We start from the raw sequence: 41,774 nt of genomic DNA, 5'->3' as shown, positions 1-41,774 counted from the left end.
GCTTGATCCAAACCACGAATCTGACCACGCATTTTTTCGGAGATTGCCAGGCCAGCTGCATCATCACCAGCGCGATTAATGCGAAGACCAGAAGACAGTTTCTCTAACGAGTTGGAAGTAGCCTTTTCATTAACACCCATTTGACGCAGGGTGTTCAGGGATGCCATGTTGTGATTGATAATCATAGTATTTTCTCCTCCTTGATTTTTCATACCAGGCATCCATGCCCGGCTGATTGAAAATTTAGTAGCAGTTCTCCTATCCGGCCGGCTTAGGCTACTAAGCTACTAAGCTTGTTCTAAATATATTATCGGATAGATGAGCTTATAGCTTAAGCTCATAATGTGTCATTTGTCATAAATAAATTCCTATTATTAGATATTCCTCGCTATACCTGTAGTTTTCATCTAGTTATAATAAAAATAAGATTACTCTACTACCTTCGCTTTGCTAGTAAGTTGGTAGCATTTGGCACTCTTAACTCTCACGATCCATGCGGACACCTGTATAACCTGTCCCCAGACTGTCATAGGCACGAGCTACCTGGCTACGGTGCTTACTGTTATTGTATAGGCGCTGCAAGGCATCAACGATTGTTTTGTTCTGGCTACTGATTGTTGCGATCAAGTTTTGCCCTGCAGCGGTTGTTTTAAAATCATCTTCCGGCAAAGCTGTAATAGTGACCTGAATCCGTTCCCGCTGATCCACAAGCTCTAAAAACAACTCCAAGTCTTGTTTCAATAGTATCTTGGCCATTTCCCTGGTTAAAAAGGCATATTCCTGCCAAAGTTGACTGGCTGTCCGACTCCCTTGTTGTATGGTCATTACCGTGCAACCGTTCTCTGCATCTTAGCCGATTTCATGGCCTGAACCCAGGTATCCCGCAACTCTTGGAGCACGTTTCTAGCTTCTTCTAGCCGCGCTTTGTCCTTTTTTAGATTGGCCTGAATTAGGCAATATTCGATATAGTCATAAAGCTTATTATAGCCTTGCGAAATTTCATATTGCATGTCTAAAGTCGCCATAAATTCGCGGATGATAGCCTGTACCCGCAAATTAGAATTATGGGCTTTTTCCATATTGCCATGGTCAATAGCCTGCATGCTTTCAGCAATAAACCGAAGAGCCCCATTGTAGAGCATTAACGTCAGTTCTTCAGGCGATGCGGTCATTATCTGCTGATGTTTATAGGCATTAGCCATATTGGCAGTATTCATGTATAAATCCTCCTCTAAATGCGTGGGAATAGTAACCCAACTAACCTAACTGCGAAGTCAGCCAGCTGCTCTGCTGACTCAACTTGCTCAAGGCTATTTCCATGGCGTTGAATTTGTTGTAATAACTCTCTTCCATATCATCAAGCCGGTCAGCAAGAGTAGTCATCTGCTTATCATAGTCTCTGATTAACTTAGCCAGCGTACTCTCTGTATCACCGCTGATCCCAGCAGAATATCCAGCTTCGGTCCCAATTTTATCCATAGTTGTTTTTAGAGTGTCATATAAACGAACGGCAATCCCTTGTCCGCTGGTGGAATCACTAGTCGTAGTAAACATTTTATTGATAATGTCGGGGTCAGCTTCGATGGCTTCTTTAAGTTTAGTATCATTAACATATAGCTTACCGTTCTCGGAATAGTCACCTGTAGTTATGCCCAATGATGAAAGGCTGGTGTACTTTCCGGTTAGACCAGCAACAGGATTGTAAATAGCACTGCGCATTTTGCTGACTGCGTCTTGGAGAGTGGAGTTACGGCGCAAAGAGCCACTCTTGGCCTTTGCTTCCCAAGCTGTTATTTGGCTTTCGCTCATAGCTTGCTTTTCGTCATCAGTGAGTGGCAAATAATCTTTGTAGCGATCTTCGGTCAGTTCAGCGTTGATTTTGCTTAAAGTATTGTTATAAGCCTCAACAAAAGCTTTAACGTTGGCGATTGTTTTCTCATTATCAGGCTTGACAGCAATCGTTGTTGTCCCTGCTCCCTGAAGATTATAGGTTAATCCAGAAATGCTAAATGTGTTCGTTGCCTGAGTTATCATGGCACCATCTAATGTAAGCTTAGCGTCTTGTCCCTTATTATTAGCCGGATTAACATCTAGCTTAAGATTATCTTCCAGAAAATCCAGTCCGGCAAGGTCACTTCCTGTAAAATCAAGCGTTGTTGATGCGCCAGTGTTGGTAGTAGATAGGAAAAAACGGTCAAGTGTTGTATCATAGTTTGCTTTTACATTAATACCGGCACTGTTAATATCACTGACAACCTGCATTATGCTTTGGCTGGTATCTATAGATATTTCTTTTGACGATGTGCCATTGGTGATTTTTATCTTAAATGTACCGCTTAAGCCTGTAAATTGGTTAGCAAGAGTATCTTTGGACGCACCAGTGGTAATCGTGTCATCAGCTGTGCCTGTGTTGTCTGGGCCTGCGCTCGTTAAGGTTACTCCTTCAGCTAATTGAGTAACAACAAGACTATGGCTAATGTTAGCAGCGTCTGCAATAGCAGTTACCTTAGCGACTGATTCATCAGACGAAGTCGTCAGTTTAGGTGACACTGTGTTGCTCATCTTATAGTTAAAAACAGTATTGCGGAAGTCGTTGATAGTCGTGTACATGGTATTATAATCCGCTTTTTTCCATTCCGTCTGGGTCTTTTTCTGCACCAGAGTATCATAACGAGTTCGTTGGGCTTTCATTAGGTCTTTGACCAATTGGTCGACGTCCATCCCAGATCCACTCAGTCCGTAAGTGCGTATTGCCATTTTAATCCCCTCCATCGTTCACTAGACTTTTTTATCTAGTAAAACTCCCACGTATTCTTGAATTGCGGCAATCGTATCAAGCAGTTCATGCGGCGGAAACTCTTTCAAAACTTTCTGTTCCTTGCTATCAACTACCTGGACAATCATTCGATGCGTTTTTTCGTGCAAAACAAATTTTAAATCAGCATTTATCAGCTGCATAAACTTGTTAAGTTCACCTGTCATTTTGGACAGATCTTCTTTATTAATATCTTCAGCATTAGATTTGATGTTATCTGGATTCTTGACCCCTACTTCAGTAGAAGCTTGCTCAGTAAGACTACTACCTACTGTTTTGATCGAAGGATAGGTTACAGCTGTACCTGTGTTTACTTCCATAATTAACACCCCAATTTGCAACTTCTCTATGTATATTATCGCAAGACTGAGAAAATTCTTTAGGGTTTTTTAAAAATAAAGGACGCCTCAGCGTCCTACTTAAAAGTCTTTATGCCCTTCAGCATATCCATATTATTCAGATTAACCGGGCTGGCTGACTGTTTGTTTTCATTTATAATAGCCTCATAGATCTCACCACGGTAAATTTTTATTTCTTTCGGAGCTTCAATTGCCAAGCGTACATTATCACCTTTAATATCTACAACGGTAAATATAATATTATCATCGACAATAATGCGTTCGCCGATTTTGCGGGTAAGAGCAAGCATGCTATTTACCCCCCTTAGTGTCCGACCGATCTGTTGGCAATCCTTGTGGGAAAACGCGGTGCCGTACAGTATATACCGACTTTTCCAAAACGATCTGAATCGCACAACGGGTTTTCCAGTTGACGACAATTGGAGCTAGAAGATTAGCAGTCATTTCATCAGTTTTCTCCGGAATACGGACAACGTTAAATATGCGAGGCGGATTATCCTCAGTTAGCTTCAGCTCTGACACGATACCCTCGTCCAACTCGAAGGTATAATCTTGAAAAAAGGCAAATGGTTCGACAATCACAAAGGTTAAATCAGGGTCGGCAGCTGATTGAAGAAAAGAAAACGGGCTATCAGGCTGATATGGAAGAAAGACAAAGGCTTGTTCGCTAGGAAACCCTGGAATCCCATGGGGAAACCGGATAAGTTCGCTCTCGGCAATCTCTATCTGACCAAAACGTGTTGACTGAATAAGCATGGTAATCCCCCTAAGAAACTGTGTTCAGCTAAAGTTGAAAGCGCTATGCTGACATATCAACCGCACTGCCTGTTGTCCACATCTTGATGCTCTGATATTGGGCCATACGAATATTAACCGTACCAGGCCGATAATCCATATCAAGTGTTCCTGGCTCAACATTAATTGTAACATGTCCCTCGATAGGAGTAAACTCCACCGGATGCGCGGTATAATGAATAATTGGTTTTTCCAGATGGGCCCACGTAATCTCAGGTGCAGGGGGATAGCTAGATTCGGCAGCAATATTGGCTATTGCGTTCTCTTGGGTCTCAATTGCGGCTAAGCGGTCACCCTCCTGGGCAATGCGCCCGATAGTTTCAAGTGCTGTTTGCTTCCCAAGTTCGGCGCAGTCCCTCAAAAATTCTCCGTGATCTTTTATCCCATAAGAGGCCCGAAACGGTCTGTTATCGATTTCGAGTTCACCCTGTGGCTGCCTTATTTCCACCGTGGCCGGTTCTGTTTGAATGTCAAGTTTAGACGCTGTAGTTTTCATACCGAGGAAGGGCCGTTCGGTAGTTATATCAATTTTTGCATACTGCTGGGAGATGTTGAGTCTTAGCATAGTTATCCCCCTTTAGAAAGTTAACAATGTGCGTAAAGCTTATTTTAAGAAGTCTACCAGCGATGCCGGCATTATCTTCGCCCCCACTGATAGAGCGTTTTTATAAACGGTTTCAGAGGTTTTAAAATCAATGATGGCCTTGGGGATATCAAGGTCTTCGTTTGCAGCGACATCACCGGTAATTACGACGTTGGCTTTTTCCAGCATGTTTTCCGCTAACAGGTAAGAAGACATCCGAGCCCCAAGCTGGGTCTGGGCTTCCAATAATTTGCTGCTATCCACGTCAAGGTTGGTCAAACCAGTATTCAAAACAACATTTAAATCAGGCGTGCCAGTCTCAAGCTGGCTCTTAATTTCAATCATGTGCTGCAGCATCTCGTTATTAGCACCAAATATCGCTGCACCTGTCAAGTTTACACTATCCTGGGTTGGAGTCGTTACACCAGCTTTAATTTGCATGGATATTTTATTATTATCGCCATAATAAGTGACCGTATCATCAGTCCTGACAAAGGGAAGCGTCTTATCCTGCTGACCGGAAAATATATATCGGTCACCTAACTTAGTATTCCCAATAGTTACAGCTTGGTTGATTAAACCATCCATCTCTGCCGCAATAGCTTTATAAGCTTCTGGTGGCTTCGTCCCATCAGCACTAAGTGCTAACTCTTTAAACTTAATTGCAATTGAACTTAGATTACTCATAGCACTATCGGTACTTTCCATCCAGGATATAGCGTCATTAAGATTCTGGGTGTATTGCTCATTCTCCACCAAACTAACATTAGCACGCAGGGCGCGAATGCTCTTAACCGGATTATCAGATGGACGGTGAAGCTGTTTGCCATCAGTCAATTGTTCCTGGATTTTATTTTGCCGTTCCAATGATTTATTTAAACTTGTTAAAAAATTATACGTTATCATATTATTAGTTACACGCATCTGCAGCTACCTCCTTATCTTCCTACAACACCAGTGCCGTTAATAAGCTTATCAAGCATTTCATCCATCGAAGTTAATATCCGCGCCGCAGCATTATAGCCTTTTTGGAAGCGAATCATATTACTCATTTCTTCATCCATATTAACCCCAGAGACAGATTCACGCGAATTAGTGATTTGGCTGACCAGGGCCTTCTGGTTGTCAGTGAGCCGAGTGGCACTTTGCCGTTGGATACCAAGAGCACCAATGAAAGATGCGTAAAAGGTATCCAGGGATGATTTACCCAGCAGTTCTGAGATATCCACCTTAAGACGGTTGGCCAGGTTAACTGCATTGTCACCAGCCGCAATTCCCTGAGGCATTGAAAAGTTGTATGTGTCTCCATTAGCATTACTAGCTTGGGTTCCAATCTGAACAGTTACGCCATTGCCAATACTGAAAGTTTTAGGAGTAGTTGCCGGAGTTACTTCAATACTTGTATTCCAGCTTGTTCCATTATCAGTAGAATACTCTATGCCAGTTATTGCTCCTGCAGTATTTGCCGTTAGTCTAACCTGATAAGAAACAGAAGCCAAACTTCCCGTATATTTTCCACCAAAAGCAATCTTGCCACCAGCTGCATTACTCTGTGTTATTTGAACACTACCAGCCATGGTTTTGGCAGCAATTTTAGCGGTCCCATCTACCGGGTTAAACAAATCATCATTGACTTTTAAACTATCAATCCACTGGTAACTCTTAGGAGTAGTTGTTCCAAATATAGCTGCATAGTTTCCAGTAACACTATAATCGGAAGTGCTGGCGTTGCCGCTAACGCCAAAAAAATTATATCCTGTTGAATTATCACTACCATAACCAGAGCGCTGGACAGCATTGAATTCCTGCAGCAAGAACTGGCTCATATTTGATAATTTATCTAGATACCCCTTTACGCCAGACGTCTGATCATCACGACTAGCTAACAAGCCCTTTAACTCTCCGTCAGTAAAGTTTATGGTCACTCCAGTAGATTCTGTTACAGATACCACTTCATAGTTATAGTCTGGATCTATACTGCTCTTGGTGGAAAGCTTATAGTTACTCTGCCCATCAACAAGCAATACTCCTGACGATTGGACGATATAATTACCTACTTGATCTTCTGTAACCCTGACATTAATGATGCTTGATAATTGGTCAACCAGATAATCGCGCCGGTCTCGAAGATCGTTAGCATGATCAATTTTGCCTACTTCAACAGCAGTAATCTGTTTGTTTAAGGATACCATTTCTGATGTAATCTGATTTATTGTCTCGACGCGAAGACCAACAACGCTATTCATATCGGAAACCATGTTCCGAAGCTGTTTGTTAGCCTGTTGAATCGTGTCGACCAGCTCGACCCCACGTTCTCGCAGCGCAGAACGAGCACCATTATCTGAACCGTTAGTAGATAGGGTATTCAAAGCTTCCCAAAATTTATTGAGGACTGTCTGCATACCGGTTTCAGTAGGCTCCATAAACACGCCTTCGATTTTACCCAAGCTATCCTGCAGAGTCTGACCATAGCCTAAAGTTGATGATTCTTTCCACATCTGCTGATCAACAAAGGTATCTCTAGCCCGAGTAATAGACTCAGTTACAACACCAGTGCCCAATTGCACCTGTCCGATACCAGCATAGAGCGTCTGGGGATTTGAGGTAACTAGATTTACTCTTTGCCGCGAATAACCATCGGTATTAGCATTAGAAATATTGTGACCAACTGTATCAAGAGACATTTGCTGAGCAAAGAGGCCCCGCACAACTGTATTTAAACCGCCGAATGTCGAACTCATTTCATTTCCTCCGTTAACTGTTGCTTACTAACGATTATGCCTTGGTATCTAATATAGAGCGATTGCGTGCAGTTGGTGCAGTGTTGCCCTTAGGAGCGTAGGTCGTTTCTGCAGCACTTTGACTAAGAATATTGATATTAAAATTAATCAGATCTAATGATTGTTGAATTAATTGAGTATTTAACTCATTCATTTTTGTCAGTTCGCTGGTAATTCCACCAAATCTATCAATAACTAATATTAATTTTCCAGCAGTTTCATTGTCGGCACGTTCAATAAGTGTTGACATCGTTGTTTCATCTGGAGCAAGACCTATCGCCGCAGCAAGCTCGTGTGTAAGCGTTGAACGCATAATTTCCAGTTTGCCTGCTTCAATAATAAGAATTTCCTCTTGTTTTGTCAGCATCTCTATTTCTTGTGGCTTGGCCTCAATCAGGATATCGCGCTTTTTTCGGCTAAGCTTCAGCAGCGCCTGATAGACTTCAAGTGTCTGGTTCAGGAGAATAATCAGTTTTTCCCACATAGCTGTCATTTAAAACAGCCCCCCTTTTCTAGTACAGGCGCTCATTCTTGGAATAGGCAATAATTCTGTCGGCAAGCTCTCTGGAATCGACTTTATACTCGCCGTTGGCAATCCGCTCAGATAGTTCTTTCACTTTATCTTCCCGTACCTCTGGAAGCCCCTTAGCCGTCCTGAGAATCTGGCTTAATTCCTGGGCTTGACTGGATAAAATGACTTCATCCGGGCGCTGGGAGGAGCTTCCCCCTTGACCTTTTGAGCTTTTGGATACTTTAGACTGTTCACCATAAATCTTAGTTATGTTTTGGATATTTTTGATATTCATTAGTGAGCACCTCACACCTCGGGAATTCTTACTTTTAATATCGTCAAAAATGGCGGGGTTATTAATCCCCGCCACACGCAATTAGATATGTTTATCATGTTTTTTCACGCCATATTGCCGCTTTACTCTAAATATCAACGTTAGTCATTATCCAATTCTTTGCCATACATGCGCGAACGTGTCTTTCGTTCTGGCTCATGCTCTTTATGTCGATCCTCAATTCTCATCTGATCCAGGATATTTCTGCTGCACTTATCGCATAGCCGTCCCTCAACAATAGGAGTACCGCAGCTATCGCATGGATAGGAAAGACTGCTGCCGACAATGCGCCCGCTGCGCAGAAGACGCAGGATTATTTTGTGTTTGACCCCGGTGGCATGATGGATTTCTTCCAGGGTTGCTTTACTAGCATCTCTTAAGTATTCCATTACTTTCTCCGCATCGTCTTCTTGTCTGCGGTAGCATTCCGGACATAGCCTGGCGGCGTTTTCAACATAAAGCTTGCCACATTCCGGACAGTTATCTAATCCCATAGCGCTGCCCCCTTTACCTTCCATTGCCATTATTATATATTATTTTTTCTCAATAGCCTAGGTCTTTAGACTCATTTCGAAAATATTAGACATTTATTTTATTTTTCAAGCAGGATTATAGCTGTTTTTGGCTAATTAACAATATTGCTAATTAGCGGATTTTACGGGTGAGGTGCGACCACAGTGAAGCAATCTCACTTTTCGTGTCCTGTAAGAAAGTATAACTTTCCGTCTGGATAAGGCAACATCGGCTTCCGCTTTCGCCAAGGCTCGGCGCAAGCCGTGTTTTCTTTATCAACACTACGGATACCAGTCCAGTATTCATCCTATCATGTACTGGTCTCCTACGAAAGGCAGTTTGTCGTGTATATGCTAACGCTCATGCAGGATCTAGAAGTTTATGCTGGCGATACGGAATCGCTCAACGGCATCATTAGCAATTTTATGCAGCTTATTCAACTAAAGAACGCCAAACTTTTTTTACACAGCCACCAGGTAGCCAATTATGCAGTCAGTGTTGCTGCAAAAATGCGTCTGCCCAGAGAAGAGATTGAGCGCATCCGCATGGCAGCATTATTGCACGATGTTGGGCAGATTACGGTGCCTAATTTAGTGCTGTCCAAAGTGCCGTATCTGTCAACCCGTGAGATGAGCGTGTACAAAAATCATTGCAATGCTGGCAGCTGCATGTTGGAGAATATCCCCTCCTGCCAGGAGCTGATTCCGTATATCCGCTATCATCATGAACGGTTCGACGGCACAGGCTATCCCAAGCGGCTCAAAGGTGTAAACATTCCGCTTGGCGCACGCATCATCGCAGTAGCCAACCATTATGACCGTTTTATCAATCCCTGCACCCAGAACTGGGTTAAGACCAAGGACGAGGCAGTTCGCGAGCTCTTGAGCCTATCGGGTATGGCGTTTGACCCCGAGGTTGTCAGGGCATTTATTGATGCGTTAGGATAGTTTACCGTGCACCGCTTGCCAATGCTAATCCCTTCACTGCCACCGCTCCAGCCTGTTTGAGTACCTTGGAGCACTCTTCCATAGTGATCCCGCTGGTAAGAATGTCATCAACCAATAGAATACTCTTCCCCACAACAGCTTCAGGGCGCGTTACGGAAAACGCGCCCTTACTGTTTTTCCGCCGCTCTTTGAGACTGAGCTCCCATTGGGGAGCCGTTGGTCTTATTCGAACCAGGGCATCCAGCCAGAAAAGCCCCTGCCGTGCTGCCCAGGGTTTGAAGATAAGGACCGTCTGATTGAAGCCACGCTCCTTTAGACGGTCCTTATGGAGCGGCACAGGTACTACTGCATCAATTCCCTGATAGCGGTTAGGACCTATGGCGTAGTCCAGCAGCTGGCTCAGCCGTTCGGAATGTTTAGTGGCGTGACGAAACTTCATATCACGAATTAACCGCTGGACAGAACCAGTATAGTCGGCAACTGCCATACATTCGTCCAGCGCAGTCAGGTTGTGAACAGCCAGAGCTACCTGACTAACCTTGGCAATTCTCGCCATACAGTCCTGACACCAGCCACGGCCGTCTAGCCACTTGCGGCAAGCCGGACAGCGCTGGGGAAAGAGGAGCGAGAGCATAGCCTCTAGCCAATCTTTTAACATAGACCTTCGCCCCTCAATCGTTCAGCCAGCAGTGAATAGCGGCGGCGTGTCCTGTCACTCATGACGGCTGTGCTCAGCGACGCCCGCGTACCCAGCAGGATCACGCGCTCTTTAGCCCTGGTAACAGCCGTATACAGCAGATTGCGCTGTAGCATGATGTGATGGCCTGGCGTAAGTGGCATGACAACAACCGGATACTCACTGCCCTGGCTTTTATGAACGCTCATCGCATAGGCCAAGGTAAGCTCGTCATGTTCACCTTTGTCATAGACAACATCGTCTTCCGGATACCGTACAAGCACTTTTCCGTCGGCAATAGCCACAATATAGCCGATGTCGCCGTTAAATACCTTTTTGACATAGTTGTTGCGAATCTGCATAACCTTGTCGCCTTCGCGCAGTACCTGGGTAACACCCTGGATAAAATCCTTACTTTCGTCTGGCGGATTAAGTGCGGCCTGCAGCAGCCTGTTGAGATTCTCGACACCACAGGGCTGACGATGCATCGGCGACAATACCTGCACCTCACGCCAAATGTCAAAGCCCTCTTGGGCAAGCTCGGTCTGGCACAACTCAACAACCGCTCTCGCTGCCGCTTCACTGTCTGCCATTTCGCGGAACTGAAAATCAGCGCTGCCACACTCAGGTGCACGCCCCCGGTTGATGCGGTGGGCATTAAGCACAATCATACTTTCACCAGCCTGACGGAACACCTCGGTCAGCCGCACTACGGGGATGGACTCTGAACGAATAATGTCTTTGAGCACCGATCCTGGCCCCACAGCCGGTAGTTGGTCTACGTCACCGACCAGCACCACCCGGCAGCCGTCAGGCACAGCCTGCAGAAAACAGCTCATTAACAGCATATCCATCATTGAGGTTTCATCGACAATGACAACATCAGCATCAAGCGGATTGTACTCGTCCCTGGCAAACATCGGCTCCTCGTCAACCCCGCCCCCGGCCTCCAGCAGACGGTGGATGGTCATGGCCTCCCGGCCGGTCGTTTCGCTCAGCCGCTTAGCCGCCCGCCCAGTGGGCGCACCCAAAACAATTTTACCCCCCTGCTGTTCCAACAAGGATAAAATCCCACGCACAGTCGTTGTTTTCCCGGTCCCAGGCCCGCCAGTCAATACCAGAACGCCATGTGCTAACGCCGCCGCCAGGGCCTGTCGCTGTGCCTCTGCCAGCGTAACCCCGCCTGCCGCCTCCCATTCGTCGATAAGTGCGGCGCTATCCACTCCTTCAATAGGCTTAGCATTCTCCTTAAGCCTCAGCAGCCGTTCGGCCACTGCCTTTTCTGCCCGGAACAGGTAGCGTGGATACACTAAGGTCATGCCATGAAAGTCCTCAGTATAGAGTTTGCCAAGCTTAATCTGCTCGCTGACAACACGGGCGATCTCACCTTTGTCAATGTTGAGCAGCTTGGCAGTTTCCTCTGTCAGTGCTTCTTCTGGCACACAGCAATGTCCAGCCTGGCCGGTTTGTAAGAGAGCAAACTGGACCGCAGCTGCCAGCCGTGACTGGTGATCCTTGTCAAAGCCTACCGCCATGGCAATCTGATCAGCCGTCCGGAAGCCAATGCCTTTTACCTCCTCGGCTAACCGGTAAGGATCTGTCTCGAGTACGGCTACCGACTCAGACCCATAGCAGGCAAAAATCCGGGCCGCATACGCCCCGGTAACACCATGCATCTCTAAAAACAGCATGACCTCTTTAAGCTCAGCCTGTTCGGCATACGCTTGGCGAATCTGTTCTACCTTTTTGCTGCCAATGCCCTCTACCTCGGCCAGCCGGTGCGGGTAAAGTTCAATAATCTCCAGTGTCCTGGCGCCAAAATGCTTGACCAGCCGGGTGGCCATCGCCCGGCCAATGCCTTTAATCGCCCCAGAAGCCAAAAACCGTTCTATGCCCTGCTCTGAAGTGGGCGCTATCCGCCGGCAACTAGTTGCTCGATACTGCCGACCGTAACGGGCATGCTCAACCCAGTCACCAGCTAAAGCCACCTGCTCACCGACCAGCGGCGCAGGAAAGCTGCCAGTGACAGCCACTGCCTTGTTTTCACCGTCCGGCTTCAGGCGAAATACAGTAAAACTGCCGTCATTTGACTGGAAAGTTATATTCTCAACAATTCCTTCAAGTTTGTTATCCACAGTACTAACTCCCAAACATATGTTGCTTTTTCTTATTCGCAGTGCCTGTAGTAAAGTCCTGCATATTTTTTTTGCCAGCCTTGCAGGATTTTCGTCAAAAGTGGAGTACTATAAACATGAATACATTAATAGTTACATTAATTTACATTTTGTGAGGCATGTAAATCATGAAAGAGAATATGTACACCTATCATTACTTTCAAAACCGAGCCGTTCAGCGTCCGTCACGCACTGCCAATTATGTCTTCCATGTGGTGCTTTTATCCTCAACTGCGTATATTGCGACCACGCTAGTTTATCTCATTAAGTAGCAAACACAGCAAACGCCCTGTTTACATTCATTCTGTAAACAGGGCGTTAACTATTTGGCTGATTACAACCTCTCGGCAATAATCTTGGACAAATCATTAATGCTAGCTGCTAAGGTTTCGAGCCGCCCCTCAATGCGAACCAACAGGTAAGCTGCCACTACCATGGGGAAGCCGTAACTCGAACAATAGCTAAGCAGTTGTTCCATATGACCTCTCTCCTTTCATACCTGATACTACAAAGCGCCCCAGCCTAAAGCCGGAGCGCCTTGCCATAGGTTATACCAATGCTACAGTCTCACGGCTGCTGACACGGGCCTCTACCTTTTCTGCCAGCGCGCTGCCTTTGATAACAAAGATATTCTTATCGATCACGTCCTGCATGACAGCCTGCGCCTGCGTCAGCGTCAAATCATCCTTCGGATCAGGCAAATTTAGACTGACCTCGTTGCCTGCCGCAGTGCGGAACACCATCTCCAGTGTCTTAGTCATTCATCATCCCTCCTTTCCTGGTTTCTCACTTTCCCTAAGCCGCTTACTGATTAATGAGATTGTTCACGTCTTGGCGAACAACGTCCACCAGCGTGTGCTTCTGCAGACCACTCAGCCCTTCAGCTACAGCGAAAACATCACCATCAGCCGCGCCGGGCTTAACGTTAGCGAACGTCCGGAGACGGTATACCGGAGTACCGGTTGCGCTGACGCCAGTCTGCACCTTGAGAACCACTTTGCCGCTCTGCGGCACTTTGATTACTGCCATGCTTATCACCTCCTAACACTGTCATACATTCCGGCTAACTCTTTTTTTAAACGGGCCAGCCCACGCTGCCGCAAACTATATACTGCCTGAGGCGAAACGCCCAGTTCGGCAGCCACATCAGCCAGCCGTGCCTCGCCCATCAGGGTCTTGACTACAGCCAATTGCTGCTTTTTCGGCAGAGCAGCCAGAGCTTGCCTGATCACGGCAGCTGTAGAATTCGACTCAACTTCGCCTTCAACATTACTGGCTGAGGCTAATGTATCAATAAAACCAGGTGCTTCACTATCTTCGTTACCTATACCACCCGCAGCCAGCGGCAGCTCCTGCTGCCAGCGCCGCCGCTCCCGCTTAAACAGATTCCACACCGCAAACTTAACCCGACTCTCAACATAGCCGGCAAAGCGTACACCAGCCGCCTGGTCATAACTTTGCACAGCTGCCGCCACTGCCAACCACCCTTCGGCAGTGGCTTCTTCCTTTATCCCTGTCAAATGCGGCTGATTGGCATACTTTTTCACCAGCCCGGTAAACCGCTGACATACCTCGGCAAAGGCCGCACTGCCACCGTTTCCAGCTTGGGCCTCCAGTACCAATTGTTCTAAACTCATTTATCCTCACCTGTCGGTAAGGAACCGGTTCCTCTAAATTAGCGCTTGCCTAAAGAGTAGCACCACCGGTCAGTTAAAAACAAAAGCCAACCTGGCCCAGGTTAGTGCCTGAGCCAGGTCGGCTAGATAAGAACGGACGCCACGCGAGCGTCCGTTTGAGTAATATTGTATACGTACCAAAGCCAAATCGAAAAGCGAGATTGCCACTTCATCAACCTTTACTCCCCTGTTACTTCCATCCACACCCCATACTTTTCATCAAGCTCTGCCTGCCGTTCAGCGTAGGCATCTGCCAATTCGCGACTGAGCACAGCATCGGCGTGGCTGTCTGGGTCATTGAGCTTAGCCTCAAGGGTAGATAGTTCCTGTTCTAAAAGAGCAATCTCTTCTTCCAGTTTTTTGACGAGACGGGCGGTATCAGGTTTGCGCCAGTTGTTGGCCGCTTTGGCGCTGCCGGACTGAGACGGGCGGTCCTGCTTGCCGGCCTGCTTTTTCTCGGCCGCAATTGCCTGGCTGGCCGCTTGGGCTGCCGCCTTTTCCATAGCCGCTTTCTTATCGCGGTAATAGCTGTAGTTGCCCGCATACTCGGCCAGTTGCCCGCCCTCAAGTTCAACCACGCGGTTAGCAACTTTATCAAGGAAGTAACGGTCATGCGAGACTGTCAGAAAAGTCCCCGGGAAGTTCATAATGGCTTCTTCCACGGCTTCCCGGGCTGAGATATCCAGGTGGTTTGTCGGCTCGTCCAGAATGAGGAAGTTGGCCCCTGTCAGCATAAGCTTTAGGAGCGCCAGCCGCGCCTTTTCTCCACCGGAGAGATCGCCTACCAGCTTGTATACGTCATCCCCCCTGAACAAGAAGGCGCCCAGGTAGTGCCGCGCCCGCTCCTCGCTGAAAGCGAACTCGTGCATAACTTCATCAAGAACACTATTGCTATCTGTCAGTGTCTCATGCTCTTGGGCAAAGTAGCCCAGCCGCACCCGGCTGCCCAATTTAACCTTGCCGCTTGTCTGTGTTAATTCCCCGGTCAAGAGCTTTAAGAGCGTCGTCTTGCCTGCCCCATTAGGGCCGACCAGCGCCACACCATCGCCGCGACGGACCAACAGTGACACACCGGTAAGCACCCTTTTGTCACCATAACCTGCCACTACTTCCCCAAGCTCGGCCACCCGTTCAGCACACTCGGCAGGTGGATTAAAGGTGAAAAAATCAAACCCACACATATCCTCCGGCCGGCTGAGCCGTGCCAGCCTGCCAAGCTGACTCTGCCGTCCCCGCGCCTGTTTGGATTTGATTCCCGCACGGTAACGGTCGATATAGGCCTCAGTCTTAGCAATGTATGCCTGTTGCTTGGTATAGGCCTTTTCCTGGGAAGCTAGTTTCTCGGCCTTCTTGTCCAGATACACGCTGTAGTTGCCATCATAATCGGCAATCATACCACTTTCTATCGCTAATATCCGCTCAGTCACCTTATCAAGAAAGTAGCGGTCATGGGAAATGACGAGCACAGCCCCCGAATACCCTAACAAAAAATCTTCCAGCCACTCCACCATGCCTAGGTCAAGATGGTTTGTCGGCTCATCAAGAAATAAAAAGTCAGGCTGGCGAATGAGTGCCCGGGCCAGGCAGATACGTGTTTTTTGCCCACCGGAAAATTCGTGAGTCAGGCGTGTCAGGTCTTCTGCCGTAAAGCCTAAACCGAACGCCACCCGGCGCACAGTATTCTCCACTTCATACCCGCCGCCCCGCTCAAACCGCTCAACAGCGTGCGCGTACTCCTTCATCAGTTTATCAAGGCACTCTTGATCTTTCTCACAGGCAATAGCGGCTTCCAGGCGGCGCATATCCTCCTGCCATCCGAGCACATCGCCATAAGCACTCACCAGCTCGTCATACAGCGAATTGTCACCCAATGCAGTATCCTGTTCCACATACCCCACCCGCTCACCAGGAGCCAGCGCCACATGGCCGCTATCCGGCTTTTCGAAACCCAAGAGACAGCGCACCAGCGTCGTTTTACCTACACCATTTGGCCCGATGAGGCCAACCCTTTCCCCGCGCCTGATTTGAAAATTAATATCTGAAAAAATATTTTGTATCCCATAGGCCTTACTCAGGCCGCGAACTTCCAATAAACTCATGTGTACCCTCCCTGTCTGCACTACTATTGTACATATTAACAGCAGCAGACACAAGTATGAGATTGGATCCCTATTGCCAATAAAATACTTTTCTGTTAATATTAAAATTATTATAGAACATACGTTCGAAATCGTAGGAGGTACTTTACCATGAGCCAATCACTGCCCGCCTATACGCGTATCGCCGCCATTCTGCCGTGTTACAGCGCCGTAGGCGACAGCACTACCATAATCTCAGCCGATGGCAGCACAACTACTCTTACTTCCCGTGTCCGTGCCGTGATCCACCGGCTGGCCAGAAGCCGAGCCATTGATCTTACGGCACTGAGAGCCAACACCAGAGCCGCTACCGAGCGAAAAAATCTTGAACCGCTGCCACTGGCTCCAGGCCTTGTCCTAGTTCCGGTCAAAGTCCGTCAGCCGCGGGTAGCCGGCGACACAACCACAGGCTATGTCAACTTTCATACCGTCACAGCCGTATGTGTGAGCAAAAATAAGCCTTACCAGGCAACAATCACGCTGTCTGGTAAGACTGAGATCCCGATACTCTGGACTGCTGCCACCGTGAACCGGCAACTGGCGCTTGCCCGCCTGGCAGCCAGTACAGCCCTTACCAGCCAACCGTTAGCCGCCAATGCCTTTCATGAAACCTTCCCTGGCTATGCACCTGATCTTTTGACACTGGCGGTAAAACTAGTTGATGTTTTTAATGAGATATTGACTATGAAGCAGAATATGTAATAACCTCAACTCTCGGCCCTGCTGCGAACGGTCACAGCCCGCTTATGCTGCCGCAGAAGTGAAGCCACAACGGCCACAAATTCCTCACTTTTAAGGCGGCTGGTCAAATCAAGTACATGCACAACCGAACCCCGGCAGAGCGGCAGCGCCTCGGCAACCGGACGCATTGTCCGGCTGGACAGGACGACAGTGAGCGCAGGCATTTCACCGGCCAGGCGTTTTAAAATTGTTGGCGTCAAATCATCTGAGCCGCAATCGACGACAACAGCGTCGTACTCATGACCGCCGTCCTCCATCTCGTTAATCAAATACCGGATCAAGTCCTCGATTTCATATTCCATATTTCTCACCAGAACGATAAAACTAGCATCAGGCAGCTGCACCAATTCCAGCGTAATAAACCAATTCCACACATCTTTGATGACATACCACAAACCATAGAGCGCCAACGATACAATAACAATGCTCACAGAATATGATAAAAACAAATTATCCTACCCCCTTCATTTGGGATAGGATAATATATGCGTATCATATTAAAATTGTCATTAAAGCTACTCTAATACCACAATCTTATGCTTAATGGCGTACAACACAGCCTGTGTACGGTCCACAACATTAATCTTACGAAAAATATTAGTCAGGTGATTCTTTACTGTCTTTTCACTTAAAAATAGCCTTTTAGCAATCTCCTGATTGCTCATTCCCTGCCCGATCAGTTGCAGCACCTCAACCTCCCGGTATGTCAGGCGTTCCTCCTTACGGCGTTCAAGCATTGCCGTAGTTTCATGCCTTCTGTCTTCCTGCCGCGAAATCTCGCCAAACAACCGCTGCGCCAGTGTCGGGTAAATAAATGACTGACCATCAAATACCGTGCGGATAGCCTTGACCAGCATGCCTGGTTCAATATCCTTCAAAAGATACCCCACCGCCCCAGCCTTGATAACCTCAAGCACATAGCTCTCATCATCATGCATGGTCAGGATAATGACTTTTACTGCCGCATTCGCCGACTTTAGCCGCCGGGTTACTTCAAGCCCGTTCATCCGCGGCATATTCACGTCAAGTAAAATGATATCAGGTTTAAGACACTCCACCTGTTTAATGGCCTCATCCCCGTCAGCCGCCTCACCAAGCACCAGTAGATCAGGTTCCAAAGACAGCACATTCTTGATCCCCTGCCTCAGGAGTGCATGGTCATCGACAATTAAGAGTTTTATTGGCAAAAAAGCTCACCTCCTGCTGGGTATAGTGTAGAATAATCGCGATAATATGTAGAAATCATGTTATGTCTAGACATTCGCTGTTCTTAGGGATTTTCCTGCATGAATAGCTTTCCATTTATTGAGGATAAGACAAAGGTCCTGCCGTAGAGCAGGACCTTTGTCTATTGTGCTTACTACATTCCTAATTTAGTAAGCAACTTTTTAAAAATACCATTTTTTTTGCTCGATGGTATTAGCTTTATTTCAAAAACATCTACATCCTGACTATCAATAATGTTCTTGGGATTAATAGTCAGAATCTGCCGAGCTTTTTCCAATCCAATTAATCCAACAATTTTTTCTGCAGTTGTCGATAAATCGGGGTTACGATTCCGAGAACTATGCGCATCAGAGCCAATACAATGCACCATGTCCCTAGCGAGAAAAAACTCAGCCATTTTCATGCTGCGTTCACCCATACGCCCCATAAGACTAGAGCCATTGACCTGAGTTAAAACTCCCCGTCTTATCCATTCCACCAATATTTCCGGATCTTTTGCAAGCACCGGATGTCGCTCTGGATGAGCCAATATTGGGGTAATACCGCGAGCCTGTAAACTGAAGAAGAATTCTTCGGTAAATCCTGGTATATCTATAGCCGGTAACTCAACCAGCAGATAACGGCCACTGTTAATACAATAAGCCCCCGGTTCCTTAACAACATCTAAAATATCCCGGTGGATAGCAACCTCACCACCCGGATAAATAGGTATATTCAAGCCGAACTTTTTCCCTTCTTGTTTAAGCAAATGACATCCATCAATGATTTGCTCCCAAGAAGGCAACCACTTTCCCTCAATTACATGCGGAGTAGCCACTATAGCCTTTGTACCATTTTTTTGAGCAATCTCTAACATTTTTAGCGAAATATCCAAGTCTTTCGCACCATCGTCAATTGCCGGGATAATGTGACAATGCAAGTCTAGCATCTTTCGTAAAATCTCCTTTTAGCAGTAACTCCAAATCTAAGTTTAGCTCTGTATATTTGCTTTGTCAATGCGTGAATCCAATAAACAGATACACGATCACCTTAATATCGACATTATATTCATTTGTATTAAAAAATTCCTTTTTTACTAAAGGATTTATTTTACATACGGTGAAATAAACATAGAGTATAAATTAAGAAAGGACGTTGTTATGATTTCAAAATTATTTAAATGCGCGGCGGTAGGTGCTGGTTTATCTTTAGGACTGACTTTATTTAGTCCTGTATATTCAACCTCAATTACTTGGGCGTCTGCACAACAACCCCAACAACATCAAATATCGCCCGACATTCCTCTCCAGAGTTATGTTTATGATTATCTGGACAAGCTTGATGGCCTTGGATATCTTAAAGATATGCAGACAGGCACAAAACCCTATACCAGATTACAAGCGGCCCGGTGGGTTGAGCAGCTATCGGCAGCGACTAAAGAACAGCCACCCCTGCCTAAATATGTAGAGAGTATGCTGCATCAACTACAGGTCGACTTCCAGCAAGAACTGGATTTCTTAAACGGTAGTAAATTCAGCCCCTCACTAACTGTCAAAGAAATAACGATTAAGGAAACATATTATGACGGCGATACACTGCCGCAACACCGTACTGATTCTACATATCAGCCCTTAAATATTAATAATGATGGACATCGGCTTTCCCAGAATCTGAATCACGAACTATCCCTGCGAGTGGAAGGTACTCTTAATGACCATTTAGTAGTTAGTGCTACTCCAAAGTTTACTTACGGTGATGATACTCATAGTGATACACAGCTAGCTGCAGGATATATAAAAACAAATATCAATAATGTTGAATTTCAATTGGGTAAAAAAGCTGTTTGGTGGGGGCCCGGAAACCGGGGAGGACTAATACTAACGAACAACGCCCAACCGCAAACCAGCGTAACAATCGGTAATGTCGATCCTGTAACCCACAACGGTTTACTTAAGTTTCTTGGTCCAACTAATGTAAACGTTATTTATTCAGAATTGGAAGATAACCGGCAGGACGTGAAATCTCCTTCTTTTTTTGCTGCCAGAACCGATTTTACCCCCAGTAAGAACTTTACTTTCGCTTGGTCGCTGGCCTCAATCGTAGGCGGCGAAGGTAAATCCCTTTCGGGAAGCGATTATCTCGATTTTCTTACCGGAAAAAATGCAGCAACAGATGACAAATGGAACTCAATTGCCGGATTTGATTTTCGCTGGCGTATGCCTCAACTCGGGGGTATACAACTCTATGGTGAACTCTATGGCGAGGACCAGGCTATGGCGCTAATCATCCCGACACCGTCGAAAGTAGCTGAAACATTGGGGGTATATATTCCCCGGCTATCGGCAGACGGCTCATGGGATGCCCGCCTCGAATATGCCCATACCACGAACGTCTGGTACAACCATTCAGCCTATACTGACGGCTACACATATAAAGGCGATATTATGGGTGATGCCATGGGGCATGACGCAAACAGATACTACGCCAAAATATCGCACTATAACGATAATGGCACCAGCTTGTCATTAAACCTGGAAAATGTCACACAACATCGTAGCGATCCTTATCCGCAAAAAATTACGGCTGCATGGCTGGCAACTAAGATTAACCTTGATACTAATACCTTTCTTAATGCATCCGCCGGTGTCGCACAAATAAAAAACAAAGGGTATCAAGCAGGAGTTAGTGACAAAAATTATTTAGTTGGTGTTAGCCTAACTAGATTGTTCTAAATTTTTTCGTCTATTTAACTTCTCAGTGAATTAGCTTAACTAGTAAAAGGGCTGTCTCAAAATAGGTTGTTTGAACCTATTGAGACAGTCCTTTTACTAATCGGCCTTACCTGTCTTTGGCTGTCTTTTTGAGGCAATAAGAATAAACCCAACAGCTGCAGTTACATCCAATACCACATCACCAAATCGGCTGCTCCGCCCCAGCGTAAACCCCTGGTGAAATTCGTCAATCAGTGCAAATATAGTTATCACCATTACCGCTTTAGGTACCGATCTATTCATGGCCCAGTATAGCGCAATTCCAAGAAACCCGAATAAAACTATATGCCCAAGCTTATGGAGAATATAGTCAGGATGCGGACTAATACTATAAGAAAAAAATCCGGTAGTACCCCATTTTATGGTATGCTGCTTAATCCATACACGCAATTCAGGAGATATATTTTTATTGAAAAATACCAGATCAGGGATATTGGATAATACCGAGATAACTATCATTAGGCCAATAACCAGGTAACTGTAACGTATTACCATTATTGTTGCTCACCTTTATCCGCTAGCTCTTTTACACATCATATCCTAATTCACCCGGTGACATCCAGAGTCTTTACAACTTTTCGAATTTCTGTAGGTAATCGTTTAGCACTTTCGTAAACTTTATCAGCTACTTCAGGATCGTAGGTATGCGAAGTTAGATTTCGGTCTTCTAACATTTCAAACCAAATGTCGATATCCTCAATATATCCAATCTCAAACGCACTTCTTAGTGCCTGTCGCGGTGAATTAACCTCTACGCCCTCAATTTTTAAAGCTTTTTTTAACACTTTCCACGATAATTCAAAGCAATATTCGAAGCGCTGAATTGTCGCATCTCTGACAATTATAGAAAAAGACTCTTGTAGCACTTCCTCTAAAGTAACAACAGCTTTAATTAGCCGGTTCACGAGAAAAGAGAGTTCTTCTTTTTTTGTTTCCATACATCTCGCCCCCCTTGCAGCGCAATCCTTACAAATTGCGGATTAAGAACTGAAAAGTTGACTAAATCCACCCGTGCTGGTATGGGCATTTCTTCCAGTTCATCTTTTAGATCCATCAAGATCTGTGACGGGATTGTTTCATCAGTATAGTACCCTACGTCATAATCAGACTTCTCGTGAGCCTTACCAGCGGCACGGGAACCAAATAAAAATACGTCAGCATCTACCTGTCCAAACGCACGTAAAACACTTCGCTTTATTGCTTCCCGCTCATGATAAACGGTAACTCCATCCTCAGCCAAAACCCTATATCCCTGGCGCTTAAACGGCCGCCATTCATCCCTGCGCAATCGTGGATGGTTAGTAGAGAGACGAATAAAAGTAGCTGACAAACAGGCTCACCTCCTGCCAATCTAGACTGATATAACTATATTATACCAAATAGTCCCAAATGAACTTACCTTTCAAAGATGGTTTTTCCAACACTCTCAATATGATTTTGTAATTCCTTATGAGTAGAATGCGTATAATCCACAATATCAAAAAAATATGGCAGCGGCCCTTCTTCTTCCAATTGGTAATGCAAACGTGCTATAGTGGAAAAAGAAATGTCCTCGCCAAAAATGGCAATATCTATATCTGAACCGGCTTTGTAGTTTCCTTTGGCTCGCGAACCAAAAACAACCGCCTTTTTTATCTCGGGGAAATCTTCGAGCCTGGAAATAATATATACCAAATCGGCATCTTGAAGCCCACACTCCACTTTGCTCACCCAACTTCTGAATTTTTTGGAGACTATCCTATACCAACTTCTTCAACTCATCCAGCAAAGCCCTAAGTACAGGATAATACTTCTCCCTAATTAGTCCCTCGGCTTCCTGCGCTGCGCTTTCATCATATGTATGCGCCATCAAATTTCTTTTTTCAAGCGCGTCAATCCACACGTGACCCTGTTGAACCAACTGAATCTGAAAGGCTGTTTGTATCGTCTGCCGCGGACTCTTCACAGCGAAACCCTGTGCTTCTAAATAGTCTTTCGTCGTTTTCCATGCAAGCTCAAACGTATATTCAAAGCACTGTATCAAGCCCTGTACTTCAAACTTATTTAATTCAGGCTTTTCGATAAACTCCGTCAATTGAGCAACTGCCTTATTAAAATTAGCAAATCGTTGTTTCCATCGAATATCCTCAGTATTGGTCCTACACATCGGCAAACACTCCAATCACCGCTAAGTTCCTAAGTTTTCAGACCTACAACTCCATAAGTCCATCTTGTTAGTCTTCCAGAATTTATAACGCAATTCTGTTGACATAAGAACGACTAAGGCTTCTGCCGGCGTCCTGAAGGACTTGGCACAAGCCAAGTCTTTTCTTATCATTTTATCACTTTCACTAATTTCCATGCAACTGTCACCTAGAACCATCTCCAGTGCATATAGCTTCACGGCATTTTATAATGTGCTTGCGAAAGTCATCAGGAATCACATGCCAATCCAACACATCCACACGGAATGGCAGATCCGAATCGGCAAAAGCTTCTTCAAGCAAATGCATACAATGAATCGGTATTTCTTCTTTCCCCACAATGACTAGATCAAGATCAGAATGGGGCTTCGCGGTTAAAGCCACTCGGGAGCCAAAAGCGTAAACAGCCGCATCAGGCACATGTCGCCGCAAAATAGTCTTGACGATATGTTCGTGCCGAGGATGAATATCCATCATTGAATTTTCGCCTCAAGCCTTTCTATCAAATATTGAGCATCCTGCTGAAAATTCCGCGCAGAGGCAAACACTATGGTTGCTTTGGCATCATCATAAACATGACTGGACTGATTTCGCATCTTAAGATAATGAAACCAGACTTCCGGATCATCTAGCAGACCTTGCTCAAAACCTATGCGGAAAAGATCACGATTATTTAAGCTATCAACCTTTTCCAGCCCGTATTCCTCCAAATATCGTTTGAGAGTTTTCCATGACAATTCAAACGTAAACTCAAACCGCTGAATTACGCCATCACGCAAAACGATTTTCTCCGGCGAATGATCGGGCAGTAGATTCTGATCATATATTTCGAAAGCAATCTTTAACGCTTCCAATGCCTTTTTTAAGCTTCGTAAATCTAGCATACTGGCATCCTTTCTTTTCAAATCATCCCTATGTCTATTATACCAAATAATCCCACAAAAACAAACCGGCCTTCGCGATACAGAAATCGCTTGGCCGGTTTCGTAAGCGTCAGTAACGGCACTTATCTATTGACTATTATGATTCACCTTATAATACTCACAGTACCAATCGGCAAATCTCTGCAAGCCATCTTCTATCGTTGTTTCAGGCTTAAACCCTACAGCTTGCTGTAACAAATCAGTATCAGCGAAGGTGGCAGGTACGTCGCCGGGCTTGATAGGCTCAAATATCTTATCAAATACTACCTCTCTGCCTGCAGCCTTACTTAGGCATTTCTCCAGTGTTTCAATAAATACCATCAGCTTCTCTGGACGGTTGTTTCCTATATTGAAAACTTGATGTGGTGTTATATTTGCCCCATTAGGTGAGTTACACAAAAGCCTTTCAATACCTTCCACAATATCATCAATATAGGTGAAATCCCGATAAAGATCATTTTCAAAATCACCGTTATTGAATATCTTAATTGGCTCTCCTGAAAAATACTTCTGAGTGAAGCCGAAATACGCCATATCCGGTCGACCCATGGGACCATATACCGTGAAGAATCGCAGTCCTGTAGCCGGGATCTTATAGAGATGGCTATACGTATACGCCATCAGCTCATTTGACTTTTTCGTGGCTGCATAGAGAGAAACCGGATTGTCCACAAAATCCGATTCAGAGAACGGTACCTTTTTATTTGCTCCATAGACAGAGCTCGACGATGCATAGACGAGGTGGTCTACCGGATGATACCTACAGGCCTCAAGGATATTATAAAAGCCGATAATGTTGCTCTGAATATATACATCCGGGTTCTCTATTGAATAACGCACACCGGCTTGGGCTGCAAGATTAGCCACGATGTTTGGCTTGTACTCTTCAAAAGTCTTAGTAATCATATCCTTGTCTGAAATGTCACCCTTGATGAAGGTGAACTTCTCATAGGGTGTAAGCTGCTCCAGCCGAGCGTACTTAAGATTAACATCATAGTAGTCATTTACATTGTCAATACCAATCACATGACAGCCCTGCTCCAGTAGTCTCTTGGATAAGAAGTATCCAATAAAGCCTGCAGCTCCGGTGATGAGGTAGATTTTAGTTGTATCCACTTCGGCTACTGCCTCCCGATGGAGTAATATTCTACCCCCGCTTCTTTCATATCTTCGATTCCATAAATATTTCTGCCATCATAAACCAAAGGTGTTCTCATAAGCTTCTTATACTCCTCCGGTTTCACCGCTTTTACTTCGCCCCACTCGGTAAAGATAAAGCAGACATTTGCACCAGCTAGAGCTTCCGCCACGTTCTCAACGTACTTTATACTTCCCCTGCCGTCTTCTCCTTCTGGATACTTTCTTTTGAAATTTTCAGTGCCAACAGGGTCATACGCATAAATATCTGCCCCCTGCGCCAATAGCAAGGGTATATTTTCTAGCGACGGCGCATCGCGCAAATCATCAGTCCCAGGCTTGAAAGTCAATCCCAAAACTGCCACTTTCAGACCGTTAAAGGTAATCAATCTTTTATTGGCTTTCTTATATAATATAGTCTTCTGGTCAGTATTCACATCAATAGCAGCTTTGACTGTTTTAAGTTCATAGCCATTCTGCTTAGCCAGATACTCCAGAGCTTTGGTATCCTTAGGGAAACATGAGCCCCCATAACCGATACCGGCATTGAGAAATTTACTGCCGATACGCTCATCAAAGCTCATACCCTTTGCAACATCCTGAATGTCAGCTCCTACCAGTTCACAAAGGTTGGCGATATCATTCATATAAGAAATCTTGAGCGCCAGGAAATCATTAGAAGCATATTTAATCATCTCCGCCGACCTTCTTCTCACAGAAACTATAGGCAGATTGAACGGCTCATATATCTTCATAAGCATTTCCTCAGCCCATTTACTTTCCGTTCCGATAATGATTCTCGCTGCTTGTAGTGTATCACGCACTGCTGACCCCTGGGCCAAGAACTCTGGATTTGAGGCGACCTCCACTTTTACATCGTTGACTAGGAAGTCTTTGATAAACTGTTCAACTTTGTCATTTGTGCCGACCGGGACTGTTGATTTTACTACAACTAGGCAGTCCTTTTCTATAGTTTCCGCTATCTGCCTAGCAACTGTAGCTATGTAAGAAAGATTGGCCGAACCGTCAGGCTGCTCAGGGGTGCCTACGCCGATAAAGATAACATCTGAATTTTTATAAGCTGAGGCGTAATCAGTGGTGTAGGTTAATCTGCCCTCTGCATAGTTTTTTTGCATCAACTCTTCAAGACAAGCCTCGTAAATAGGAGAGATTCCTTGCCTCATTTTGTTAACTTTATTTTCGTCAATATCGACGCAAATGACTTCATGGCCGACTTCGGCAAAACAGACACCAGCAACTAAACCTACATAGCCGGTTCCTGCTACCGCTACTTTATACATGCATAACCTTCTTTCGCATTTAACTATATCATTCACTGATTAGTCCTACTATAGTGTTTCCGTGAATATATCTGTATGGTCTATTTGTAATTCGGAACAATTTCTGGATTTAGTATTGTCCTTACTTAAATATTTAACTTGGACGATCCTGATCTCCATCCGCTATTGTTAAATAAATATCAGGATTAGTAAAATAATTTACATTTTGACTTTCAGTTAATCCTATTAGAGAGAATGCACTTGGAATTGTACGTTGCGTAAAATCTAACGGCGAGAAATATTTCGGGAATAGTACTTCTTTATCCACGAAAAATCCACGTTCAATAAACGGTTCTGCCTTACATCCTGTAAGATTATAAAAATCTGCAAACAATACGTCTGATTGAAATGCATCGTTTATGGTAAAATCCGCCAGAAAGCGCCCCGCTACAGCATCATCCCATAAAAATTCGGTAATCCGAAAAATAGTATCACTGCTATCTTTTATAGAAATTATTCTCCATACCACTATTCCATGAATATTGTTATCCTCATCGCAAACACATCGAACTTCATATTTATACTTAGGGTGATTGATATATCGCCATTGAATAAAAGCCGAATCTCTAATAGGTCCCTTAATATTTTGCAATTTAATAAATGAATCCCATTTTTCTGAGAGACCACATTCCCAATTTATGCTCTTATAGCCAGAAACATCATAAGACGACTGTCTATTAATAATTTTAGAAATGACAACGTGTGACTGAAAGCTAGAGTTCCTCTCCAAAAATTCTTGACATGCTTTACCGTCAATTACACCTATAAGGCGCGGTAAGGTAGGAGCAATATAGCTCTGTAGCCTTTTGTAAATTCCAACAGTACGCTCATTATAGCCTTCTACTCCAATAAATTTGACGCCTTCTCCTTGTACCCAATCGAGCATACTCCGACCAACTGATTGATTTCTAAACTCCGACCTCACTAGCCATAGCGCGAGGATGCCTCCTTGAACGACGATATCCCCGGTATTAAATTTACAGGGAATCACCCCTAGCAAACCAGCAATTTCCCCGTTAATCTCGGCAAGAACAATTGACATAAGAGAATTGTCTTCTAGGAAAGGATACTGCCATTTCAATAGCTCCGCATCGCGTGAAAGTATATGCCCCTTACGCCAGTATGTGTCGATGAATCGCTGAACATCACATATCTGGTTCGTCCTAGCCCAATAAATTTTTATTGCTTCCATGTTTTACCTCCCTCTATAACCTCCGGTGACTATCCATTGATGTACCACTTATTTGGTTCCGCATTTGATGCTGTTGGGAGATCATTAGTATCAAGTCTCGGGATATCAAATCTACTATCATACGTAACCCGGGCAACATCAACCTTCGTGGTTACAGCCAATTGGCAATTACGTGATTCAAGCAATTTCTTAGTAGTTTCATTATACCCGCCATAAGGATAACACATAGTCCAATCCACTGTTGTTCCATTAACGGTATTTAAAAAATCTAATGACATGTCAATCTCAAAGGTCAGTTCTTGTTCGGACAGTCTATCCAACCAAAAGTGATCATATCCGTGAGATCCAACATGCATGCCATATCGGGATAAAAGCTTTATCTGATCAATCGTCATATAGAGTTCACGGCTAATCGTTGCCTCGGATATACCAAGATGTTCTTGTAGCAATTGATTAGCCGCTATTTTACGTAGTTCCAAAGGAAGCTCAACTTGCAATAAGCGCTTTACAAAAACAGTATTGGCTGTATCAAACCGATTGGCGATAGCTATTTTTTCATAGTAATACTCAGCATCTTGTAGACTCCAGTCGGACTGAAAATTCTTTAAAAATTGCAGCAAATATTTAACTAAAACGTGAGTATTATTATAACCCACAGCAGATAAAATTAGATGTATCTTATTTACGTCCAACACTTCCTGCTGTGTTATTGCTTTAGCAGGTGGATAAAATGCTCCAAATAACCCCCGCGATACTAATTCAGGAAATACATAAAGATAATGATCAAGATAAGCGTCATCAAAGGTCAATAGTACGGCTTTAGGTGGTAGTTGCTTATCTATCTGTATGCATTCCACTACATCATTCATTGTGATAATATTATAATTTCGTTGCAGAAAATCAAGTTGTTGCTTAAATAATTTGACATCCAAAGCTTTCAGCTCCGGGAAGCGTGAGTTTTTTAGTTCACGAACGTAATGGTACATGACAACCGTCAATTTATTATTCATATTAATGGTCCCCCTCCCAAAACACAACAATTAAATAACGCTTTAATATTCATCTGCCACACCCTAATATTAGACTAGCCAAATGAATTGCCACAATATTGGTTGAGTGATTTTTTCCCAATACCGTATTTAAGTAATCATCACGAATGAATTAGTTTTAAATTTATATACTAAAAAATGCTTTCAAATTTACAGCTAAAAAATGTTTAAGCTGTTGGGTCATTACAAAGTTCTGACTTGCTTCTTAAATATTCTCTCTATACCAATCAATTGCCATCTCTAACCCGCTAATTAAATCATACTGGGGATTATAATTTAATATTTTCCTTGCCTTAGTGATATCGGCATTAGAATGTTTAACATCCCCGGCTCTAGAAGGTCCATAACTAGGTTCAATATCCTTCTCTAATAGACTAGCAATTTTATGATATAAATCTATCAAATACTCTCTACCGCCAAAGGCAATATTAAAAACTTCACCAAAGGCTTCTGCTCCTACCAAACAAGCCTTTAGATTCGCTTGTATGACATTTTCAATATAAGTAAAGTCTCTAGATTGTCTTCCATCTCCATGGATTATTGGAGCTTCATTATTGATAAGAGCCTTTACGAACTTCGGGATAACGGCTGCATAAGCAGATGTAGAGTCTTGCTTTTTACCGAATACATTAAAATATCTTAATCCTATTGTTGGTAACCCGTATATCTCATAAAAATTCCTAGCGTACATCTCTTTTGCCCTTTTTGTGATAGCATAGGGCGAAAGAGGTTTTCCAATTCGATCTTCTGTTTTAGGTAAATTAGGCTCGTCCCCATATACTGAAGAAGATGATGCAAATACAAATCGCTTTACCATTTGATCTCTTGCAGCAGTCAGTATATTTAACGTACCACATACATTGACGTTATTAGAAGTTATAGGATCATCAATCGATCTTGGCACCGAGCCCAATGCAGCCTGGTGCAATACATAGTTCATTCCCCTGCAAGCTTTCTGACACTCGTCTAAGCTTCTTAGATCCCCTCTATGTAATTCAAAGTTAGGATGTTGATAAAATTCTTTTATGTTTTCTTCTTTTCCTGTGGAAAAGTTATCAAGAACCCTTACCTGAAAGCCAAGTTTTAGTATTGCTTCGACAAGGTTTGAGCCGATAAAACCGGCCCCCCCAGTAACGAGAAATTTCGTATTTTCAGGAAAGTTATATTCAATATCACTCACTTTACAGCCTCCAGTATAAATAGTTCATATCCTCTGCTTTCGTATGATCATAAATACCCTTTACATCAATTAAAACCAGCTTGGTGCTATCACAATCCTCATCAAGAGTTGCAGTTACCTCTTGTAAAGCATCAATGTCAGATAAATTACCAACTTTATATAACGCCTTTAGATCTTCTAGCTGTAATGCCGTAAATTCATTGTGGGCTACAGTTACAACAACTGCATCGACATCTTTGGTATCTTCTAGTCTATATAAATCAATACCATATTCTTCCTTTACTTCTTCTATATTAGCAACAGGGTCTACTACTTGCACCTGAACACCGTACTCCTTTAACTCTTGAATGATATCTACAACTTTGGTATTTCTACTATCGGGGCAGTTTTCTTTAAACGTGATGCCGAGTATAGCCACCTTAGCTCCCTTTATTTGTTTGTTGGCTTGAATCATCTTTTTGACTGTATTTTCAGCAACATATTTTCCCATCTCATCATTAATTCGTCTTCCCGAAAGGATAATTTGCGAGTGGTAACCCATTTCTTCGGCCTTATATGTGAGATAGTATGGGTCAACACCAATACAGTGACCGCCAACTAAACCAGGGTAGAATTTTAAGAAGTTCCATTTTGTTCCTGCTGCTTCAAGTACAGCCTTAGTATCAATGCCCAGCTTGTTAAAGATGATGGAGAGTTCGTTCATGAAAGCAATATTTATATCACGCTGAGAATTTTCAATAACTTTAGCTGCCTCTGCAACTTTTATGCTTTCAGCCCTATATACGCCGGCTTCTACTACTAACTCGTAAACCTTAGCTGCAGTGTCTAGGCTATATTCATTAATTCCAGAAACAATTTTCACAATTGTCTCCAGCCTATGTATTTTGTCACCAGGATTTACACGTTCTGGGGAGTAACCAACGCTAAAGTCCACCCCACACTTCAAACCTGACTCTTTCTCTAGGATGGGAACACATATGTCCTCCGTAACTCCAGGATAAACTGTAGATTCATAAACTACGATAGAACCTTTGGTAAGATTTCTACCTAATATACAGCTTGCAGATTTCACAGGATTAAGGTCTGGGGTGTGGTCCGCATTTACAGGAGTTGGCACTGCTACAATATGGAACTTTGCTTCTCTAAGCTTTGTTTCATCTGATGTGAATTCTAAAGTTGTATTTTTAATAACTTCGTTTCCAACTTCTTTAGTTGGATCAATGCCTGATTTATACAACTCAATCTTAGCTGTACTGACGTCATACCCAATAACGTCAGCCTTCTTGGCAAAGCTAACTGCTATAGGCATGCCGACATAACCTAAGCCAATTATTGAAATTTTCTCATCTCTATTTACTATCTTCTCATATAAGCTCATAATTCCGCCCCTTCAATTATAATTAATAAATTAGATTATATATTCTAAATACCTACTTACAACAAGTAGCAATATCTTATAATCGGAATCATCTAAAGTTAAATAATTCTTCGGTGCCATCACTCTTACCATTCTTATACTGCTTTCCAAGCACATTAATAAAATATTGATTAGGGCGTAGTTTTTATAACATTACTAAATTTAATAATATTATCTCTCACTTCCCAAAATACAGGATACTTTTCAAACAAATATCCTGCTATAACTTGCATCAGTTCAAAATCATTCTCATTATCCAAGTCCAAAACCGCGGTGTCTAACATCGTTATCACATCGCATATTCCTTCAAATATTCCCTTGCCGCTCTCAAGAAACGCTGGGGAATATGCATACAACGAAGCATTCATATCAAATATCTCGGGTGCTTCCTGCCTTGAATTAAATACTGAATCAATAACACGTTTATAGCCATTTCCAGTTTTCTTGACCATATTGAAATATGGATTTCGTCTTGAATCAGTTACAGAAAAAATTACATCAGCATTAGATTTCATCTTCTTTTGGATAAGATTGCTAATATCTACTATAGTCCTCAATGGTGAGGTTATATCCAAATCAATAACCATATCGTAATTAATAGTCTTACGCTGTTTCATTACATCCAAGCAGTTTAGTATAACCGCTACTTTCGGGGTATTATCTAGTCCAAGCAATGGATCTCTTTCAATGATATCAACCTCAAAATTCAGACGCTCTTTAAACATTTGAATAAGGTCTGCGCTGTCAGTATTTAGCACTGTATCACAATAAACATCCGGATTTCGCTTTTTATACAAATCAATTGCGGATATCGTATAAAATGGTAATGGGTAACCTAAAAAATCTTTCAAGTTTTTATTCTTAATCCCCTTAGAACCACTTCTACCGCAAATAGTAAATAATATCTTCACTTTCACTTTCCCTCCCTCGCTATATGAAGAGTTCTAAAAGCAGTTGGTATATCATTATCATTAACAGCTACTCCTTCCACTATATCAAAGAAATGTGCTATTTCATTACGCTGGAAATCATTTCTTTGTTCGTTAAAGGAAATAACTTCACCACTCATCAAATATCGTATTTCACTGTTTGCAATATCCCCAATAATGGTATCCTCTTCTGTAAATATCTGAATTTCTCTTATTGTTTTACGTCCAAAATAATCTAAGTGAACTTCTATAGCCATATCAGCGTACTTTGCGATATATATAGATAAGTCATCACTGTCGATTTCCAAATTGGAAAAAGTCCCCCTTATGTTCAGCACCTTATCTGGGGGGCCAAATAAGTAACACAGATAATCCCATTCATGTATCAAGTCAATAGAAGCTCCGCCACCTTGCTTTTTATGAGCGCTGTAGGTATTCCGGTAATCTTGGTCTGGTCTCCAATTCGGCAAATAACTGGAACAAATAACTCTAGCGCAATAAATTTTCTTTAAATCGCATAGATGTTTAAGATATTGAATTACATGGGTATATCTTAAAGGGCAAGCCACATAATATATACTACTATCTTTTAGATGTAATGCATTTAAAGAGACCTCTGTTGTGTTAAATACCGGTTTTTCAATAAACATATGCTTAGTCTTCGAAACGAATTTTTGTATTGTTTCAAAATGTAAATGCGTAGGATTTGTAACGAAAATTACATCATAGTCGTCTGGAACTGGATCGCAAGAATTAAATATTTGGCTGACATGTTGAATGACTTCTTTTCCTGGTTCCTTGCCTGTTCCGCTTCTGATCAAATCAATTGTATTCAGGCTGCCTCGTTCTTTTAAAACAGACGCAATGTTTTGTATATGCCTGATGCCAATTGAACCAAGCCCAATCACCCCAATTTTATATACTTTATTCATGTCAAGCCTTCAATTCTATCTATAATTTTTAGAATTTCTTTATCCTTTTCAAAACTATAGACTGGCATTTTCTTTTCTGTGATCGCGTCAAAAAAAGAGATAACTTCATTTAAATAGGCATTCTCGACGATAAACCCGCTATAATTATCAAGTTGATCAATCTCTACATATGCTTGGATATTAACATCAACCTTTGCTTCAAAATCATATACATATAATCCGGTTGGAGATCCATCCCAATGGAGATAAAGGTGCTCTCCGAATACCTCTAGATTTCTAACCGCTTTTCGTGATACTACATCAACAGCTAAAGTTCCTTTATATCCAGATGCATGTTGGATGAGTACTAAGTAGTTATCATCATAATTTATATCTAAATTACTCATTTTACTCTTTAATACATTAACCTCGACAATATCACCAAACAGCTCCGATAACCACGGAAGTTCAATAGCAAATATTTCTCGACATCCATTTGAACGCTTATTGCCGACAAAGAAATCTTTATAACTTTCCCATGGATGCCAATCTGGTAGATACTGACCGATATGATATGTATAGTTAAGCATACAATTCGCTTGTTGCATTGAATTCTTAATCTGCTTAATCTCATCCCTATATAAAAATGTTGAAGACATGAATAAAACTAGTTCCTTTTGCTTCGCTAGGGCAATATTATCTTCATAGCCATCAACTACTAAATTCAATTCACTAAATACATGTATTCCCTGTTTCAAACATTGCATAATAATTTCACTATGCGATAAAGGTCCTGTGCAAACAAAGGCGCAATCAATGTGCGCCGCATCCGTTAAACTACAAAAAGTTTCTACTCCATATTCTAATTCGCATTTTCTTCTGCGTTCTTCATTGATATCCACTCCAACTATTTGTATTGTTTCACTATATTTGCTAATTAATCGGATTCTTCTGTTTCCCATTGAGCCTAAGCCAAGAACTGCAACCCTCATATCATATCACCTCGCAGTTATAAAATTTCTTCTTCAAATCAATTTTATCGTTCAATAAAAACTCTTTTAACTTTTCAACGATTTTTTCTGACGTATTTCCATCACCGTATGGATTGACAGAGTTGCGGGCTCTAGTTTTAAATTCATCGGTTTGTGCTAAAATCATAGCTTTCTCAATTTCGCCGGATACCGGCTCGCAGTTAATAATGCTTTCCGCCTGTATTCTGCCTTTTTGGCGGTCTCCTATATTAATTGTTGGTACTCCCAAACTTGGGGCTTCCAAAATTCCGCTTGAAGAATTGCCTATCACCACTTTACAATATTTCATTGCACTTAAGTATCGCACTACACCCATCGATGCAAATGCAAATAGATTATCATGTTCCTTGATATGCTCATCAAGCATCTGATTGATAATACGTCCATTTAAATCGGCATTAGCTTTAGTAAATAAAAAATTCATTTCCTTATGTTGTTCACAAACTTGCAGTAGCGATTGAAACTGCTCTGCAGATTTATTTTTTTCCAGTGTCACCGGATGGAAGGTTACTACCGCATAAGGCTTATCTAATTTAAAGCCAATATCCTTCTCCAATTCTTTCTTGGTTAACAATGTCTCTTTATAGATATTTTCGACTCCCGTTGCGCCAACACAAAACACTCTATCTGGCTGTTCACCTAACTGAATAACTCTATTGCAGTATTCCTTTGTACTGGTGAAATGCAAATAGCTCATTTTTGTTATGGCATGCCGAACACACTCATCGATCGCCCCTTCTGTTGTCTCGCCGCCATGCATGTGCGCAATTGCTATTCTTTGATTCATAGCTGCACAACAAACGGCCAAAGTTTCATATCTATCACCCAAAACCAACAGTATATCTGGATCTAGTCGGGCAAAATATTCAGCAAAACTCATCATTGCCAATCCCATTGATTTAGAGATCGCAGTCGGGGTATCTGCGCTTAAAAGAATCTCAATTTTTTCATCAATCGCGATCCCCTCTCTCTCAATTTCCTTGTAAGTCATGCCAAACTCCGGGGATAGATGTGTTCCTGTTACTGCAACACGCACATCAAACTCGGGCACCCCCGTTAGTTTAACAATGACAGGTTTAAGAAGGCCAAATTCAGCTCTTGTCGCTGTTAAGATACATATTTTCTTCCTCATACCACTATCAATTCGTCCTCTTCAAAATCACACTTTGCAGTTTTCCCTAGCACTTCAAACCATCGCATTGGACTAATACCATTTCCTGGCCTTTTCACCGTTAGGTTATCTGGAGTGAAAACTTCCCCTCTTTTTATGTCGCGACTGGCTACTATGCTCTTTCTTGCAATAGCTATATTTTTTTTTTCTGATTCGGTTACTTTTTTCTCAGCAATGCCTATCGCCAGTTCAGTATTCCGAATAGCATTCACCATAGCTTTTAACTCACAGGGTTCCAAACTTGCCTTATGGTCAGGACCTTCCATATTTCGATCTAAAGTAAAATGTTTCTCAATGACGGTGGCCCCTATTGCAGCTGCAGCAACGGGAATCTCTATGCCTTTTGTATGATCCGAATATCCTATTGGTACATTAAACTTTTCCTTTAAAGTATCCATAGCTTTTAAGTTTACATCTGTATATGGTGTAGGGTACTCAGTGGTGCAATGAAGTAATGTAATTTCACCGCTACCATTCTCTCGTAATATGCTCATAGCATCTTCTATTTCGCTTATGGTACTCATCCCTGTTGACATAATAATAGGCTTGTGCATTTTGGCTATCTTAACCAAATATGGGAGATTCGTTATTTCACCAGACGGAATTTTCCATATTCCCATATCAAGACTTGCTAAAAAATCAATACTATCAAAGTCAAAAGGTGTGGAAAGGAATTGAATTCCTTGATCCTTGCAATAGTTATTCAGTTTAACGAAATCATTAAATGTCAACTCAAGCTTTTGCAACATCGCTAATTGGCTCTCATCTGCTTTTGTCTGTTGTTTCTGATAGTCTGCCTTATTAGCATTCTTTGAAACGACATTTTTGGACACAAATGTTTGAAATTTTATGCAGTCAGCGCCTGCTTCCTTAGCTTTGTAAACCATCTTCTTGGCTAATTCGAGATTACCGTTATGGTTGACACCTGCTTCTGCAATGATATATACGCTCATCGCGTACTTACCTCCTTACACGGATTGCCGTATGCGACTGTATTCGCCGCCACATCATGCAATACCACACTGCCCATTCCTATAAGCGTTCTAGAACCTATTTTTACCTGTTGCTTAACTACACTTTTTGCACCAACATGCGTATGCTCTCCGATTTGCACTTCACCGCACAAAACGGCGCCGGGCGAAATATGTACGAATTCTCCAATACTGCACTCATGCTCTATGGTAGAAGAAGTATTAAGAATAGCACCTTTACCGATGGATGTACCAACATTGACCACCACATTTTTTCCAATGTATATGCCAGATGTTAAAGATGCTCGTTTACTAACTGTTGCAGTTGGATCAATAACATTTGGTATTCCAAATCCGATACTTTCAAGTTTATTGAAGATTTTTATGCGAATTACAGGATTGCCAACGCTACCTAACGACACAAAAGCATAGGTATATCCATGCTGATACAGCTTCTCAAGGTCATCGTCACAGCCTATAATAGGAATTTCTAAAACTGATTTACCGACACTTCCTTTTACGTCAACTATTCCTATTTCATTAAAGGTCTTGGCACTTAAAAGGCTATCCAACACAGACTTACAATGCCCACCACCACCAATTAATAGCAGTTTTTTATTCATCACAGTTCAGCCTTTTTCGCATTTCTTCCAATTCGTCAAGCTGCCCCATATCCATCCATGTATTCTCGCTGATAGGGTAAACGCCGATTTTTTCACCGGCATTCTTATATCTTTCAATGATCGTAGGAAAGCCAATGGCTTTATCTTCTTCCAACTCCTCAATTACCCGAGGTTCTACGATGTAGCAACCGGTATTAGTAAAGAATGACAACTCCGGTTTTTCTTTCATACTCTCAATCGCACCGTTTTGTCCTATTTCAATCACACCGTAAGGTATTTTGATATTCTTTAAAGAGCAAATCATAGTAATCAAATTGTTTTCTTTTTTGTGGTACTGATACATTTTTTCATAGTCTTCCTCAATAATAATATCACAGTTGGAAAGTATGAAAGTTGTATTAATACGTCCCTTTAAAAGGCTCAGTCCGCCACCGGTTCCAAGGGGCTTGTCCTCATCGATAAAAGTAATTTCATAATCCCTTGATATCTCAGTAAAATAGGCTTTTATCATATTTTTCTTGTGATTCACGATCAAGAAGAAGTCCTTGCAACTATAATGATGAAACCTATTAATAATATGCTCTGCAATCGGAATCTCACCTATAGGAATTAACGGTTTAGGAAGGATCTTTGTATAAGGATGAAGTCTTGTACCAAACCCACCCGCCATAATAATTACTGGAATATTTAACTCTTTTTTGGGCTCTATACCATCGTTATTCAAAAGAACCACATTAAGTATTCTCTTATTTTCATCAACTATAGGTAATGCCTCCACTACTGCCTTTAGCATATATTCTTTTGCAATAGCTTTATCTTTTTCATATAAAAACTTAGGATTGAAATTTGCAATATCTTTGACCTTGGCGTCAAGATTGCCCTTCTTCAATATCCATCTTCTGATATCACCGTCTGTTATTGCCGCAGCAAGTATTCCATTTTGTTCAACAAACAATACCTTTTTTGATGTTCTGTCAAGAGCAGCCATCGCTTCTATCATCGTGTTTTCTAAGTCAATCAAAATGTCTTTAATGTCCATACAATCCTTCCAGTCTGTCCAAAATTATTTTAATTCTGGATTCGTTAAACACTCGACAACATACAATACATCTTCTTTGGTCAGGTTAGAGCTGCATGGGATATTCACAATGTGTTTAAGATAATACTTTGCTTTTTCAATCTTATATGCCTGGTTATTTAAATAACCCTTTTGTTCACTAATCAATCCCCATATAGGTCTTGACTGAATACCCTTTGAGGATAAGTATTGTATAATCTCATCTCTATTTAACACATACTCTTCTTCGCATTTCAGAGAATAGAACCAAAAGTTGGTTCTATTCTCATCCTTGAAATTTAGAATTGATAAGCCTGGGATCTTACTAATTCTTTCTTTATATAAATAATAATTCTCTTTTTTTGTTTTAATGAAATTTTCAAGCTGTTCCAACTGCGCCAAACCCAGGGCTGCCTGAAGGTTGGTCATTCTGTAGTTATAGCCAATTTCGTCGTGGATATAATAAAGCTCGTCGCTTTTTGCCTGTGTCGAAAGATGCCTTGCCCTTCTCAGTATTGCCTCATCATCTGAGACAATCATACCGCCACCGCCGGTGGTTAAAATTTTATTTCCATTGAATGAATACACGCCTATTTTTCCAATGGTTCCAGCGAACTTGCCAGTATATTTGCCCTTCGTGACATAGCTACCTAAAGCTTCAGTACTATCCTCAATTACGATTAAATTGTATTTATCTGCAATTTCCATTAACTTGTCCATGTCTGCAATATTGCCAAACAAATGAACTACCACAATCGCTTTAACTTGTTTCTCTGTTCTATTGTTAATGAGCTTCTCACCATTGAATTTACACCCTTCAGCACAGAACTGTTCGACTTTACTCATATCCATGCAAAGTGAGTCATCACAGTCCATAAAGATGGGCTCTGCACCAGTATATTTCACAGGATTAACAGTCGCTATGAAAGTGAGCGCTGGTACAATAACCTCATCGCCGGCACCTATACCGCTAACAATCATAGCCAGATGAAGACCTGCGGTACCACTCTGACAAGCGACTGCACCCTGAGCTCCCACATACTCCGTTATTCCCTTTTCAAATGCTGTTATGTATGGACCACCAGATGATACCCATTCGTCTTCAACCGCCTTAGTAACATATTCTAATTCGTTGCCTTTTAGGTTCGGAACAGACAAAGGTATACATTTTTTCATCCTTATCTCCTTCTCCTTTGAAAAGATATACGCGTCAGACATTTACCCACAGCTTTGAAAATATAGCTTCCATATATTCAGGTTCTTTTTTCTTGATGACCAAATTTGGCGTCTGACCAAAAACCAGACAAAAATCTGGTATATTTTCATCCTTTACAATTGTTCCTGTTGAAATAGCCACATTAGTACCAATTGTAGATTCACCAATTACTGTGGAGTTAGCATACAGGATAACATTTTTTCCCATAATTGGATATTTCCCTTTGTTGCCGCCAACAGTACACCCTTGATAGACAAAAAAGCCATTGCTGTATTTTGCCCTACCTAATACAGCTCCTAAGGGGTGTTCCACACCAAAGACTTCTGGCAATTCAATTTCATAATACCAATCCACTGAGTTTAGAATTTTATTCAGATAGTATATTTTCGAAGCGAGGGTACTATCTCCACCATTCCTGAATATTGTGTTGGCAAGATAATACAAAAAGATTGAATATTGTCCTGAATGATATGGATTGAAGTACACTTCCCCATCCGGATTTCTATAATACTTGTTTTTTGTTTTTTCAAAACACTTATGAGTTCGTTCGAGAGTGATATCCAGATAATTACTAATTTCGCTGGACATTCCTAATATATTGCTTAGCTGCCCATGAATCAGCTGTGATATTTCCGTCTTGCTTAATTCTAATATCATTATCTCGTTCCTTATCTCATATGTTTTCAATGCTTTGATATATCTTGATATTCTTACAATGCTGTTGTATACTAACAAATCTACTGTCAATTCTATTCTCAATAAAATCCCTTATCTGTAAATACAGACCTGGTTTAAATTCCTTTTCCATCTCGTCGTCAATATCGACAAATTCAGTAATGACAGAACCAATATGCTGGATTTGCAGTTTCTCCATTGGTCTTAAAATTAAACGATGCTTGGGAGTAATAAATTCAACTCCCCAACGCCCTGGTCCCTTCCAGTTTGCTTGATAGGAGAACAACGCACCAATATCGGTTACACCTGCGCCGCAAAATACGCTTGCCCTTTCATACCAATCTGTAGAACCAGATGTATAACAACTAATTTTAGTGGGATATCCTCCCAAATAAAACGCCAAATCGACAACATGAGTCGAGTTTGTTAAAAACCAGTTTTCAAACACTTCTCTTGGTTTTTGAAACTTTTCAATGATATGTGACCACTCGGTAAACTCAAAGTTGAATGAAACTACGCCGCCGTCATCTTCTATTATTTCTTTTGCCCTTATTACTGAAGCATAGAAATGACGATTATATGCAATAAAGACGCTTATATTATTTTTTACAGCAAATTCACACAAATTCTTAATTTCCTGATACTCAAGTCCTGCAGGCTTTTCAACAAGAATATTCTTCACACCGTATTTAATTAATAAGGTAGTAATATGAGCAAGGTGTTCAACATTTACAGCTACTATCGCATATTTTGGGACGTAGGAAGCGCTAGAAATTGCATTTTCTAACCCACCTTGTACGACAGATACACCAGTCTTATACTCAAATTCTTTTGCAGATTTTTCACTTCTTCCAATTACAGTAAAGTCATATGATAATTCTTTTAGAACTTTCGCATAGTCAGAAGCCATCTGACCAGCACCAATCAGCCAAATTTCCTCAGACATTATGTTATTGGACATATCTCTATCCTCTCTATTCCGTTCTTATTCAAATGTTTTAAAAACATATCAAGAATATTAACATGGAGTTTTTTTGATATTTCATAGGTTGGCAGCGAACAACTGCTAGTCTTTATTAAGTCTTCAACCAATATATTGCTAAGTTGACTTTGATATTGCATTTCAAATGGCTTTTCAACAAATTTCCAATTGCTTTCCTTTGTTGCTATAAATATTTTTCTTTCATATTCCCTTATGATACAAATTATATCTTGACCAATCACATGGATAGTCACGGGAAAGTCACCTGCGGAAGCAGAGGTTATGACAAAAGTGCTCCCTCCAATACTACCACTTACTGTACCGGAAAACTCAATATATCCTTTGCGCTTGCTTTCCAAAACTTCAGCGTCAAGCAAATCACCATTACATACAATATCTTGCTGTGAATTAGTTATATAATCAATCATATCCAGCATATGAATTAGGTTGCAGCCAAGGCCCCAATTTGCGCCTTGAATTAAAAAAGATAGCTTTCCTTGTTTGGCAAGTGCATTTCTTAGGTCGTCGTAACTCTTATACATTCTACGAGGACAGTTTACCCAAGTCTTCACATTTTTCTCTTTTAATAAATTCTCGATATACTCATAATCATCCATTTTTTGAAATAACACTTTTTCCAATATCAGATACTTTACAGTTCTATTCTCCAATAAATACTCAATAACCGCTTTTCTGGTATTTGAAGAAGTAGCTATAATAACGACGTCCAACTGTCTGTTTAGATAACTTATATCCTGTAAATATTCG

Annotated in this window: 51 protein-coding genes (1 of these 51 running past the window's edge); 3 read left to right on the top strand and 48 right to left on the bottom strand. The window is 42.3% G+C overall.

Translation table 11 applies throughout. The features are described 5' to 3' along the window. From B9A22_RS03020 to B9A22_RS02960, 13 genes are all read right to left on the bottom strand, one after another. A partial coding sequence (locus B9A22_RS03020) for a flagellin family protein (RefSeq protein WP_483881478.1) occupies window positions 1-185 on the bottom strand: 185 nt, incomplete at its 3' end. 292 nt (window positions 186-477) lie between these two features. Then, a complete protein-coding gene (locus tag B9A22_RS03015) occupies window positions 478-756 on the bottom strand; it encodes a hypothetical protein (protein ID WP_176215363.1) in 279 nt (92 codons plus the stop codon). Between the two features lie 68 nt (window positions 757-824). Further along, window positions 825-1,217: a flagellar export chaperone FliS gene (gene fliS / locus B9A22_RS03010; protein WP_084574125.1), complete on the bottom strand. Its 393-nt coding sequence runs from the start codon at window positions 1,215-1,217 to the stop codon at window positions 825-827. Window positions 1,218-1,257: 40 nt separating this feature from the next. After that, a complete protein-coding gene (gene fliD, locus B9A22_RS03005; RefSeq protein ID WP_084574124.1) occupies window positions 1,258-2,757 on the bottom strand; it encodes a flagellar filament capping protein FliD in 1,500 nt (499 codons plus the stop codon). Between the two features lie 21 nt (window positions 2,758-2,778). After that, window positions 2,779-3,135: a flagellar protein FlaG gene (locus B9A22_RS03000; RefSeq protein ID WP_084574123.1), complete on the bottom strand. Its 357-nt coding sequence runs from the start codon at window positions 3,133-3,135 to the stop codon at window positions 2,779-2,781. A 95-nt stretch (window positions 3,136-3,230) separates the two neighbouring features. Then, window positions 3,231-3,464: a carbon storage regulator CsrA gene (gene csrA / locus B9A22_RS02995; protein ID WP_084574122.1), complete on the bottom strand. Its 234-nt coding sequence runs from the start codon at window positions 3,462-3,464 to the stop codon at window positions 3,231-3,233. Between the two features lies 1 nt (window position 3,465). Then, window positions 3,466-3,930: a flagellar assembly protein FliW gene (fliW, locus tag B9A22_RS02990; protein ID WP_084574121.1), complete on the bottom strand. Its 465-nt coding sequence runs from the start codon at window positions 3,928-3,930 to the stop codon at window positions 3,466-3,468. 43 nt (window positions 3,931-3,973) lie between these two features. Then, window positions 3,974-4,534: a DUF6470 family protein gene (locus B9A22_RS02985; RefSeq protein WP_084574120.1), complete on the bottom strand. Its 561-nt coding sequence runs from the start codon at window positions 4,532-4,534 to the stop codon at window positions 3,974-3,976. A 39-nt stretch (window positions 4,535-4,573) separates the two neighbouring features. Next, complete coding sequence (flgL, locus tag B9A22_RS02980) at window positions 4,574-5,476, bottom strand: flagellar hook-associated protein FlgL (RefSeq protein ID WP_084574119.1); 903 nt, start codon at window positions 5,474-5,476, stop codon at window positions 4,574-4,576. Window positions 5,477-5,490: 14 nt separating this feature from the next. Further along, complete coding sequence (gene flgK / locus B9A22_RS02975; RefSeq protein ID WP_084574118.1) at window positions 5,491-7,293, bottom strand: flagellar hook-associated protein FlgK; 1,803 nt, start codon at window positions 7,291-7,293, stop codon at window positions 5,491-5,493. A gap of 34 nt (window positions 7,294-7,327) precedes the next feature. Further along, complete coding sequence (locus B9A22_RS02970) at window positions 7,328-7,825, bottom strand: flagellar protein FlgN (RefSeq protein WP_084574117.1); 498 nt, start codon at window positions 7,823-7,825, stop codon at window positions 7,328-7,330. 19 nt (window positions 7,826-7,844) lie between these two features. After that, on the bottom strand, window positions 7,845-8,138 hold the full coding sequence (flgM, locus tag B9A22_RS02965; RefSeq protein WP_084574116.1) for a flagellar biosynthesis anti-sigma factor FlgM: 294 nt from the start codon (window positions 8,136-8,138) through the stop codon (window positions 7,845-7,847). A 140-nt stretch (window positions 8,139-8,278) separates the two neighbouring features. Continuing rightward, entirely contained in the window at window positions 8,279-8,671 is a 393-nt protein-coding gene (locus B9A22_RS02960; protein ID WP_084574115.1) for a flagellar protein, read from the bottom strand. Between the two features lie 381 nt (window positions 8,672-9,052). On the opposite strand from B9A22_RS02960, the gene B9A22_RS02955 reads away from it, so the two are divergent. Then, entirely contained in the window at window positions 9,053-9,637 is a 585-nt protein-coding gene (locus tag B9A22_RS02955; protein WP_245823766.1) for an HD-GYP domain-containing protein, read from the top strand. 1 nt (window position 9,638) lies between these two features. On the opposite strand, the gene B9A22_RS02950 is transcribed toward B9A22_RS02955, so the two are convergent. The 8 genes from B9A22_RS02950 to B9A22_RS02920 form a co-directional block, all read right to left on the bottom strand. Next, on the bottom strand, window positions 9,639-10,295 hold the full coding sequence (locus tag B9A22_RS02950) for a ComF family protein (RefSeq protein ID WP_084574113.1): 657 nt from the start codon (window positions 10,293-10,295) through the stop codon (window positions 9,639-9,641). Further along, window positions 10,289-12,448, bottom strand: coding sequence for an SF1B family DNA helicase RecD2 (gene recD2 / locus B9A22_RS02945; protein ID WP_245823765.1), 2,160 nt, complete (start codon window positions 12,446-12,448; stop codon window positions 10,289-10,291). Before recD2 ends, B9A22_RS02950 begins: the two co-directional genes overlap by 7 nt. Window positions 12,449-12,821: 373 nt before the next feature. After that, window positions 12,822-12,965 carry a YvrJ family protein gene (locus tag B9A22_RS02940; RefSeq protein ID WP_084574111.1) on the bottom strand — a complete coding sequence of 48 codons (144 nt, stop codon included), beginning with the start codon at window positions 12,963-12,965 and terminating at the stop codon, window positions 12,822-12,824. A gap of 70 nt (window positions 12,966-13,035) precedes the next feature. Then, complete coding sequence (locus B9A22_RS02935; protein ID WP_084574110.1) at window positions 13,036-13,248, bottom strand: DUF2922 domain-containing protein; 213 nt, start codon at window positions 13,246-13,248, stop codon at window positions 13,036-13,038. Window positions 13,249-13,291: 43 nt separating this feature from the next. After that, window positions 13,292-13,516, bottom strand: coding sequence for a DUF1659 domain-containing protein (locus B9A22_RS02930; protein WP_084574109.1), 225 nt, complete (start codon window positions 13,514-13,516; stop codon window positions 13,292-13,294). 5 nt (window positions 13,517-13,521) lie between these two features. Beyond that, window positions 13,522-14,124, bottom strand: a complete 603-nt coding sequence (locus tag B9A22_RS02925) for an RNA polymerase sigma factor (RefSeq protein WP_084574108.1) — start codon at window positions 14,122-14,124, stop codon at window positions 13,522-13,524. 69 nt (window positions 14,125-14,193) lie between these two features. Next, entirely contained in the window at window positions 14,194-14,367 is a 174-nt protein-coding gene (locus B9A22_RS25210) for a hypothetical protein (RefSeq protein ID WP_176215362.1), read from the bottom strand. Then, window positions 14,343-16,262 carry an ABC-F family ATP-binding cassette domain-containing protein gene (locus B9A22_RS02920; RefSeq protein ID WP_084574107.1) on the bottom strand — a complete coding sequence of 640 codons (1,920 nt, stop codon included), beginning with the start codon at window positions 16,260-16,262 and terminating at the stop codon, window positions 14,343-14,345. The genes B9A22_RS25210 and B9A22_RS02920 overlap by 25 nt, the downstream gene beginning before the upstream one ends. 150 nt (window positions 16,263-16,412) lie before the next feature. Here B9A22_RS02920 and B9A22_RS02915 point away from each other — a divergent pair, with 150 nt between their 5' ends. Next, complete coding sequence (locus B9A22_RS02915) at window positions 16,413-17,003, top strand: hypothetical protein (RefSeq protein WP_084574106.1); 591 nt, start codon at window positions 16,413-16,415, stop codon at window positions 17,001-17,003. A 5-nt stretch (window positions 17,004-17,008) separates the two neighbouring features. Here the strand turns inward: B9A22_RS02915 and B9A22_RS02910 are convergent, their stop codons facing one another. The 3 genes from B9A22_RS02910 to B9A22_RS02900 all read right to left on the bottom strand — a co-directional run bounded on the left by B9A22_RS02910 (window position 17,009) and on the right by B9A22_RS02900 (window position 19,197). Beyond that, window positions 17,009-17,473: a glycosyltransferase family 2 protein gene (locus B9A22_RS02910; RefSeq protein WP_245823764.1), complete on the bottom strand. Its 465-nt coding sequence runs from the start codon at window positions 17,471-17,473 to the stop codon at window positions 17,009-17,011. A gap of 84 nt (window positions 17,474-17,557) precedes the next feature. Then, on the bottom strand, window positions 17,558-18,229 hold the full coding sequence (locus B9A22_RS02905; RefSeq protein ID WP_084574104.1) for a response regulator: 672 nt from the start codon (window positions 18,227-18,229) through the stop codon (window positions 17,558-17,560). Window positions 18,230-18,402: 173 nt separating this feature from the next. After that, window positions 18,403-19,197, bottom strand: a complete 795-nt coding sequence (locus B9A22_RS02900; protein ID WP_084574103.1) for a tyrosine-protein phosphatase — start codon at window positions 19,195-19,197, stop codon at window positions 18,403-18,405. Between the two features lie 211 nt (window positions 19,198-19,408). On the opposite strand from B9A22_RS02900, the gene B9A22_RS02895 reads away from it, so the two are divergent. Further along, a complete protein-coding gene (locus B9A22_RS02895; protein WP_084574102.1) occupies window positions 19,409-20,980 on the top strand; it encodes a capsule assembly Wzi family protein in 1,572 nt (523 codons plus the stop codon). A 96-nt stretch (window positions 20,981-21,076) separates the two neighbouring features. Here B9A22_RS02895 and B9A22_RS02890 read toward each other — a convergent pair whose 3' ends face one another. The 24 genes from B9A22_RS02890 to B9A22_RS02775 all read right to left on the bottom strand — a co-directional run. Beyond that, window positions 21,077-21,514 carry a VanZ family protein gene (locus B9A22_RS02890; protein ID WP_084574101.1) on the bottom strand — a complete coding sequence of 146 codons (438 nt, stop codon included), beginning with the start codon at window positions 21,512-21,514 and terminating at the stop codon, window positions 21,077-21,079. Between the two features lie 50 nt (window positions 21,515-21,564). Further along, entirely contained in the window at window positions 21,565-21,957 is a 393-nt protein-coding gene (locus tag B9A22_RS02885) for a nucleotidyltransferase substrate binding protein (protein WP_084574100.1), read from the bottom strand. Beyond that, entirely contained in the window at window positions 21,921-22,349 is a 429-nt protein-coding gene (locus B9A22_RS02880; RefSeq protein WP_084574099.1) for a nucleotidyltransferase domain-containing protein, read from the bottom strand. Before B9A22_RS02880 ends, B9A22_RS02885 begins: the two co-directional genes overlap by 37 nt. A 65-nt stretch (window positions 22,350-22,414) precedes the next feature. Then, complete coding sequence (locus B9A22_RS02875) at window positions 22,415-22,729, bottom strand: nucleotidyltransferase domain-containing protein (RefSeq protein WP_245823763.1); 315 nt, start codon at window positions 22,727-22,729, stop codon at window positions 22,415-22,417. A gap of 28 nt (window positions 22,730-22,757) precedes the next feature. Continuing rightward, window positions 22,758-23,165 carry a nucleotidyltransferase substrate binding protein gene (locus tag B9A22_RS02870; RefSeq protein WP_084574097.1) on the bottom strand — a complete coding sequence of 136 codons (408 nt, stop codon included), beginning with the start codon at window positions 23,163-23,165 and terminating at the stop codon, window positions 22,758-22,760. A gap of 202 nt (window positions 23,166-23,367) precedes the next feature. Next, window positions 23,368-23,676 (bottom strand): nucleotidyltransferase family protein, encoded by a 309-nt coding sequence (locus B9A22_RS25205; RefSeq protein ID WP_217805864.1) that lies wholly within the window; start codon window positions 23,674-23,676, stop codon window positions 23,368-23,370. Continuing rightward, window positions 23,676-24,086 (bottom strand): nucleotidyltransferase substrate binding protein, encoded by a 411-nt coding sequence (locus tag B9A22_RS02860; RefSeq protein ID WP_084574095.1) that lies wholly within the window; start codon window positions 24,084-24,086, stop codon window positions 23,676-23,678. The genes B9A22_RS25205 and B9A22_RS02860 overlap by 1 nt, the downstream gene beginning before the upstream one ends. A gap of 126 nt (window positions 24,087-24,212) precedes the next feature. Continuing rightward, window positions 24,213-25,241, bottom strand: a complete 1,029-nt coding sequence (locus B9A22_RS02855; protein WP_139796141.1) for an SDR family NAD(P)-dependent oxidoreductase — start codon at window positions 25,239-25,241, stop codon at window positions 24,213-24,215. Window positions 25,242-25,246: 5 nt separating this feature from the next. Continuing rightward, complete coding sequence (locus B9A22_RS02850) at window positions 25,247-26,563, bottom strand: UDP-glucose dehydrogenase family protein (protein WP_084574093.1); 1,317 nt, start codon at window positions 26,561-26,563, stop codon at window positions 25,247-25,249. Between the two features lie 133 nt (window positions 26,564-26,696). Then, window positions 26,697-27,794 carry a GNAT family N-acetyltransferase gene (locus tag B9A22_RS02845; RefSeq protein WP_084574092.1) on the bottom strand — a complete coding sequence of 366 codons (1,098 nt, stop codon included), beginning with the start codon at window positions 27,792-27,794 and terminating at the stop codon, window positions 26,697-26,699. A 29-nt stretch (window positions 27,795-27,823) separates the two neighbouring features. Then, window positions 27,824-28,804, bottom strand: a complete 981-nt coding sequence (locus tag B9A22_RS02840) for a polysaccharide deacetylase family protein (RefSeq protein WP_084574091.1) — start codon at window positions 28,802-28,804, stop codon at window positions 27,824-27,826. A gap of 244 nt (window positions 28,805-29,048) precedes the next feature. Beyond that, on the bottom strand, window positions 29,049-30,023 hold the full coding sequence (locus tag B9A22_RS02835; protein WP_084574090.1) for an SDR family oxidoreductase: 975 nt from the start codon (window positions 30,021-30,023) through the stop codon (window positions 29,049-29,051). Between the two features lies 1 nt (window position 30,024). After that, entirely contained in the window at window positions 30,025-31,401 is a 1,377-nt protein-coding gene (locus tag B9A22_RS02830; protein WP_084574089.1) for a nucleotide sugar dehydrogenase, read from the bottom strand. Window positions 31,402-31,571: 170 nt separating this feature from the next. Beyond that, on the bottom strand, window positions 31,572-32,351 hold the full coding sequence (locus B9A22_RS02825; protein ID WP_084574088.1) for an acylneuraminate cytidylyltransferase family protein: 780 nt from the start codon (window positions 32,349-32,351) through the stop codon (window positions 31,572-31,574). Between the two features lie 2 nt (window positions 32,352-32,353). Then, window positions 32,354-33,301 carry a Gfo/Idh/MocA family protein gene (locus B9A22_RS02820; RefSeq protein WP_084574087.1) on the bottom strand — a complete coding sequence of 316 codons (948 nt, stop codon included), beginning with the start codon at window positions 33,299-33,301 and terminating at the stop codon, window positions 32,354-32,356. Beyond that, a complete protein-coding gene (locus B9A22_RS02815; protein ID WP_084574086.1) occupies window positions 33,298-34,272 on the bottom strand; it encodes a Gfo/Idh/MocA family protein in 975 nt (324 codons plus the stop codon). The genes B9A22_RS02820 and B9A22_RS02815 overlap by 4 nt, the downstream gene beginning before the upstream one ends. Before the next feature lies 1 nt (window position 34,273). Continuing rightward, the gene (neuC, locus tag B9A22_RS02810) at window positions 34,274-35,443 is read right to left on the bottom strand and encodes a UDP-N-acetylglucosamine 2-epimerase (RefSeq protein WP_084574085.1); all 1,170 of its coding nucleotides are present in this window, start codon (window positions 35,441-35,443) and stop codon (window positions 34,274-34,276) included. Next, window positions 35,440-36,435, bottom strand: coding sequence for an N-acetylneuraminate synthase (neuB, locus tag B9A22_RS02805; protein ID WP_084574084.1), 996 nt, complete (start codon window positions 36,433-36,435; stop codon window positions 35,440-35,442). Before neuB ends, neuC begins: the two co-directional genes overlap by 4 nt. Then, on the bottom strand, window positions 36,432-37,076 hold the full coding sequence (locus B9A22_RS02800; protein WP_084574083.1) for an acetyltransferase: 645 nt from the start codon (window positions 37,074-37,076) through the stop codon (window positions 36,432-36,434). The genes neuB and B9A22_RS02800 overlap by 4 nt, the downstream gene beginning before the upstream one ends. After that, window positions 37,069-38,115: a sugar phosphate nucleotidyltransferase gene (locus B9A22_RS02795; RefSeq protein WP_084574082.1), complete on the bottom strand. Its 1,047-nt coding sequence runs from the start codon at window positions 38,113-38,115 to the stop codon at window positions 37,069-37,071. Before B9A22_RS02795 ends, B9A22_RS02800 begins: the two co-directional genes overlap by 8 nt. A gap of 24 nt (window positions 38,116-38,139) precedes the next feature. Continuing rightward, a complete protein-coding gene (locus B9A22_RS02790) occupies window positions 38,140-39,351 on the bottom strand; it encodes a LegC family aminotransferase (RefSeq protein WP_217805863.1) in 1,212 nt (403 codons plus the stop codon). Continuing rightward, the gene (locus tag B9A22_RS02785; protein ID WP_084574080.1) at window positions 39,344-40,006 is read right to left on the bottom strand and encodes an LbetaH domain-containing protein; all 663 of its coding nucleotides are present in this window, start codon (window positions 40,004-40,006) and stop codon (window positions 39,344-39,346) included. The genes B9A22_RS02790 and B9A22_RS02785 overlap by 8 nt, the downstream gene beginning before the upstream one ends. Before the next feature lie 16 nt (window positions 40,007-40,022). Then, window positions 40,023-40,970 carry a Gfo/Idh/MocA family protein gene (locus B9A22_RS02780; RefSeq protein WP_217805862.1) on the bottom strand — a complete coding sequence of 316 codons (948 nt, stop codon included), beginning with the start codon at window positions 40,968-40,970 and terminating at the stop codon, window positions 40,023-40,025. Beyond that, window positions 40,970-41,774: the 3' portion of a Gfo/Idh/MocA family oxidoreductase gene (locus B9A22_RS02775; RefSeq protein WP_084574078.1), read on the bottom strand. The gene runs 176 nt beyond the window's last position; only the last 805 of its 981 coding nucleotides appear in the window; the start codon falls outside the window, past its right edge; the stop codon is at window positions 40,970-40,972. The genes B9A22_RS02780 and B9A22_RS02775 overlap by 1 nt, the downstream gene beginning before the upstream one ends.

This window comes from Sporomusa malonica (assembly GCF_900176355.1).
GTDB classification, from domain to species: Bacteria; Bacillota; Negativicutes; order Sporomusales; family Sporomusaceae; genus Sporomusa; species Sporomusa malonica.
The sequence above is the reverse complement of the archived record's forward strand: the minus strand, read 5'-3'. Positions and strand labels throughout refer to the sequence as shown.

Excerpts from the sequence above, each read along its gene's own strand:
- B9A22_RS02950 (WP_084574113.1), bottom strand. The coding sequence starts at position 10,295 with ATGTTAAAAGATTGGCTAGAGGCTATGCTCTCGCTCCTCTTTCCCCAG.
- B9A22_RS02985 (WP_084574120.1), bottom strand. The coding sequence starts at position 4,534 with ATGCTAAGACTCAACATCTCCCAGCAGTATGCAAAAATTGATATAACT.
- B9A22_RS02800 (WP_084574083.1), bottom strand. The coding sequence starts at position 37,076 with ATGAATAAAAAACTGCTATTAATTGGTGGTGGTGGGCATTGTAAGTCT.
- B9A22_RS02940 (WP_084574111.1), bottom strand. The coding sequence starts at position 12,965 with ATGGAACAACTGCTTAGCTATTGTTCGAGTTACGGCTTCCCCATGGTA.
- B9A22_RS02785 (WP_084574080.1), bottom strand. The coding sequence starts at position 40,006 with ATGATATTAGAATTAAGCAAGACGGAAATATCACAGCTGATTCATGGG.
- B9A22_RS02955 (WP_245823766.1), top strand. The coding sequence starts at position 9,053 with ATGCAGGATCTAGAAGTTTATGCTGGCGATACGGAATCGCTCAACGGC.
- B9A22_RS02840 (WP_084574091.1), bottom strand. The coding sequence starts at position 28,804 with ATGAATAATAAATTGACGGTTGTCATGTACCATTACGTTCGTGAACTA.
- fliD (WP_084574124.1), bottom strand. The coding sequence starts at position 2,757 with ATGGCAATACGCACTTACGGACTGAGTGGATCTGGGATGGACGTCGAC.
- B9A22_RS02820 (WP_084574087.1), bottom strand. The coding sequence starts at position 33,301 with ATGAATAAAGTATATAAAATTGGGGTGATTGGGCTTGGTTCAATTGGC.
- B9A22_RS03000 (WP_084574123.1), bottom strand. The coding sequence starts at position 3,135 with ATGGAAGTAAACACAGGTACAGCTGTAACCTATCCTTCGATCAAAACA.
- B9A22_RS02900 (WP_084574103.1), bottom strand. The coding sequence starts at position 19,197 with ATGCTAGACTTGCATTGTCACATTATCCCGGCAATTGACGATGGTGCG.
- B9A22_RS02915 (WP_084574106.1), top strand. The coding sequence starts at position 16,413 with ATGAGCCAATCACTGCCCGCCTATACGCGTATCGCCGCCATTCTGCCG.
- csrA (WP_084574122.1), bottom strand. The coding sequence starts at position 3,464 with ATGCTTGCTCTTACCCGCAAAATCGGCGAACGCATTATTGTCGATGAT.
- B9A22_RS02860 (WP_084574095.1), bottom strand. The coding sequence starts at position 24,086 with ATGCTAGATTTACGAAGCTTAAAAAAGGCATTGGAAGCGTTAAAGATT.
- B9A22_RS02850 (WP_084574093.1), bottom strand. The coding sequence starts at position 26,563 with ATGTATAAAGTAGCGGTAGCAGGAACCGGCTATGTAGGTTTAGTTGCT.
- B9A22_RS02870 (WP_084574097.1), bottom strand. The coding sequence starts at position 23,165 with ATGTGTAGGACCAATACTGAGGATATTCGATGGAAACAACGATTTGCT.
- B9A22_RS02890 (WP_084574101.1), bottom strand. The coding sequence starts at position 21,514 with ATGGTAATACGTTACAGTTACCTGGTTATTGGCCTAATGATAGTTATC.
- B9A22_RS02920 (WP_084574107.1), bottom strand. The coding sequence starts at position 16,262 with ATGAGTTTATTGGAAGTTCGCGGCCTGAGTAAGGCCTATGGGATACAA.
- neuB (WP_084574084.1), bottom strand. The coding sequence starts at position 36,435 with ATGAGCGTATATATCATTGCAGAAGCAGGTGTCAACCATAACGGTAAT.
- B9A22_RS02780 (WP_217805862.1), bottom strand. The coding sequence starts at position 40,970 with ATGTCTGAGGAAATTTGGCTGATTGGTGCTGGTCAGATGGCTTCTGAC.
- B9A22_RS02930 (WP_084574109.1), bottom strand. The coding sequence starts at position 13,516 with ATGGCAGTAATCAAAGTGCCGCAGAGCGGCAAAGTGGTTCTCAAGGTG.
- B9A22_RS02790 (WP_217805863.1), bottom strand. The coding sequence starts at position 39,351 with ATGTCTGACGCGTATATCTTTTCAAAGGAGAAGGAGATAAGGATGAAA.
- flgL (WP_084574119.1), bottom strand. The coding sequence starts at position 5,476 with ATGCGTGTAACTAATAATATGATAACGTATAATTTTTTAACAAGTTTA.
- B9A22_RS02815 (WP_084574086.1), bottom strand. The coding sequence starts at position 34,272 with ATGAGGGTTGCAGTTCTTGGCTTAGGCTCAATGGGAAACAGAAGAATC.
- B9A22_RS03015 (WP_176215363.1), bottom strand. The coding sequence starts at position 756 with ATGGCCAAGATACTATTGAAACAAGACTTGGAGTTGTTTTTAGAGCTT.
- fliS (WP_084574125.1), bottom strand. The coding sequence starts at position 1,217 with ATGAATACTGCCAATATGGCTAATGCCTATAAACATCAGCAGATAATG.
- B9A22_RS02925 (WP_084574108.1), bottom strand. The coding sequence starts at position 14,124 with ATGAGTTTAGAACAATTGGTACTGGAGGCCCAAGCTGGAAACGGTGGC.
- B9A22_RS02795 (WP_084574082.1), bottom strand. The coding sequence starts at position 38,115 with ATGGACATTAAAGACATTTTGATTGACTTAGAAAACACGATGATAGAA.
- flgK (WP_084574118.1), bottom strand. The coding sequence starts at position 7,293 with ATGAGTTCGACATTCGGCGGTTTAAATACAGTTGTGCGGGGCCTCTTT.
- fliW (WP_084574121.1), bottom strand. The coding sequence starts at position 3,930 with ATGCTTATTCAGTCAACACGTTTTGGTCAGATAGAGATTGCCGAGAGC.
- B9A22_RS02830 (WP_084574089.1), bottom strand. The coding sequence starts at position 31,401 with ATGAGCTTATATGAGAAGATAGTAAATAGAGATGAGAAAATTTCAATA.
- flgM (WP_084574116.1), bottom strand. The coding sequence starts at position 8,138 with ATGAATATCAAAAATATCCAAAACATAACTAAGATTTATGGTGAACAG.
- B9A22_RS02885 (WP_084574100.1), bottom strand. The coding sequence starts at position 21,957 with ATGGAAACAAAAAAAGAAGAACTCTCTTTTCTCGTGAACCGGCTAATT.
- B9A22_RS25205 (WP_217805864.1), bottom strand. The coding sequence starts at position 23,676 with ATGGATATTCATCCTCGGCACGAACATATCGTCAAGACTATTTTGCGG.
- B9A22_RS02970 (WP_084574117.1), bottom strand. The coding sequence starts at position 7,825 with ATGACAGCTATGTGGGAAAAACTGATTATTCTCCTGAACCAGACACTT.
- neuC (WP_084574085.1), bottom strand. The coding sequence starts at position 35,443 with ATGAGGAAGAAAATATGTATCTTAACAGCGACAAGAGCTGAATTTGGC.
- B9A22_RS02845 (WP_084574092.1), bottom strand. The coding sequence starts at position 27,794 with ATGGAAGCAATAAAAATTTATTGGGCTAGGACGAACCAGATATGTGAT.
- B9A22_RS02960 (WP_084574115.1), bottom strand. The coding sequence starts at position 8,671 with ATGGGATTAGATAACTGTCCGGAATGTGGCAAGCTTTATGTTGAAAAC.
- B9A22_RS02935 (WP_084574110.1), bottom strand. The coding sequence starts at position 13,248 with ATGACTAAGACACTGGAGATGGTGTTCCGCACTGCGGCAGGCAACGAG.
- B9A22_RS02895 (WP_084574102.1), top strand. The coding sequence starts at position 19,409 with ATGATTTCAAAATTATTTAAATGCGCGGCGGTAGGTGCTGGTTTATCT.